We start from the raw sequence: 54,273 nt of genomic DNA on the forward strand, positions 1-54,273 counted from the left end.
CTTCTTAGCTTTTCACTTAAGAAGCAGTAAACATACAAAATATCGAATTATTTCCGCAACTCCTATTTTCCTTTTTCTTTATTTTTTTCCTAAGCTTCTGAAAATTAGTAAGCTTTTCTCTTAATTATCCTTGGTACCTAGTTTTCTTTGCCTTATAGGTAAAGGTAAAATCATTAGCTTAAAAGAACAAATTAGAAAATATTATAAACGGCAAACACTTATTTAGAAGACTTAAACTGTGAGAGTTAGTATATCACAGTCTTTTTTTTATTCCACTATTATTTTGGCTACATCGTCTTTAGCACCCCCTTATAACTTTAACATGCGCCTTGCAAGTTGCTAGCAAAAGGAAGACAAATCCTTCATGAGTAATTCACTCGGACCTTTAAACCAATAAGCTTGCACTACTTATCATTTAACTCTTTGGCGTGAATAACAAAAGCTTTTCATAACAAAGAAATTTAGCTTGGTCTACTCTTTAAAACTTTCTTAGATTTTAGCCTTTTCTAAAGCTTTTCTTATAAAGCAGATTAGATGGCTTTTAAAAGTAACCTTGGGCAGCACTTAAGAAAAGGAAAGAGTCAGCTTCTAGGGTTAATCACCTTTCAGAGTAGGCATAAAGAGTTTATCTAAACTTTGTTAATCCCACATTCCACAAGTTAATCTCCTTCATCATCTAATTTGTGCTAAAGGGAACGAAAAACTGTCAAATCATGTCTCATTCTAGGGTTTAAATTAAGGATTAATTCTGGTGTGCTTTCATCTAAAAGACCTAAGGTAAAATTCAATAAAATGGTAAGAGTGCTTAAGCCATAAAATGTTAATTTTTTAGAGGTTACTAATATACTCTCTCTTGTTGGCTAAGCATTGCCTAGTTTAGACACAATTTAGCAAAAAAAGCTGCTGAAATAGAGGGTACAAAAAGAAATATTCAAAGAGCTTGGGGGAATTACTGACAATTACTAAGGTTGGCTTGAATAAAGAAATTAAAAAACTGAATGCAGCAGACGAGACAATAACAAAAAGATAATCATAGCTTTGCTTCAAAATTTTCTTGCAAAGTGGGGAAATATTTTATGTTTAGTGATTCTTACTCCTTAGATGCAAGTTAGGCAGACCAGAAGCTTTTGATAAAATTAACCTACAATGCATGGTCTTTTAATAATTTAGGAGGCCGCTTAATTTTTAAGTCCTTTTAACTACAGCTTATTGTTGAAGCAGCTACTAACCAAAATGGCCTTTTTTATAAAAGTTTTGCCAACGGCCTCTACCCTTTGTTGCCAAGCTGCTGTTTTAAAAGGTTTATTCAATAAAGCTTTCTTCATCATCAAGAGACTCTTCTTTAATGTAGCCCAGCTGAAATAAAGGGTCCATATTACTATAAATGTATTGGCAGAACCTTTGTAATTCATCTTCCAGCTGCCACAGCTTGAGTTCTTTAGCACTTACTTTGCTTAGGTCTCGAGTACCATGTTCTCTGGGAAACTTCAAATCGTACCAAATTTTGGTTACAAGCAGCCCATCGATCTTTGTTCTTGCTTCCACAGCATTATAAATGCTTTCACCGGGTAGGAAAGAAAAATGAATGGCACTGCGCATCATGTTAATGGTGTCTGCAGGAGAAATTCCTATTAATTTTATCGCTTTTCTTAATTCTTCCCGCAAGTTAGTGTCTACAATAGCAGGATCATCGGTATTTAAGCTAACGGCGATACCTTGTTCTAAGAAAGCTTTTAAAGGCACTTCCTCTATTTTAACACCTGTGGTGGCTTGTACAGTGGTCAGACATATTTCAACCAATTTATTCCTTTTTAAAAGGTTTAAATTTTTTATTAGATTTGTTGTATCCGCGATCATCGTTCCATGCCCTATACGTTCAGATACCTTTAAGACACTAGAAAGCTCATCTTTCACATATTTTTGGATGCTATCATAATGCGAATTGGCAAATTCAAGAGTATGATAGGTAACTTTAACGGCAGGATAATGCTTACGCAAGGCTTTAATAATAGCTATTTGATCATAAAAATTATTTATTGAATTGGCAGTATTCTGAGGGCCATCCACTGTCAAGCCAACTATTCGTTCCTTTTCATCAGCTGCAATGTAGGCCGAAGCTGCCAATGCCCAAGCAAAAAATTCACCTAGCGAGTAATGACGCATAACTTCAAAAATTAATTTAATAGTAATGGGATTACTGGCATCAAATACATTCGGACGCAGTTTAATTTTCTGTTTTTTTAATAGACTATTAATCTGCTGATTAATATCTAGTTCAGCTTGATCAAGCTCATCATTCATCACTTTTTCGAAGGCTTCTACGTATGTCATGTTTAGCAAGCTTTTCCACTCTTCTTCCAGATTCTCCATCTTTTTCTGTGGATCTTGGCCTACTTTATCTCTCCACCTACCTTGCAGCTTTCTTTTAAACTTATTTTTTTCGCTATCCGTTAGTAAGACATCTAGGGTATGTTTGGGGTTAATAAGGTATCCGATAAATTGCTCAATTTTATCAATGGGCATTTCTTCAATGTGCTCATATTCATCAGCTTTAATTTGAAGTTCCACCTCTTCAATAAATACGCTAGGTACAGGCACTACATACAAGCCAAACATGAGCTCATTATAAATAATATTGCTTAGCTCTGCTTGATATAAGATAATCAAAAGCTGTTCACTTAGAGGGATTCTATCTAAGATACTGCCTATCGGTCCAAAGGTTGCATCAAATTTCCTACTTAAAAATTCCTCTTTAAACTTAAAAGATAATTGCTCAAGAAGGGGCTGGTTAACCGGCACGCAGCACAATTCGTGTAAAAATGTACCTAGCGGCATGCTATACTTTTCTTCAATTTCTTGCCAGGTAAGTCTAGTAATATCATGGCTTTCTAATCCATTTTTTGTTGGCGTCTTCTTCCTTCTCCAAACCTTCTTGTTTTCATCGTAATAAAGATTATATTTTTTTACTAACTTTTCAAGCTCCCAGGGTGGTATAGCACCCTCTGTATGCTCATGTAAATTTGCAAAAGGAAAAGGTCCTTCATCTTTGCTTCTTGCTCCATACATCGACTGAAATGAATACTCTTTTAGATGGCCCGTCGCCACTCTCACGTTATTATGCAATTCTTCAAGGATCCTATAGACAATTTTATTAACCCTTTCATCGCCTAATAATAAAACTTCTGAAGGAGAAATATCTTGACGATGGAGGCGCGAGGGGGGTAGAGATTTGGACCTTGTAGATTTGGATTTAGCGAAGGAACCTGCAGAATTTTTTTCTGAAGCTTCATCACTCCTATCTACCCGCGCACCAAGAGAGTAGCTAGAAAGCCTCATCCTCATTACATAATTGCTGAAATCAGCTGCATAACTAGCTGCACAACTATAAGTAGAATCATAGAAGGAAAAAAGCCAACTTATCATTTATTACTCCATCATACAATTTATAATAAATTTCAGCACACAAACGTTTGAGTTTGAATCTAAAGCAGTAGTTGACCATGGCACAATAGCCACTAATTAAATAATTTGCAATACTATTTTGATGCATGAATCATAGAATAGATTAACCCCCCTTTAATAAAAGGGGGTATCCTAAAAAGATTAAAAATGGTTAATTCCATGCTGCAAGAATAGCTAGCAAGAGAAGAGCGACAATATTAACAATTTTTATCATGGGATTAATTGCAGGACCTGCCGTGTCTTTATAAGGATCGCCGACAGTATCCCCGGTGATAGCAGCATGGTGAGCAAGAGAACCTTTTCCACCATAATTTCCTTCTTCAATTAGCTTCTTAGCATTATCCCATGCGCCTCCACCAGAGGTCATAGATAAACCTACGAAAAGCCCTGTCACTACTACCCCAAGAAGCATTGCGCCTAGGGTGACAAAGGCTTCATTTTGCCCTGCAACATATAGAATTACAAAATAGACTAGAAAAGGAGCGCATACTGGCAGCAAGGAAGGAACAATCATTTGTTTGATTGCAGCTTTTGTCAGCATGTCGACAGCTCTTCCATAATCCGGACGTGCAGTTCCTTGCATAATTCCTGAGATCTCTTTGAATTGACGGCGTACTTCTACGACTACAGCGCCCGCTGCACGGCCTACAGCCATCATACACATAGCTCCGAATAGATAGGGAAGAAGGCCACCGATAAACAAACCTACTACTGTATAAGGGTTTTGCAAATGGAAGCTCGCCATATTTTCAGGAAAATAGTGAGCCAAGTCTTGTATAAAGGCGGCAAAAAGGACAAGTGCAGCAAAGCCAGCTGAACCTATAGCATAACCTTTTGTTACAGCTTTAGTGGTATTTCCCACAGCATCAAGCGCATCTGTAGTTTTACGAATAGCTTCTGGCAAATTACTCATTTCTGCAATGCCTCCCGCATTATCTGTCACAGGACCATAGGCATCCAAAGCAACGACCATTCCGGCTATGGCTAACATACTTGTAGCTGCCACCCCAATCCCAAATAAGCCTGCATTCAAGTAGGAGACGAGAATACCAGCACAAATTACCACGACTGGAAGGGCTGTAGCCTCTAAAGAGACAGCTAAGCCTTGGATAACATTCGTGCCATGTCCTGTTGTAGATGCTTCTGCAATACTTTTCACAGGCCTATACTTTGTCAAAGTATAATATTCTGTAATCCACATAAGTAGACCTGTTACCACCAGACCAGTAAGCGCACAACAAAAAAGATTAAATCCATTAAAAACATGATTGTTTGCTTGATAAGCAATATCAAAGCCTAGCAGCCAATGAGTCAACCCTGCAATAGCCATGGCAGAAAAGACTGCGGTAGCAAAAAATCCTTTATAAAGAGCTTTCATAATATCATGAGTAGTTCCAAGACGTACGAAAAATGTCCCGATAATAGAAGCTATTACGCAAACTGCGCAAATAGCTAAAGGATAATACATCATTTTTTCTAAGATAATATCTTGAAAAAACATGCCAGCAAGAAGCATAGTCCCTACGATGGTCACTACATATGTCTCAAAAAGGTCTGCTGCCATTCCTGCACAATCCCCTACATTATCCCCTACATTATCAGCAATAACAGCTGGATTACGGGGATCATCTTCTGGAATACCTGCCTCAATTTTTCCTACTAAGTCTGCACCGACGTCTGCTCCTTTAGTAAAAATTCCTCCTCCTAAGCGAGCAAAAATGGAAATCAAGGAAGCACCAAAACCTAAAGCGACGAGAGATTCAAGAAGTTCACGAGCAGGAATGGTAGAATTTTTTAAAAAAATGTAATATCCTGCGGTCCCTATTAAACCAAAGCCAACCACCAAAAGACCCGTAATGGCTCCCGATTTGAAGGATACATTTAAGGCTTGCTGAAGACCTTGCTTTGCAGCTTCTGTAGTACGAACATTTGCTCGCACAGAGATATTCATGCCAATATAGCCTGTTAGCCCAGATAAAACAGCTCCAATTAAAAAGCCCACGCTTACATACCAACCCAATAACCAGGTTAAAAGTGCAAATACTAAGATTCCCACTAGGCCAATCGTTTGATATTGACGATTTAAATAGGCACGAGCCCCCTCTTGAATAGCTGCTGCTATTTCTTGCATCCTTTCATTACCTGTGCTTAGGAATAAGACAGAACGTATTGTCAAAATTCCGTAGAACAAGGCTAAAAGGCCGCATACGATTAAAAATCCATCTTCGTATGACAACATTAGTTTTCCTCTTTGATTTTGGTTAATGAAAAAAAATAAAAATAGTAGAGAGAGAGGAATTAGTTCAATAGGAAAAGATAAAACTGATGAAAGATAGATTCTATATCTGTATAGTTAAGATATCTTGCCAGCAGGTAGTATAACGAGGAGAGCAATTTTCTTGCCTAGCTTTCCATGGCTGCTTAATGCCTTCTGCAGCCATTTTTATTACTCGGCGGCCATATTGATGATTTAATTGATCTATTAGATTTATTAAGACTTGCTCTTTTTTATTGCTAAAATGATTTTCTTCAAAAAGGTCAAGTTGATAATCACCTTTGGATACTAGGCCTCCCAGAGTCAAACCTGTCTTTTTATATAAAAAACCTTCGCGAAATAGGCGAGTTACACCTTCCTTAGCATAAGTGATCATTTTGGGTGTATAGTCGCTAGGTTGAGGTAAAGTAATTTGCATGTTATTGTAATAGTAAGGAGACTGATGATGCTTATTAGTCATCAAAAACACATCTATAAATGAAGCTTTGCTCTGCTGTTTACGCAATTTCTCAGCTGCTATGGAAACATACGTTGAAATAGCTTCTAGCAACTCATTTAAATCTGAAACAGCTTTACTAAAAGAGCGTGAACAAGTGATGGATTTTTTAGATGCCGGAGCTTCTTTTAAAGATAGGCATGGTACTCCTCGCAGTTCCCATGCTATTCGTAAGCCTGTGACTGAAAGATTTTTTTTTATCCATAAGTCCTCAGAATTTTTAAACTCACTGGCTGTGTGTATATTCTGGCGATGGAGGTAAGAGGAAATTTTCTTTCCAATCCCCCAAATCTCATCAACAGAAAGTTGGCTCAGCACCTTTTCGCACACTTCCATAGTTTCCATGGAAAAAACATTTTGGCAAACAGAATATCTTTTAGCCATATCATTGGCTATTTTAGCAAGAGTCATGGTAGGCGCTAGGCCAATAGATGTGGGTATCCCTGTATGTTGGAGGATGATGCGCTGAATTTCTCTGCAATAAGCTTCCTTATCTACAGCATCTACCCTTAAAAAAGCCTCATCGATAGAGTATATATCTATTTCGGGTGAAAATTGCTGCAACGTGCGCATCACACGATGAGACATATCACCATATAGAGTATAATTAGAGGATAAAACTTTTACATCATATTTTCTAAATAAATCTCTATACCCAAAAGCGGGAGCACCCATTAAGATTCCTAAAAATTTAGCTTCTTTGGAACGAGCTATAATACACCCATCATTGCTCGAGAGCACTACTACCGGCTTTCCCATCAAATGTGGATTGAAAACTCTCTCACAAGAAACATAAAAATTATTACAATCCACCAAAGCATACATAAGTTTATTGCGGCCGATGGATGACATAAGTAACCACCCCCCATACTTGAAAATCAAGAGTAGCATTTACGTATAAAATCGAAGAGGATGGATGAGCTGAAACTAGCTGTATGCCTTGGGACCCTAATACATAGCGTCTGACCATAAATTCGCCATTTACAATAGCTACGATGATTTTGCCACTTAAAGGTGCTAAACTTCGGTCCACCACCAGAATATCTCCTGAACAAACCCCCGCTTCACGCATAGAATCACCTTGCACCCGTACAAAAAACGTGCTTGCAGGATGCTTGACCACCAGCTCGTTTAAATCCAAACGCTTTTCTATATAATTTTCTGCTGGCGAAGGGAAACCTGCCGAAACACTATCTTGGAATAAAGGAATCCATAACTGTTTGGTAACTGAGGAGCTTGGATAAAAAATTTCATCCATCGTCTGTGTTTTCATACAAGATTTCCTAATAAAGCTACTTAAGCCCCAAAGCATAAAATTTGCTTAGGTTTTTAAAATTAACCACAACTATATTAAAATAAAGGAACTAATAAAAGCAGTTTTTAGTAGCAGAGCCTTCTGGCAACTATCCATTAAATTAATTTCTTAAAACTCTATCAATTTTAAGAGACTGACTTTAAAATTCTAATGAAAGGGATTTTTTATCAATCAACTATAAAGCAAAGCATCCGTTCCTATAAGACCTTAAGAAGGTTGCCCTTCTTAACCCCCTCATGCTACCTTTCCAAGCCTTAAGGTACCCTAGAAAATACTGGAAGGAGCCAACTTAAGTTATATAGCAAAAACTATTTCTTGCAGCTATACCTTATCTCGCATCTTTATCTAAATCTAGCATCTTCTCTTGCGCAAGGCAAGTTACAGTGAAAATGTTTATGAAAGCCGCTTGCCAAAACGCTACTTTTTCCTATCTATTTCTATCATTATAGACTTTAAAAAAATTTAGTTTGCATGCTCCACCTTCTGAAAGATATCCCTCTGCTTAGCAAAAGGAGCTTTATAAAGTATGTGACTGCATAAAGAATAGATTAAAGGCGTATTATTATGTTATTCATTCATTAATCCACAGCCTCGTGTAATTCTTCAACATTTTTAATCACTTTCTTTCTAAAAGCTAGGGCATAAATCTCCTTTTTGGATAGCTAGATAATATCTTTTGCAGCTTCTCTCCTTTAGAGGAAGCTATCTCTACCTTGAAAATCTACACCCTCTTATTAGCTATTTTAAAAGCTTCCTAAAGCTTACCAAAAGTTTTGTAGTAGAACCTAAGTAGGCTTTGACTTCATTTGCGCTTTAACTTTAGCTTTTATCTAAATAGTGCTTGTTTTGTGTTAAGCAAGCAGCTACACTTGTCATAAAAAAATCTACAGATATCTCGTGAGCAATACCGTTTATATTAACTGTGACAATATAAGTAAATCCTTTGGCACTCATCATTTATTTAAAGGTATCTCCGCCGGCATTTTTCAAGGAGATAAAATTGGAATTATCGGGCCCAATGGGGCTGGAAAATCTACCTTTATGAAAATTTTGGCTGGCAAAGAAAGTGCCGACGAAGGAACAGTAGCGATCAGACGCAATTTACGGATTGCTTATGTCTCTCAAATGACTTCTTATCCAGATCAATCAATTTATGAAATTCTAAGAGAAACTTTAAGCTCTAATGATCCTCATTTAGCACCTCATGAAGCAGCCATACGTATTGAATCTATTATGAGTAAAACTGGATTTCCAGACATCCAACAAAGTGCTAAACTTTTGTCAGGAGGTTGGAGAAAACGCTTAGATATTGCCAAAGGGCTTATTTGCGATCCTCAATTACTGCTTTTAGACGAGCCTACTAACCACTTAGACCTAGAAGGCATTCAATGGCTTGAAAAATTGCTCCAGCAGGAAAATCTGACCTTTATGGTAATAAGTCATGATAGATATTTTTTAGCCAAAATATCGTCTCGCATGTTTGAATTAAATGCTCAATTTCCCAAGGGGCTATTTACGGCAGTAGGCAATTATGAAGACTTCCTACTGAGGAGAGAACAATTTTTAAGTGGCCAGGCGCAGTACCAAAAATCTTTATCATCCAAAGTACGTTATGAGCAGGAATGGCTAAAGCAATCTCCTAAAGCACGCACGACTAAGGCCCAGGCTCGCATTCAACAAGCAGGCAAGCTAATTGATGAGCTAGCAGATGTTCAAACAAGAAATAAGCAAACACGCTCTCATATTAATTTTACTTCTACTGACCGTTTAACCCAAAAGCTGCTCGTTACCAAAAACCTCTCCAAATCTGTGGATAATAAATTGTTATTTTCTAAGTTAGATCTTACTCTTTCTCCTGGAATGCGCCTAGGAATCATTGGAGCTAATGGAACCGGCAAGACAACATTATTAAAGATGTTTGCAGGAATGATACCACCGGATGCAGGAACAATTAAATTGGCAGAAGGCTTGCGTATTGTCTATTTTGACCAACACCGTTCTCAGATGCCTGCTCACCTTACTTTGAGAGAAGCTCTAGCAACCAACGGAGAATATGTAAGTTATCGGGGACAACATATTCATGTCAATTCTTGGAGCAAGCGCTTTTTATTTTCTCCTGATCGTTTAGATTTACCTATTAGCCAATTATCCGGGGGAGAGAATGCTCGTATATTGATTGCTCGTTTAATGCTACAGCCGGCAGATATATTATTGCTCGATGAACCTACCAATGATTTGGATATACCTACTCTTGAAGTCTTGGAAGAAAGTCTATGTGAATTTACTGGTGCGATAGTTCTTATTACACACGATCGCTACATGATGGATAAAGTTTGCAATGTGGTTTTAGGATTAGGGTTAAAGGAGCCTATTCAGCTTTTTGCTGACTATTCTCAATGGGAAAAATATAAAGCTAAATTTGATACTCTCGATAGCCTTAAAAAAGAAAAGCCAGCTGAGAAAGCTCATGATAAAACTGAGCCTTTAATACCTAAACTATCCTACAAAGAAAAATATGAATTAGAGCAAATAGAAGCGAGCATCATTAAATACGAGGGTCAAGAAAAAAAACTTCATGAAGACATAGAAAGTGCTTCGGATGCTAACTTGCTACAGAAAAGCTGTATTGAATTAAATCAGGTGCAAGCAGAGTTGGAAAAACTTTATGAGCGTTGGCAAGTTCTTGCCAGTAAACAAACTTGATCAATCCTTTTCCAGCCAAGCAAGAAACAATTTTATAGATTCCCCCCAAGCCGTTTAAGAGGAGCTCCTCTTCGAAATCTCGCTCTCTCCTTAAAGACACGATTGCATAAAGGGCTGATTAAAAGCGTGTTAATTTATTCATGCCTCTATTAGATATGAGCTCATTGCCTTGTTCATCCCCATGTCAAATTTTTATCTAATTATTTAGAGAGTATTTTAAGAAGCCTTATCCACTACATTATTCGCTTTTTCTTATGGAAATGCCTTAAAGCTAGCTATGTTTCACATAGAAAAATCACCAAATATAGAAAACAATTCTTTTGGCTATCCAATCAAGAAGCCCGCAGCTTAGGGTTTCATTTATCTATCTTCTCTTGTTTTTCATAGATAGTAGGTGAAGTTGTCTCTTTTAAAACTAACCAATCATTACCCTTTTTTTATAAAAAAGCTAATAAAAGTATTGATAATAGCCACTACCACAGCAAAAGCTAGCGCCGAAAACGCGTCATTTACAAAAAACCCTGGAACTATCCAAGAAGCTAACATAACGCAAAAAGCGGAAACAAATAAGGTGGATAAGCCTAATGTTAAGATTGTAAGAGGAAAAGTTAAAATTAATAAAAGAGGGCGAACAAAAGTATTGATAAGCCCTAAGGCTAGAGCAACACCTAGAGCATTTCTAAAATTTGGAAGGCGAATGCCAGGTAAAAGATTAGCAGTAATAAAGATAGCTACGCTGTTTACAATTAATGAAACAATTTTTTTCATATAAAATCCTTGCTAAGTAGTTAGTCCTGTAATATGTAGATGGATGGCTAAGCTCTCTGTCTGCTTAATAAAAGCTATTTTCTGATAGACATGAATCATTTGTCTGTTTCCAAAAGAATCGTTGCTGTAATTGTATGACCACCCTCTGGGCATGCTGCATTGATTAAATGCTTTATTCATTGCATGCCTAAACCCTTATGAAGGCAAAGATGACTGATTATTAACTTAAACTCTGCTTCGTAAGTTGCTCATGGCCCCATTAACATGCAACACTCATAGTACTTGAAGAAAACTTATTAAGCTCTTTTTTTCAGCTACCCGTACAAGATAGCAATCAAAAAAGTTTGCACAAATTTTTGCTAACTTTCTATAAGCAATTCAAATTTCTAAAACGATAACTTAAAAAAGTGGATGTTACATACTCTTTTCTGAAATTTCTCTATGAAGCTACTTAAGCCTCCTCCCCTTCTGGCCTTATAGGAGGGCTTATATATTGGATATCATCTTTAAATTGGGCTTGCATACCATAACAATAGGGAAAAAATGGGATAAAAGTATGATTGGCTAAAGCTAGACCGACGTTAAAGCTTCTAGGAAAGAACTCCTTCCTATTTCAATTGCCCCATTTGCTGAATGATCGCTAAAGCTTCTTAAGAAGCTCTAGACATTTCTTTCACTAAGGATAGAATTAAATTTTCAACCCTCTTAAAAGTCAAAGCCCTACTTGTTATTTGATAGATGTTTAAAGCTTATGCTAAAAGAAGAATTTCACAAAGCAGGAGATATTAGGAATAAATAATAGCCTATGCAGATCTGCTTACTTACTAATAAAAAGCCAAAGAGCAAGCATGCCTTCATATTTTATCCATGATTCCGCCCATTTTGCTGAAACACTGAAAAATCAATAGATTAAATTAATTTTGAAAAGTAAACCCCTAGGAGGAAGGGTGGAGTTTAGTAGCAGAAGCCGAATAAATATAATGTTTTTTAAGAAACTAAATTTTCTTAAAGCTATCACTTTCGAAAATACGTCCTGCTATCTCACGCAATTCTTGCCATGCTAAACGTACGAGCACGTAATTTAAGATAAAAAACCAGCGCATAAGATGATTGATCTGAACAAAAGAATTGCAAGCAAAAAGATAACCTCTGAAAATTGCTTTAGCAAGACGCATGGGCAATTCTTTAAGCTGCTTACCGATTAAGAAGATAAACATGTAAAATTTCTGCAAAAACTTAAACAAACCTTTTTTAGACGCTTCTAAAGCACTACTTAACAATTGTTTGGCCCCTCCCTGAATTTTTTTCACTTTCCCTAAAAAAAATTCTAGCATTTGTTGCCTTTTTTGCTTAAACCCGCCTTTAGAATTAAAAAATTGCTTAACAAAGCGAGGAACTATTATTTTAAAAACATCTTTTGCCCAATTTACCATCAGATGTTGGCTAAAACGCGATGCTTTTAAAGCCGATAAGGTTAAGTTTTGAATAATATTACTTAAGTGTGTCAAATGGTGGTTTAACTTTGCCCTGCCGGCTTGGAAAAGATTGACGCTCCACTGGATTTGAGGCCTAGCCCATCCAATAAAGGGAAGAGTCACATTGACCACAGTTGAAGCCATTATTTCTACATGTTTAGAAATTTTTAGTCCCAAAGTTTGTAGCGTCTCATTGATGCGCTTAAACTGATGGATTAGGTTATCGTTAAACCTCTGAATTTCCAGACGAGGTTTTTCTATCTGCTTTTTTAAATATTTCTTAAAGGCATTAAATCTAACCTTTAAATCATTGATATAGAGTTTAAGAGAGCCAGAAAACTCTTCTTTAACTATTTTCCATATCAATGATGCAAATTGGCGAGCCATTTCTACTTGCTTATCGCCTTGCTGATAAGTCTTTTGTAAAAGCATTTTTGTAACTGTTTCCGCGGTTTGAATGCTTCTTTGCATGATAGGCAAATAAGGGTGCAATAAACGATAGCTTAAAGCAACCATAGAATGTTTCAGATGTACAAACAAAGCCTGGCTTGTAGATTGAATCCATTGGATGTATTCTATAGTATGCTTAAAAGCATGCGAAAAAAGATTTTTCATATTATGAATAGCATTCTTGCTAGTTTCATGGCTTTTAAGTGTGTGCCTTAGCTTGTGATGCATCATTTGGAAAGGTTTTAAGGAGAAATAAAATAAAAGAGGGACAGTATTTTCAACCATCCATTTAGGTAATCCGTATAGCAATAAATAAGGAGGTAAAGTGAATGCCAAAAAGATGTATTTGCCTGCGCGTGCAACCACTAGAAAATTCTGCATAAATTTGCCAATCTTAGCCGTTGCTTCTCTTTCAAGACGCAAACGAGAAGATCTTATTGTGTCTACCGGCTTTACCACGGGCGCTACCCTTGCCGTAGGATTACGGATCATGGCATAGAGATCGTTGCCTGGCGTACACCTTCCTATACTGTCGCGCGCTACAGGGCCTTTCATGTATCTTTATATTTTGGTTAATTTAGTCTAGACACTTATATTATTTATAATAAATTTTAATTGAATTTTGCATTTATTATCAAGTGAAATAATCGTCTATAAGCTTTCCATCCCTCTAAATTTTCATTTTACTTGCATCAATTGGCTTAAATCCTTATAATCAGCTTGCTTTATGACTTTAGGAGTATAAAATGGTTCGTATTAGTAAACAAGCAGAAAGACGCAGCAAATCTCACCGCAAGCCTAGCCCTCCTGCTAAAAAAACTGGACCCCGTAAAGAAAATTTGAAAGAGGGATTTAAATCTCACTCAAATGCTTTGGAAGGCATGATTGCCAAACAAGCTTTTATTCCAAAAATTAAGTAATCTAAGGATCGAGTTATGTCAAGACATCCAAGCTTTGGAAAAGCCAACAAAGGGGCCACCAAACGTAACGTTTTAAAAAGATTTGAAAGAATCGATGTATTAAAAAAATTAGGACGCTGGGATGCGGAAAAGAAAACTCGCATAACAGGTTTACCTAAAACACCAGTTCTTTAGAAGAGTTACGGAGCCCCTACAGGCTCCTGGCTTTCCATCTTTTAAAAGTTTTTTATTCTTTCCCTTGCATTCGATAGGTCTTTCTGTTAACAAATTAGCTTTTAACCCATTTATTATCTTTGTGCAAATACACGTCTACAATAAGCAAAAAAACTTTTCTTTTTCTCTTCGGTTAGTCAAAAAAATTGCTGATGCTGTTATTAAGCTAGAAAACCAAAGGTGTGATGAGCTATCTATATATTTTGTAACACCTCTTGTAATTTCTAAGCTACATCAGCAATATTTTGATGATCCCTCGATAACTGACTGTATCTCTTTCCCTATGGATACGAATGATCATGGAGAAGCTCCGGAGAAATATAGAATTTTAGGAGAAATTTTTGTTTGCCCTCAAACTGCATTTGAATATGCTAAAAAACATTTAGGCGATCCTTACGAAGAATGTACTCTATATATTGTGCATGGGCTGCTTCATTTGATGGGATACGAGGATACGGAAAGAAAGAAAAAGCTGATTATGCGAAAAGCAGAAAAAAAACACATGATTAACTTAAAGAAACTTAATCTGTTACTATTACCTAAATAGATAATAAAGGAGAGATAGTTGTTTCTCATTTGGATGTTCTTTTTAACACTTTTCTTCCTCATCGGATCTTTTCTTCTCACAGCAGTGATTAGCTCTTTCCGTCGTATGCATAAAAAAGATGCTCAAAAGCAAATCAAAGCGATGGATTCTTTTTTTTTGTACAGATCCTTTCATCATATTTTTTTTCCACATCATGAATACGAAAGCCTATTTTTCACAGCAATTTGTGCACAGAACTTAGTGCGTTTTGGTTATACAGCGTGCGGCATCATTTTTCTTTTGCAGACAAGCCTCTTTGCTTCCCTTCACCAAAGGCCTCATTACCTGAATGCATCATGGATAGTTATAAGCCTTCTCATTTTAATCCTTGCCTCTTTTGTTTTGGGGGATTACCTACCAAGATTATTAGGTACACATCTACCGGAAAAGGCTCTCAAAATAGGACTTTCTTTTTCTTCTGTTTACTTTTTCCTTGCTTTTCCTCTAGCCTTTATTTTTCTAAGGATCTCCCATTTAAGATCTTACGATTTATACTTCGATTCAACGCAGGTACCTAGTGCTCAAGCTAAAAAAGAAATTATTGAATTAATTCAGGAAGCAGAAGTTAGCCCTATCCTCAATCCTCTTGATAAAAAGCTTATAGAATCTGTGTTAACTTTTAAGGAGCGCTGCGCTCGTGAAGTGATGGTGCCCCGCCTCAATATGTTTAGCTTATCCGCAGACACATCTATCAAAGAAGCAGCCCAGCTTTTGCAACATGAAGGGTATAGCCGTACGCCTGTGTATCGCCATTCATTGGACAATATCGTAGGAGTACTTATGTATAAGGATATTTTGAAAAAATATATGGAATATGAGGAAAAAAAAGATCCTAAGATTCTGGATACACCAATTGAAGCTATACAAAAAAGCATTTTGTATACTCCGGAGACAAAAAAAATTTCCAATCTTTTACAAGAATTTCGCCAAAAACAAGTTCATTTTGCTATTGTGGTTGATGAATATGGGAGTACGGAAGGGGTCATCACTATAGAAGATATATTGGAAGAAATTGTAGGAGAAATTGCAGATGAATATGATCAAGAAGAAGAAACTGTTAAACAATTAGCGGACGGCTCCTGGATTATTGATGCTAAAATGAGTATTTTTGATGTAGAGGCGCAGCTTGGCATTCAAATTCCCCAGGAAGAAGAATATGATACCGTGGGCGGCTATGTATTCCATGTGGCTGGCGCCATTCCCTCTACGAATTTTATCATCCATCATAATAATTTTGAGCTAGAGATTTTAGAATCTAGCGAGCGCTCAGTAGAAAAAGTGCGTATCAAACCCGTTGAATCTTCTCCTCCTCCAAATGAGAAAGAGTAATCTACTAAAGGAAAACTCTTCTACTCCAGTCCTAGCTTTATCTTCCAGCCCTATTTCAATCCTAAACTTAGCGAAGTTGATGGGCATGCTCTCTTTTATTACAGCTCTTAATTTATTATTCCCCCATTTATAAGCTTTCTTTTTTCCCCTAGTTTTTATTTTTTAGCTCCTTCGTTGTGCAGTAAAAAGCTACTGAACATATATTTCTACAGGCCTCTTTACTTTTATAATTAACTATCCCGGTCGATTAAAAACATTCTTCATTTTCATTAATTTTCCTTAAAAGAATTTCGAGAAATACCGAGGCCAAATTTTTTACTCCTGGTTAATTTAATAGAGAAAAATTTAAAGTTCAGCAAAAAAATGTGCACTTCTCTTCTTATGGCTCAGGTCATTAAAGGATTAATTTAAAAAAACCTGTGTAAATACAAGTTTAACAATTTGATAATCAAGCTTGTTTGTTTTTTTAGATTAATGACCTGGACGCACGAAAGCTTTTGCTCCTGCAAGAGCATATTCTTTAGCTTCTTTGTCTCCTGGATTGGCACAAACTCCTATATTCATTCCCAGAGGACATCCTAAATTTGCCTCAGGAATTACATCAAGATTGCCTGAATCTATATAGAGTTGATGCCCTATCTCTTTAGCCATAGCCCTTATTTTAGGCTCATTCACCTCTGCTTCTAATGAAGGATAATCTTCTAATGCATGAGTAAGTTGTAGTAATTTGTCTACCTCAAGATTGGCTAGGCCCGTACGGTCCTTGCCACTTCGACATCCAAAGTGTACCCCATCACTTACTAAGCTAGTTAGCATCAGTACCCGAGAGACTAGAGCATAATAATTATTACCAAAAGCTTCTAATTTTTTACCTTCAGGGATATTTAATATAAATTCTACATCTTTCAAAAGTTTTTGTAAGATTTTAACTTTCATTATTTTTGCTTTTAAATTAGGAGAAGTATTATTCTCCTCTATTTCTTTTTTCACAGCTCGTTCATATTCTAAGACTTTTTGCGCTAAGTGTTTTATAGCTATCTGATTGGCCTCCCGTTCTAGCGCATAAGCCTGCGTTGACCATTCTAAAGATTTAAAATAAAGGTCATTGCAGGGTATGTTCATATAGGTAATTTGAAATTGAAAATTTTGGCCTTCTACGACTAAAGATTTTCCATGCCAATACTCGTAAGCCCCTTTTGCTTCTTTTAGAAGCATGGCTTCATTATCTGCGTTAGCCAATTTTCCAAAATAATTAGCCCAATCCAGCACTGATGAGGGTGATAATAAAGTGACGGCTGCAAAATCCAATTTGATAGGAATTTCACTGCTTGCTTGTCCAGCATGTTTTTTTATATATTCTAGGGCATGTTCTTCTAGTATTTTTTTTATAATCTGTCTATTAATTTGCTCGCGAATTTCTTTGTTTGTCTGGTCAAACTCCACTGGGATAGCCGAACGAGTCACATTGTCCATTTTGATCGCTTTCATGTCCGAGGTAGGAGAGGATAGATAAGGAAGATAGGTTGTTCTAAAGAAGTTAGGAACAGCAGGGTTTTGAGTATCTTGGCGATTGCGCGGGGCCGCTGAGCTGTAAGGTTCCCCCACAGCTGTTAGCTGCACGTGAGCTGAGCCGAGCTCCTCCTTACTAAAATTGATTGTTTTATCGTACATTTCTCTCCACCAATGGTTAAAATGTACCACCCCTTGAAAATAGGCGTTTTGATAAATTTTAAAGCATTCGTCTGTTAAAGAAAGGAGATCTTTATTATGCAAAGGCCACTTTTCAGCAGCCTGCCTACATGCATTCTGTAACGCATTCATGATCTCGTTTTCATATTCTTTCGCAAGCCTTTTTCCTTTCTCCACAATAGGGTCATTCGGTTTAATGAATTGCTCGATGTTATCGCTGTTAATGCCTAATTTTTCGTGGATTAAAAGCGCTTTTTGTCGTATCTGCTCATTAAAATTTAAGATTAATTCAGAAAGAAAAGCAGGAGGAATTTCAGAGTTAAGTATTTCCTGTATCCGTTTTGCAAGATCATCTGCGGCATGATTGCCTGCTGTCAGAACCTGTTGAATATAGGTATCAATATTTTCCCTTTTATAACGCGAGGGGAATTTACCAGCAAAATTTATTCCTTCATCTTCTGTTTTTTCTTTAACCGCAATTAAAGTCCATTCTGCCATTTCTCCGGAATCTGTCACTTGAGAGATATGATCAGGAGAAATATTACCCGCTGAATGTATAGACCTACTAAGATTTATAGATCTATCTAAAGAAGGAAGCGTCTGAGCAAATTTGACGAATTCAATTTGCTCTAGCAAATGGTCTCTTTGTACTGTAATTTCTGCTAACTTACGCTCTAGCGCTTCTAATTCTTGTTTTAAAGGTAGTTCATCATTTAAAGTCTGATATTTACTTTTTAAACCCTTATATTTTAACTTCAGCTGCTCAATTTGAGCTACATGTTCTCCTATCGACGCTTGAGCCTGTGATAATTTACTTCTAAGACCCTCACGTGCTTGATGCTCTTCTTTTAAAAATTCGCTCATAAAGCTTTCCTGGCTGGCAAGCTTTTTTCTTAGATCCATGGCTTCTTGCTTATTTAGCTCTAGCTCATCAATCCTCTGCTGTAACTTCAGGTTTTGTTGCTCACGAGCTTTCAAATGACTTGTAAGATTCATTATTTGATGCTTTAGCTCGCTATTTTCTATTTGCGTACTTTCTACCGTTTTTTGAGCATTTGCTAAGCTTTCATGAGCCAGTTGCGAAGCTCTAGTTGCTGCTTCAAGGACGGCTTCTTTGCGCTGCAAGCTCTCTTGCGTATGCTGCAACTGCTGAATCAGATCATTTTTTTCTTTTTCAGCGTTCTCTAAATTTTGTCGTATAGAATTTGCTTTTCTTTCCAATTCTTCCACTAATTTTTGTTGTCGATGCAAATCCTGATTTAATTTCTCCAAGTCTTCCGTTGAACCAATGCTAGGATGTTGTTGAGCAAATGTTTGCTGTTGAGCTAGAGCTTTTCTTGCCTCTGCCAAATTGGCATAGGCTTGTTGCAATTCCTCTTGCGAAGTTTGATAGATATTTGCGGCACCTGTAAGTTCATTATTTTTATTCTCTATCAAAAGTTGAAGCTTCTCTTTCTCGCTAATAAGATTTTCATTTTTTCTTCTAATCTTTTCAATTTTTTTACTTAACTTTCTATTTTCATCTTTTGCTGCAGCTAGTTGATTGTCTAATTTTTCTATTGTTTGCTCGTGACTTCTAATTACTATATTTTGTTGCTGAATAAGAGCTTCTTTATTCTTTAAAGCCCCTTCAAGTTGGGCAATTTTACTCTTAAAAAGCTCTTCTGTCCTGCTTATTGTATACAACGTGGAAGTAATATAAGAGTCCGATGAGGTAGGCAATTTTTGCTCGCGCTTAACTTCATGATTTTTATGGCAAAAGTCATGGATACCAAGAATAATATTTCCTACAATAGGCACGAAGTCTAGTAAACCTCTTGTTCCGTGCCCCCAGCTATCTGAAGAAATAACCTGGATATCGCGCTCACTTAATGGAGCGTTAGACCCATTTTTTTTTGTCGAAAACTTTTCAAATAAGAGGATAGCAAAGTGAGCAATCGCTGATCCTATGCTTACAATAGGAATATAATCAAAAAATTTATGAATATTGGATACAGGAGAATTAGGGGTAGAACCATGCAGCATATTATCTCCTCTTTTTTTATTTAATAATTATTATATTTTATATTAAAAAAATAAATAAAGCTAAATTTTAACAAATCAATTTAAATTATTTTATAAAACAAAATTTAAAATGGATTTTATTACAAAAACAAACCAGCAAAATATTTTTCTTCCTAATTTAGTGGATAATGTATTTCTCTTCAATGATTTTTATATTTTCCTTCTTAGCCTCTTTATTTTTTTAATCTACTCAAGAGACATTAGTTAAAGTATCCTTTAAAAGCAGCTAGCTGGATTTAATAATTTATAAATTATTATACTACGCTTTAAAAAACTTAGCCTGCATACCCAACCTTCTGAAAGATCCGCCTATGCTTAACAAAAGGGGCTTTATAAAGTACGTGAGTGCATAAAGAGTAGATGAAAAAACGTATAATTTGCAAAAAAACTATAATAGTTAAATATAAGATTATAATGAAAAATTAATAAATATGTAATTAATCAAGCCCAAACCGCTAGAAAAAAGCTAGCTTTTTGGTTGAGTAATTAAGTGAAAGAGTTTGATGAGGGTAGGCAAGCTGATTTGAGCTAATCGCGATAAAGAATTGATAGAAAGATAGGTTCTGGCTTTCTAACTTCCCCCCAGGTTGCTTTAAAGCATCTTATTAAGAAAAAGTTTGATAGGGCAGATCGATTTAAATTTTACAGGTAGAAAATATTATGCACCTCTTAATAAAGAGAAAACTTTTCATTTTATGGTTATTAACCTAGCAATTAGGATTGCAAAAAAAATTGTAGTGAGTTATCTTCCCTTATTATTATCACTTTTATTCACAGCTTTTATGATTTTACAGCTTGCCTACTATGGAGATCCTATTCTTCGTAAAAAAACGGAGACCATTAAAGAAGTTAATTCTGATTTACGCCAGCTTGCAGCCAATATGTTAGATACGATGTATGCAGAAAAAGGCATTGGGTTGGCAGGCCCTCAAGTCCGCCAATCTATTGCTATATTTGTTACTTGCGTCCCTACTTATATCAATGATGAGACTAGCCTTCCTGGAGTGGAAAGAATTTTTATTAATCCTAAAATTCTTTCCTATAGCGAAGAGAGCGACACATTACCAGAGGGCTGTCTTTCTATTCCTAAAGTTTCAGGGTTAGTTACGCGCCCTCTAAAAATTGTGGTCCAAGCGATGGATTTAGATGCCAAAACATTTACCGAAGAATTTGTAGGTTATGAAGCTCGCTGCATTTTACACGAAAATGATCATCTCAATGGAAAATTATTTATTGATCGCATGGCAAGCCGAACAGACCGTCAGAATATAGAATCTAAACTTCGAGAAATTAAAAGGAAATATTCTTTTAAAAGCTAAATTTTATATATTTTAGCTGGCTTTCAAAAGCCTGTACTTTTATAAAATTGCTCCGCCTCCACGGCGCTATCATAAATTCTATAAGGTTGTTCATAAGAGAAAGCTAAAAAACTGCTCCCTTTTCTCCTATTAAAACTTTGCAAAAAGGCAAAATTTAGCTCTTTATCGAATAAGCAATTTTTATAAAAGCTAAGACCTCCTTTTTCTCTAAAACACCTATAGAGGTAGTTTTTTGAAGTGTGTCCTTTGCAAAAATTGTTAAAACTGATCAAGGCAGGAGTAAAAATGTTTTCCCCAGACACTATACGTGACGGAATGGATACAACCCATCGTCCTGCCTTGCTGAATAACAAACCTCTTTTTCAAACTCAGCTAAATTTTAAAATTTTATCACTCACTCCTCTTATAGGCAAATTTGTTACCAAATATATCCTCAAGACCCTTGACAAAGAACTTCGAGAAGTAAATGTAAATAATAATTTACGTAGAAATTCTCTTTATAATATACGTCTTTATTACAGTAAGATTGAACAATATCATGATTCTAGCCTGGTGTCGAATCTAGCAAGCTTAGTAGCAATTATCGCTCTGGTCACTTTAGTCGCCTCCAAAATTATTTTCATCGCAGCGACTTGCCTAGTGGCAGGAGCAGTTTTCGGTGTCCTTATGGCTGCCCCCTTGCGGCAGATTAAATGGATTGATCAGTCGATAAAGCAGATTAATCAAGAGATATGAAAGCATGCATAAAGTTTATAAACTTTATGCATGAAGCTTTTTATATTAATGAGCTTCGGTGTTTTCTAGGGTAAATGGCACGCTTGGCACCTGCTTGGCACGGCCTATGGCATTAGTCCATAAAGAGAGAATAATACAAGCAGCAAAAAAGATTACGGCTAGCCAAGCAGTAAATTTTTTCAAAACGTCAGCGGTAGATGTTCCAAATAATGATTCGCTTGCTTCCCCCCCAAAAGAGGCTCCTAGCCCTGAGCTTTTGCTTTCTTGGATCAAAATGACAAAGCACAATAAAGCACATAGCATCATGAAAAAAACCATAGTGGTGTAATATAAAAATGTCATTTAATCATCCCTTCTTCATAAATAGAGTTATAACAATTAATAATTTGAGCAAAATCTTTTGCTGAAAGAGAAGCTCCCCCTACCAGTAAACCATCAACACCGGGCTGCTCTAAAAATTTTTTTGCATTTTCTGGTTTCACCGCTCCCCCGTACTGAATAATAATCTGCTCAGCAGCTTTTTCACCCCAGCCTTCTTTTATTAACTGGCGGCAAAATGCTTGCGCTTCTTGGGCAGTTTCAACTCCTGCGGGTTGAGGCATACCTATAGCCCATATAGGCTCGTAGGCTATAATAATATGTTTGAGCTGTTCTGCTGAAATATCCGTCAGCCCCTCTTTGAGCTGTCTAGCCAGCACTTCATGAGTCTGTTGCGCCTCTCTCTCTTTTTTTGATTCACCCACGCAAAAAATTACTTGTAAATTATCCTGTAAAGCCCTTTTAACCTTTTTATTGATAAGGACATCTGTTTCATGGAAAAGGCGCCGCCGCTCGGAGTGACCTACGATCACAAATTCGGCCCCTGCATCTTTTAGCATTTTCCCGGCAATTTCCCCGGTAAAAGCCCCTTCAGATGCATCATTTATGTTTTGGGCTCCCACGACTAAAACAGTATCTTTTGCTGCTTCTGAAGTTGCTTTAATAGCAGTAAAAGGTACCGCTAAATAAATTTGGGCTTGAGGGGTATTAAGTAGTGACACTAGCTCTTGAATAAAAGCTATAGCCTCCTCAATTGTTTTATACATTTTCCAATTGCCAGCAATGACTACTGGACGGCTTGCGGACGTCATGAATTTCCTTTTTTTAAAAGTGATATTATCATTTTTTCTACCTAAAAAGCAAGCCATGCCTACGAATGTTTTGCTTCATCTTAAGAGGAATAGTATAAGGCACACAATTTAAGGAAAATGAATAATCATATACTTTATTCTACCACCAATCTTTTTAACTTAATGAGGTTTATTAAGTTTCTTTTTTGCTCTTGAATGCACTTTTCTTTTTCTAGCATACACAACATTTTATAGCCAAACCACGAAGGGAGAGATAAAATTACCTAGCCTCTCTTTTCTCTTAAATACAAACTTCTTTATACTCTATATTACCTTAGAAAAAATAGGATATAAATTTCATTTCCATGAATCTCCCCACCTCAGAACCAGTAGTTTTATCTGTCACCCAATTGACTCAGGCAATCAAACTGTCTTTAGAAGGCACTTTCCCCAATGTATGGTTACAAGGAGAAATTAGCAACTGTAAACCTCATTCTTCTGGGCATATATATTTCTCTCTTAAGGATGCCCATGCGCAGATCAACGCTATCATCTGGCGGCAAGAAGCTGCTTTATTGCGATCCCCTCCCAAAGACGGTATGCAAGTTTTAGTTAGGGGGGCAATTAATGTCTATCCTACACGAGGAAATTATCAGATTGTGATCTATGAGATGAAGCCAGTAGGCCTTGGCGAGTTATTGATAAAGCTAGAAGAACTAAAACAAAAAATTCACCGCTTTGGATGGTTTAAAAAAGAGCATAAAAAGTCCCTTCCTCGCATGCCTAACCGTATAGGTATAATTACTAGTCCTACAGGAGCAGCTATTCAAGATATTCTAAACATTTTAACAAGACGTTCGGGAGGACTTAACCTTCTTATTAATCCGGTGCGAGTTCAAGGCGCAGAAGCAGCACAGGAAATCGCCCAAGCGATCCATTTTTTTAATGAGCATAATTTAGTAGATGTAATAATTGTAGGCCGAGGAGGGGGAAGTATTGAAGATTTGTGGTGCTTTAACCAAGAAATTGTAGCGGAAGCAATTTTTTATAGCCGAATTCCCATTATTTCTGCAGTAGGACACGAGACAGATCATTGCATTGCCGATTATGTTGCTGATGTTCGCGCTCCTACGCCTTCTGCAGCTGCAGAAATCGTCATTGCTGATAAACTTGAGCAACTTAAACACTTAGAACAAATAAAAAAAAGGCTTACGCAAAACATTTCTCACAAAGTGCTTCAATCCAGGCAACACTTAAGCGCATTTCTTAAGCAGCCGATGCTTTCTTCGCCTTATTATCTGTTAGGACCGTGGATCCAAAAGCTGGATGATAACCGTCAGCAGCTCGATTATTTAATCAAGCAAAAAATTTTTAGTCTTCGCCTTATCTTAGAAGCTTCTAATAAAAGGCTGCAAACTCTCAAACCTTCATCTCAAATTGTATACTTGCAAGAGAAAATAAAATATTGGGATAAAAACATTTACCATCAAATAAGGCATATTATAGATTCCAAAAAAGAGCAATTAGAAAGTATTTCAGTAGCTTTGCACCTAATCAATCCTAAAAACCTTTTAACCAAAGGTTATTCTATTCTCTTTTCTGAAAAGGATGATTCAGTTATAACTTCCGTAACTAACATCCATAAGAATCAAGACCTTCGGATATATTTATCAGATGGGGAAGTTCTTTCAACTGTAAAGGAAATTAAAGCCAGTGAATGAAAAAGACCTTAGCTTTGAAGCCGCTTTTGTACGGCTGGAAGAAATTTTAGAGAAAATGAATTCAGGGGCAATTAGCTTAGATGAATCATTAAAGCTATATGAAGAAGCCGATAGGCTTATTTCTAGCTGCCAAAAGAGGCTATTAGAAGCAGAGCGTAAAATTGAAATATTAGTGAAAAATCGTAATGGTGAGGTAGTATTAGATCCAGATAAAAAGCCACTCACGCAAGAATTTAATTCATAGTAAGGAAAGAAACAATAAAATGAGCACGACTATCCTGGAGACAATTCAATCCCCCGAAGACATAAAACCGCTTCCTTTAGCCGCCTTAAACACGCTTGCAGATGAGATCAGACGGCGTATTATTGAGGTCATGTCAATTAATGGAGGGCATCTTGCTTCCAATTTAGGAGCTATTGAACTAACTCTTGCCTTACATAAAGCATTTTCTTCCCCTGTGGACAAATTTTTATGGGATGTAAGCCACCAGACCTACACGCACAAAATTTTAACGGGACGCAATCAACTATTTCCCACCATCCGCCAGTACAAAGGATTGTGCGGCTTTAGCCATCCTAAAGAATCCCCCCATGATCACTTTTATGCAGGACATGCTGGTACCGCGCTATCCTTAGGTTTGGGGCTGGCAAAAAACCGCGATCTAACCAAGCGTTCTGAGTATATCCTCCCTATTATTGGCGACGCTACCCTTACCTGCGGCTTATCTTTAGAAGCATTAAATAATATTCCTCGAGATTTAAAACGTTTTATTGTGATCTTAAATGACAATGAAATGTCCATCTCTAAAAATGTAGGCGCTATTACGCGAATTTTAAGTCGTTTACTTAGCAACCCAACTACCGATAAGATTTATCAAGAGCTAGATACTCTGGTTTCAAAAATCCCTAGCTATGGACCTTTTTTGGCCAAACAGAGCCATAAAATTACTGAATCAATGAAAAATTTAGTAAGCCCTGCGGCTTTCTTTGAGCATTACGGACTTTCTTATATCGGTCCCATTGATGGCCATGATATCAAAAAAATGGTAGAAGTTTTTGAAGAAATTAAAGATGCAAAATGGCCTGTCCTTCTCCATATATTAACTAATAAAGGGCAAGGCATGGAAGAAGCCGTTAAAAATCCCATTTCTTATCATGGAGCTCGGCCCTTCAACCCAGGCACAGGTAAATTTTTACCAGCATTAACCGCCAAACTTACTTTTCCAAAAATTTTTGGAAGCCATCTTTTAAAGATGGCTGAAAACGATCCGAGTGTAGTGGCCGTCACACCTGCTATGTCTGCAGGTTCATGTTTAGAAGACTTTATGAAGAAATTTCCTGAGCGTTGTTATGATGTCGGAATTGCCGAATCTCATGCAATTACTTATTGTGGAGGCTTAGCATATGGTCGTAAAATGAAGGTATTTGCCTCTATTTATGCGACCTTTCTTCAAAGAGCTTTAGATAATGTCTTTCACGATGTATGTCTACAAGAGCTCCCTGTCATCTTTGCCGTAGATAGAAGTGGAATTTCAGGCCCCGACGGCGCTACTCATCATGGAATTTATGATCTTTCATTTTTAAATGCTATGCCCAATATGATCATCAGTCAGCCTCGTGATGGCCATATGTTACGCGAGCTGATGGAATCAGCACCTATATGGGGCCATCCAGCTGCGATACGTTATCCTAATATGGTTACAGAAGATAGGGAAGAACCTTTAAATTACCGCTTTCCCGGGAAAGGAGAAATTCTAGCGGAAGGTGAAGATATTTTAATTATTTCTTTAGGACATATGAATACTATAGCCTTTCAAGTACGTGAGATTCTCCAACAGCAAGGCTATCATCCTACTATTATGGACCCTATTTTTGTAAAACCTTTAGATGCAGATCTTATTTGTAAGTTGCTGATGTCTCATCAAAAAATTGTCACTTTAGAAGAACATTCTGTCGCTTCGGGAATGGGTAATGTTATCAATCATTTTTTACTTTCTAATGGCTATACAAACATTCAAGTATTAAATTTCGGTATCCCAGAAATTTTTCTTGATCAAGGGAGCCATGCAGATATTATCCAGGAAATTGGTTTAACCGCACCCCAAATTGCTCAACGTATTCTCTTACATTTTTCCTTGCAAACAACTCAGAAAGCTCACGCTTAAGGTATAGACATGCATATTGCGCTTTTTCCTAATATGATAAAAAAAACATCAGGGGAAATTGCGCAGCAAATTGCTGCTTTTCTTAAAAAAAGAAACGCGTGTGTTTATGCGGAAGATGAGATAGCTGATGAGGTTGATGCAGCCCGCCTATCAAGTATTTCGCCTGAAAAGATTGATTATATTATTTCTTTAGGCGGTGATGGAACTATTCTTCGTGTGATTCAACGTCATCCCGAACTAACAGCACCTCTAATGGCCATCAATTTTGGTGGCTTAGGATTTATGGCCGACATACCTATTCAGGAAACTTATCAAAGTCTTGAAAACCTTTTAGCAAATAAAATGGTTATAAGTGAACGCATGATGATGGCTGGGAGAACAGAGGATAATCGAACATGCTATGCTGTGAATGACATTATTTTCCACCGGGCTGAAAATCCTTCCCTTATCGAAATTTCAATTTTTGTCGATGACATTTATTTAAATACTTACTGCGCCGATGGAATTATTGTGGCAACACCTAGTGGTTCTACAGCTTACTCGATGGCCGCAGGAGGCCCTATTTTAGCTCCTAACTTAAGAGCTTTTGTCATTACTCCTATCTGTCCTCACACTACTTCCAATCGCCCTATTGTCCTTCTACCCTCGCATCAAATCCGTATTGAATACATAAGCAAACTCAAACCCATTGAAGTTACTTATGATGGATTTTCTAGCTTCCGAATGAAAACGGGGGAAAAATTTTATTTAAGTTGTGCTAAAAAAAAGTTTCGCTTGGTTAACCTGCTCCATCATGATTTTTACTCTACACTGCGTTCTAAGCTGGGTTGGTCAGGAAAATTGAAGACAGATGAAATATGAATACTCTTAGAAAACCCTCCAATTTCTTCATTATTTTCCTTCTTTTATAATTTTTTAATACTTCTATATTTACTCTTCAAGCATAATAGCAATCAAGAAACTGTCTTTTTTAAGGCACTATTTTTAAATCTTAACAAGGCATCTATTAAAATTAGTTTCAAGCTAAAAAAAATTTAAGCATTTGTTTTTAAGAAGATTATGAAAATTTTATCCCCAAAAATTGATGAAACTAAAGATTCTAGTGGAAAGTTTATTAGCTAATGCGTATCTAAAAAGGGTAAATCCTTTTTTTTCGAAGTATACAAATTGTAGTACGGAAAGGAATGAGACAAAAAATTACCTAATCAATAATGATGGTGCAAAGTAAATTAAATTTAAACCCAAGGAGTTAGTATGAAACAAGCTATAAAATTCTTTTCATCAATGGCCTTATTTGTAAGTGTAGTTGCATTAACGAGCTGCTGTGGAAATCGTGCTGGCTATGAGACATGTGCAAAACCTTGCTCTCCACAGCCCTACTATACCAAGCCTTATGTTAAAAATGCTCCTAGACCATGTGCTCCAGCACCAGTCTGTGACCCTGTTTGCTATTAAGAAATTAAGTAAAAAACTAAGCATTTTCTTAAATTGTGATTAATGACTATTGAAACAAAATAGAAGGAAAAAAATGAAAAGAATCTTTAACTTATTATCTTTAGCAATAGTGGCCACAGCATTAACTGGCTGTGGTTGCGGCTGGTGGTCTAACAGTGAGACTGACACTTCATGTGCTCCAAGAATCTGTGAGCCTCGTCAAGCACCTTCCCCCTATATTTGGGAGAATACTACCAATAGTGATACAACCTATTATTAGTTATGATTCCGGCAGCTGTAAGGCTGTCGGGACCTAATGGGTGTCACAATAATTGCCCCTTTTCATGGCTTAGGCCTTAACTTAAGCTAAAAAAAAGGGCGATTAAACTAAACGACATATAAATATGTTAAATGCAGAGATAAACAAGGAAAAGCAGAATCGAAGGGATCTCAATATATTTTGAGCCAGTCGAAGCCATCATTAGATTAAGGTTTGAGATTAAATGATAAGCTCTTAGATCCATGATAACTTATCGCTAAAATTCACGAACACGCTCTCTACAATAAAAAATAGTGAAGGTTTTGTTCAATCGTGTTATATACATCTACTGCAGAAACGAGATTAGACCAACATTTAAGTTATTTAATCTACTATGACCAAAAACAAACGAAAGGAGTCATCAATGAAGAAACAACTAGGAATAATAGCCTCGTTGCTTTTTTTGTGCACTACCGCACTCATGTGGGTAGGTTGCGCTGATAACAGAACCAGCAATTCAGCCCCTGTTTATGAACAGCCAGCACCAATTTATCAAACAAACCAAGCATCTGAGGGAGTAACTTCGACTTCACCAGTTGCTGCAGCAAAAGCATTTTTCGCATCAAAATTCTCTAGCAAGCAAGCTAGTTCTGATGTTCAATGTGAGCCAGAGTGCAAATCTCCAGCTCGTTGCAAGCATCCTTCTGGAAGTGAACTTGTCTGTAAAGACGGTCTGATTGTGACTGCTCATAACCCAAGAATATGCATGCTAAATGATCAATATCCTTTGGAATTTGATGTTAAAGCTTGCGATGATCTTTGTGAAGCAAATGTAACAACTACATTACCAGATGGCGTTACCTACATTAGAAGCCAGCCTGAAGGACGCGTTGAAGGACGTAAAATATCATGGAATTTTGGTTCTATGAGTAAAGGCGAATGCCGCCCAGCAAAAATATGGTTAAAGTGTGATATCGAAGGTGAACTTTGCGCCTGCTTCTGTGCTACAGCAGTACCTGTTCGTTTTTGTTCCATCCTTTGTGCTAAACCAGTTCTTACTTGCAAAAAATCTGGACCCGAGCAAGTAGCTCCAGGCGAGCCTGTTGAATACGCCATTACTGTAACAAACCATGGAAGCTGCACAGCAGAAGATGTGGTGGTCACAGATAACCTCCCAGAAGGTGTAGAGCATGTAAGCTGCCAAAAAACTTTAGTTTATAAGCTTGGCTCTTTAGAACCTTGCCAATCTAAAACTGTTAACATCTGCACTACAGCTGTTAAACGTGGCAAGTTCACCAATACTGCCGTTGTGACTGCCTGCAATGCTGATTCGGTATCTTGCGAATCAACAGTATGCATTTCTTGCTGTCAAATGGAGTGCACAAAAGTAGGACCAAAAGAGCAGCAAATCGGCAAAAACGCTGATTACCAAATTATAGTCATGAATACAGGTGACCTACCTTTGACAGATGTGGTAATCGTTGACCATGCGCCTCCTTCAACATCGATTGTAACTGCTAATGGAGCAACAATTAGCGGTAATACAGCGACATGGAGATTAAGAGAAATGAAACCAGGTGAAAAAGTATCTTTCAATACTACACTCACCACCTGCGTAGCGGGCTGCTTTACTAATAAGGTAGATGTTACAAACTGTCAGAATTGCAATGGTCATTGTGAATCGATGACACATTGGAAAGGACGCCCTGCCTTAAACGTGTCAGTAGCTCAGACAGAGAATCCTATCTGTATTGATGACTCTACAGCTTACAATATTGTAGTTGTGAACCAAGGTTCAGAACCTGACAGTAATGTACAAGTTGTAGTTACCTTCCCAGAGGAAGTTCAAGCAATAGGAGTATCTGGTGATGCTTCAGGCCAAATTTCTGGTAATACAGTTAAGTTTGCACCTGTTAAAAATGTAGCAGCTAGACAAACACTAAGATATCGTGTGGATGCCAAAGCTAAAAAATCTGGCGATGCACGCGTTAAATTTGAAGTTTCTTCAGATGCAATCAAGACGCCTATCGTTCAACAAGAAAGCACGATAGTGAACTAATAAAGTAGTCATTAGGCTCTTTATATAAAGGCTGGCTCTTCAAAAGCCAGCCTTTTTTATTTTTATTCCTTGAAGATGTATGTGCTTTAAAAAAATAATTGCCAGCGTAAAAAAGGAATTAGCCTTTATATGGTATCGCTTTATTTAATGTGCTTTAAGCTTTTCAAAAATTCGATTTCCTAAGAAGCTGCCTAAGAGCATAGCATTGTTCTTTTAAGCTTCTTTTTATCCCAACCTTTACAAGTTAAAGAAAGGCATGTTAATTTTCTTATGCATATGTCAGAGCTAAAAGATGGAGTTAACCTTAAAATTTTTATAGGATGTTTAATCACTTCTGAATTGCGCATGCATCTTAATCAAAGCTTATTATGGAAACAAAATAAGATAGTGCCAGCGCTAAATAGTGCTTTACGAGAAATACATTTTAAGGATAAAGATTATATAGGCATTTATTCAACTACAGATAAAATTTCCTTAATGGATTTAAAGAAAATAGAAAAAGAAATTTTACAATTACTGGCCACCTACTGCCCTCTATTGCTGACAGAAAAAATCCAAACACTTATATTTTCGCAAGTTTTTATCTCGTAAAGATCATCACGGGGACTCTATTGCATGGCGCACCTTATTCTTGCTTCACAGTCAACACGTCGTAAAGAAATACTAAGTTATTTCAATCTGCCTTTCAAACAAGTTTCCCCATCCTTTGATGAACATAGTGTTATTTATAAACGTGACCCTATAAAATATGTTTCTTCAATAGCCGAAGGTAAAGCACAAGCGGTAAAAGAGATTTGCAAGCATGAGGCAATTTTAGCAGCAGATACAATTGTATACCGCTCCGGTAAAGTTTATCATAAGCCCCAAACTGAGCAAGAAGCTTTTAATATGCTCTTGAACCTAGCAGGCAAATGGCATAGTGTTTTTACAGGAGTCGTGCTCTTATACAATGCGAATTTATACACGGGTTGGGAAGAGACCCGCGTTTTATTTAATCACCTAACAAAAGAAGATATCTACCGTTATCATCAAAAAATTCATTGGGCCGACAAAGCGGGTGGCTACGCAATACAAAGAGCGGGCAGCTTAATCGTAAATAAAATTGATGGGTGTTACTATAATGTAATGGGGCTTCCCCTTAACACCCTTCGCTCTTTGCTAAAAAACTGTGGAATAGACCTGTTGGATTATGTACCTTAAGATAAAAATTAAGTGGTTGTATGGCTTACTATGCTTTTTATTCCCTTACACCTCTATAATAGCAGATAATGATAAAGAACATACCGAGTATAACCACTCACATTTGTTGTTTCTTGTACGTATGGGGAATGTTTCTCAAGCTATAAAAGCTTATGAGTGTCACCACAAGCGAACTGGGAAGCATGATTTTGAGTTCCTTCAAGAAATGGCTCTTCTTTTATTAGACCAAGGTTATCGCTGTTCTGACTTTGACACCCGCCTGATGACTTTATTTGGAGCAGGCATTAGTCTTAATGAAAGATCCCTTTATATCTTGAAAGAAGGAATAAGCAGCGGCATCCCAGAACTGCAACTTATTAGCCTTAATTTCCTTTCTCAGTATCAAAATGATCAAGCGGATGAAAATTTACAACGCGCCTTAAACACTAGGCATCCATTAATTCGTTTAGAAGCCGCCTATCTTTTAGCGCAAAAAAAATCTCCTCGTGCCTATGCCTATGCGGAAGCATTAATGTATCGTTGGGAAGGAATTCTGGAAGAGGTGTTTCCTGAATTCTTTGCGATGATTGGTACTCCCGAAGCCCTCCATATGCTATGCAAATTAATGAGTCATCCTCATGAAGAAGTACGTTTAGCTGCCATCATTAATGCCGCTAAATATGGCTGCGATGAACTTTTATATAAAATTCATACTCTTGCCACTCATCAAGAAAAAGCACAGCAAGAAGCCTCAGCATTTGCCTTAGGCCTACTTAAAGATGATACCTCAATTCCTGCGCTTAAAAATTTATCTTGCTCGAATGTATCCTATGTACAGCTTACTGCCTGGAAAGCTTTATATGATCTAGGCTGTAAAGAATACAAAATACTTATAGAAAATGCAGCTAAGCAAAAGGATATCTATGCCATTTTTTTGTTAGGTGAACTGCAGGAAAGCCAGGACTGTTTAGCCCTATTAGTTAATGACCCTAATATACAGGTAAGAGTTAATGCAGCCATGGCGCTGCTTTACCTTCAAGATCCACGTTGTTTAAAAGTCTTGCTACAAGATATTTTAATTACCAATCACCAAGACATGTGTTATTCCTCCGTATGTTCTCCAGGTAGAAGCCTTACGGCTTGGAGAGCAACTCCTTGCGCACACCAGCATTTTAAGGATAACCTCTATGCTTTTGAAAGATCGTTAAAGATGAGAGAATCAGCCCTAGCAAAAGCTCTTGACCTTCCGGAACAAGCTTTTTTACAGGTAGCTAAAATGCTATTCACTTGCCAGCAAAACGATCTTATCCCTAGTTTGACAGATTTACTTAAAAAATTAAATACTCCTGCCGCCATTGCTTTACTTAAAGAGCATCAACAGCAAATAGGCGCCCCGCTTATCCGTAATTACTGTAATCTAGCTCTCTACTCTTTGAAAGTAAAAGGCCCTTATAAGGAGAATCTCTATAGTTGGGTTGTCAACAGCAAGAAAAATGAGCTTCTTCAATTTCGCCCCTTTTTACCTAGCCAATTGCGTGATTCAAAAGATAATTACCACTTAACCCTTGAAGAGCATTCACAACTAGCGATCGCTTCCTTTGAAGCTCTTATACAAAATAAAGATGAACAAGCTGTTAATCTTTTATTAGAGGCTATGCAAGATGGAAATCCTATCAATAGGTACGCATTCGCAGGACTGCTCATGCGTGCTATTCATTAAAAGCTTTTTATCTTGCATAAAGCTTGAAGGATTAATCATTAGTGGTTTTTATTAGTTTAATGCTATTTTAAAATTGCACTGTATAAAATGTTTTATCTTTTGAAAAATTTACAATTTAATCGGAGGAGTTGGGAGCAGCAAAGGCTAGAAAAAGATAAACTGCTTTTTAGTCCTTTAACCAGGGAAATGAAGGCCTTGTAAACATACCTAGTATGACTATCGGCAAACCTTATAGGTAAGCTACAATGCCAATAAAGTTACCTTCTTCAAAAACTTCCTTCTTAAAAGCGCCCGTTCAACTTTTTTTCCAAAATAAAAGCTTGGCGGGGGAAAAGCCATCTATGTACCTAACTAATACAAGCATTTTTCTCTTAATTTAAAAGTTAAAGAAAAAGCCTATTGCACCGTCTAAGATAAATAGCTAAACTATTCCTTTATTTTCTTAGACCGGTAGATAGCATGAGCTTATCGCTAGATGTTAAATATTTTATTCCTCTTTTTCTTATTCTCACGATCGCTTCTCTTTTTAGCACTTCCATTGAAGAAATTAAAAGCCTGCATAGCAACGTAGAGAAAGAGATTAAAGTGGATCTACGCAGTCCCGTTTTCGTAGAGGGTGTATTATCTACTTCTGAAGGAGGTGTTATTACAGGCCCAAATCTACGTATTCAAGCCCGTCATATTATTTACACCCGCAAGGCTACAAAAGAAGGACTTATCTTTCAGGTGACAGCCAAAGGAGACGTAGCTTTAGACTGGGGAGAAAATTTTTTTATAGGAGAGTCTCTTGAGTACAATTTTTTGACTAAAACAGGGAAGATCTATGAGGCACGGTCTGCCGTCGAACCCTGGTATTTCGGAGGACGTGCGATCGAGCTCTATGCCGATGGTTCCTACCTTATCCATGAAGGCTTTGTCACCACTTCAGAAAATTACTATACTGATTGGCAAGTAACAACAGCCAAAGCGCGACTTCGCGAAAAGCACCTTTTTGATGCTAAAAACATTCAATTTCATTTTGTCCACTTTCCAATTTTGTGCCTTCCTTCATTTAAAGCTAACTTAAACGCCATGTTCGATAACCCTCTACGCTTTAATGTTACATGGCGCGGAGGACAGAATACTCGCCTTGAAATGCAGTATAAACTATTTTCTTGGGGAAGCCTTAAAAACTTTTTGCGGCTTGATTATAGAATTAAGAGGGGCTTAGGAGGGGGCTTCTATACCCTTTATCATTCAGAAAACAATCAAGAAAAACTCGAAATGATCAATTATATAGCAAGAGATTCATCGGTAGATCAACCAAGCCAACGCACGCGCTATAGATTCCAGGGTGCATATACTAAAATATGTGATAGAAAAGGAGTCAGTATCCATACAACTTGGGATAAACTTAGCGATATCGATATGGCTACAGACTATATGGATAAAAATTTAGATATTGAAACGGCAGGCAAAACCCAATTGCAAGTTAAATTTCAGCAGAGTGACGCTTGGAAAGCTAATTTTTTTGCTCGTATACGAGCCAATACTTTTCAAACGGTTAAGCAAGAATTACCCTCTTTGGAAATAAGCATTCGGCCTTTTTCTCTGGGTTCTACCGGAATAATATCAGAAAATTTTTGGCGCCTTTCTTATCTAGACTTTCAGTATGCTAAGCATTCCCAGCATGTTTATAATTTCAACTCTACGCGTGCGCAATTTTATCATAAATTATACCGCTCGTATCGAACCGGTCCTTTTACCACCACTCCTGAAGTTGGAGCTTCGGCGATCTATTATGGAAGCAATCCTCACGCACCTAACCATTGGGTGACCCTAGGAATGTTTTCTGTGGAAACAAATACTCAGCTTAGACGCCATTATTCTGGTTTCAAGCATGTCATCAAACCTTACGTAAAATATAAGTACTATACTAGACCGGGTATAAAACCCAATAAACATTACATTTTTGACATACAGGATGGATGGTACCAGTTGAATATGCTTACTTGGGGAGTCGATCACAGCTTTTATTATGCTCGCCAAGAAAAAGGCTTAGACCTCTGGATGCGATGGCAACTATTTGCTCATACTTTTATTAACACGCCTACCATTAAACGTGCGACTCCTAAAATTTACAGTCGTTTGACCTGGAATTTGCTTCCCACCTTGCGTCATACTTTTACTGCAGGCTGGGATATGCAACGCCATCAATGGGATCATTTCAATTTTCGCAACGAATGGACGATTAATCGCCAGGCGGCCTTATCTTTAGAATGGAGACATCGCGGATCTTTTGCTTGGCGTAAAGCTGATCAATGGAATTTCATTTTAGATTCTTTTCATTCGGAGAAAAAGTTAAAAGGCTCTCAACTTTCTGATAGAAGAGATACTTTGCTAATCCATCTATTTTATCGATGGCACCCCAACTGGGCGGTAGAATTTGAATCGCGGCATGGATGGAACCGTCGCCATGAACCCAATTACAGTGAATATGAAATCGACATTTTAGCTACTGTACAAAAAGCATGGAATATTAAGTTATCTTATCAAAGGAAAGAATATGATAAGAAAGATAACCGCATAGCCCTTTATTTTAATCTAGGTTTAAGTCGGCCCAGCCATACCCCTTATCCGCCTGCCGTGCCCCTATTAAATCTTTAAATTCTAAAGCCTTTCTGCTTTTAGGATTTTAAATCATCTGGTAAGATGTGTGGGCTTAAATTGAATATAGCTAGAGGCTTTTATGGAACTGCTCATTATTGGAACAGGATATGTAGGTTTGGTGTCAGGGACTTGCTTGGCTGAAATGGGTCATCATGTGACATGCCTTGATATCAATGAAAAAAAAATTCATCAGCTTAAACAAGGCTATATTCCTATTTACGAGCCTGGCTTAGAGGAAATGGTTAAAAGAAATGTGAAAGCGTCGCGTTTAAAATTTTCTACTAGCTACGCTGAAGCTCTAGCCAATAGCCAAGTGTGTTTTATCTGTGTAGATACTCCTTATCAGGAAAATGGCGAAGCTGATCTGCGTTTTGTCCATCATGTAGCCGCAGCCATTGCAGAACACATGACAGATTATCGAGTAATTGTTAACAAATCCACAGTGCCTGTAGGAACTGCTAATTTCGTCTCTAGCGTCATTGCTGCAGGCCTGCAAAGAAGGGGCCTGTCAATTGATTTTGATGTAGCCTCCAACCCTGAATTTTTAAAAGAAGGCTGTGCTATCCAGGACTTTATGAAGCCTGATAGAGTGATCATAGGAACTGATAAGGCGACGGTAGCTCAAATCATGCAAGAAATTTACAGTCCTTTCATGCTTAGTCATGAGCGTTTGATGATCATGGATATTGCTTCTGCTGAAATGACTAAATACGCTGCTAATGCTATGTTAGCTACGCGCATCTCTTTCATGAATGAATTAGCTGGCTTATGCGAACATTTAGGAGCAGATATAAATAAAGTGCGTAGAGGCATTGGAGCTGATAATCGTATTGGCTATAAATTTTTATATCCTGGCCCAGGTTATGGAGGCTCCTGCCTACCTAAAGATATTTCGGCATTACGCAAGCAAGCTGATCAAGTTAGCTATGACACACCGCTTATTGATGCAGTAGCCTATGTCAATGAACAGCAAAAACAGCTAATGGGATATAAAATTATTGAATATTTTGCTAAATATTCTGGCTTGGCTAATAAAACTATTGCTATTTTAGGATTATCTTTTAAGCCCGATACAGATGATATGCGAGAAGCTCCCTCCTTAGTCTTAATTCAACAATTATTGCAAGAACAAGCACACTTGCGCTTATTTGATCCCGTAGCTATGGAAAATGCTAAAAAAATCATCGCCCCTCATTCCGCTATCCTCTGGTGTAATGACGAAATAGAAGCCGCTAAGGGAGCAGATGCAATCGTGTTGATGACCGAATGGAAGCAGTTCCGCTTTTTGGATTTCGGCGCTCTCCTTAAACAGATGAAAGGCAGAGCTTTTTTTGATGGCCGCAATCAATATAATCCTTTAGAAGTAGTTAAGAAAGGATTGGATTACTTAAGTATAGGTCAAAAGCCGTATTACAGAGAAGAAGTGAAACATGCTTAAAAAGCTTTATTTATGAGACAGCGCATCGACAAGAAATTAAGCCAATGAATATGAAAAGCGTAGAACCCAACATCCCTGACTATTTTCACGATAGATGCAAAAGCATAGAAAAACGGCTTGCTGAACTAACTGCCGGAAAGAATATGGCTTATTTCAATCTTTTAGAGGCTACTCGCTATTCTCTACTCGCTGGGGGCAAACGCATACGTCCTCTTCTTGTATTAGCTACTGCTACAGCTTTAGGAGGCTCAGAAGATTTAGCATTGGATCCAGCTTGTGCTTTGGAAATGATCCATACTTATTCTTTAATCCATGATGATCTACCCTGCATGGATAATGATGATTTTAGACGGGGTAAACCTTCGTTACATAAAGCTTTTACCGAAGGACATGCTGTTTTAACGGGTGATTATTTACTTACTTATGCTTTCGAGATCATTGCAAATGGAACCGGCCTTCAGGCTCATCAAAAAATAGAATTGGTAAATGTTATAGCCAAAAACGCCGGGGCCGAGGGAATGATTGGTGGGCAAATCATGGATATCGAGTCTCAAGAAAAGGCTATCGACCTTCATTTTCTACAAGAGGTTCATCGACGTAAAACAGGGGCTCTCATCACTGCCTGTATTGAATGTGGGGTTATCATAGCAAATGGCAGCCCAGCAGATCGGGAAATTTTAAAATCGTTTGGTCAAAAGATAGGCCTTGCTTTTCAAATCATTGATGATGTGTTAGATGTAACTTCTAACAAAAACTCAGACATAAAAAACCATAAAACTACCTACGCTACTTTATTGGGGCTCTCCAAAGCTCAAGCATTAGCCTTTGAATATGATCAGGCAGCTAGGGTGCTGCTGAAAAAGCTACCCTATGATACAGCCTTGCTCGTCTCTCTTGCAGATTTATTGGTTCATCGAAACTGCTGATAGATCATCGAGAAAAAAAGGTGCTAGGGTAAATAATTTGAATAAAAGTGCAACCTTTCCTAGCTCTAGTAGGCCAGCGATAAACTTAAGTCACTCAATCAACGATCAGAGAAAGATAAGAAGTTATATTTTTTGCCTCCTTTATTTTTTGTCACCCAGGTCTCTTAAGCATCTGATCTCTTCCCCTATTTAATAATGCCGTTTGAAAGACTCTCTCAATAAAACCAAAAAAGGAAGCGCCTTTCTGGCAGCTCCTTTCTTTTAAAAGAGATTCTTAGCAAGTACAAGTATATGATTGCTTAAAAAACTGCCTAACAGCGTATAATTGTCTAGCCGGATGCCAAGATTTTTTCAAAGGAATATACAAAAAGCGTTTAGGCCTTTTATAGGATTGTGCCATGAAAAGTGTCATTACCCCCAGAAATCGTAAAACTCTTACTTAAAGTGGGACGGAGGCAAAAAAAGTTTATTATTTTAAAAATGATTAATATCACCTAGCTTCATTTAAGTTTAAAAATTTTAACATTTTTTTAATATTACAAACAAATAGGCAAATGTTTATGAATAATTTTGCTATTTTTTTATTTGCCTAAAAATTACTTTGAATGCTATCTAAGAAGTCTAGTCGGTAGCATTACCTCTATACAGAAAATATTTGCATAAAGTTAAAAAATGGTTGGCAAGCAAAAAATTATGAATAATTCCCCTCAATGGATGCAAGAATCTACAGCTCTAAGATTCTCCCCTTCTCTGGGTTTAACGGTTAAACGTAATCCAACTAAGCGCTTGTTTGATATTATTTTTAGTCTTTGCGTGCTTATTATTACCTTTCCCGTATTGGCAATAGTCGCTATTTCTGTCTATTTTTCCTCGAAAGGTAAAATTATTTATGCTCAGGAGAGAATAGGCCGAGGTGGCAAACCTTTTCGCTGTTATAAATTTCGCACCATGTATCCTGATGCCGATGCAAGGCTGCATGAAATTCTAGAAAGCTCTTTGGAATTAAAAAGGGAATGGGCTAATGCTCATAAACTAAAAAATGATCCACGCGTTACCCCAATAGGCAAATTTCTTAGAAAGACTTCTCTTGATGAATTTCCTCAATTTGTAAATGTTTTAAAAGGAGATCTTAGTGTGGTAGGCCCTAGGCCAGTCGTTCAGTACGAAGTGATTCGACATTTAGGATATAAGGCTACAAAAATCTTATCTGTACGTCCGGGCCTAACGGGTTTATGGCAAGTTTCAGGACGCAGTGATATTAGCTATGCTAATCGCATTAAACTCGATGAGCAATACATAGAATCTCAATCTTTACTGCTCGATATAAAAATTATTGCTAAAACTATTCCCATCGTATGCTTCCCAAGAGGAGCTTATTAATTTTTGGCATGCTTTTTAAATAGAGAATCAAAGATAGCGAGGAGAATACTAGGATTTATGGGAAAAGAGCCTATATGGTGAGTGTAACCCCAGAAAATAACCTCTTTTTTCAGGAAAAACTATACATCTCATCTAAGTAGCCTTTTAAAATTTTATAAATTTCTTATGCATTTAAGTAGAAAAAACTTATTTCTTACATTTTTCAGCGGCTTGTTACTTACCCTTGGCATGCCAGCTATAGCTCCTAGTATCCGGCTGATGTTTTTGGTGCCTTTCCTTATTGTTTCATTTTATCAAAAAACCTTCTCTGTCTGCCTCTGGTATGCATTTTTTTGTGGGTTGCTCCTCGACTTACTGTCAGTACAGCCTCCTTTCGGCTTCTATGCTAGTAACTATACTTTAGGAGCCGCGGTGATTTATCCTCAAAAACGCCATTTTTTTGCCGATCATCTAAGTACGCTACCCATTATGACCTTCCTTTTTTCCTTTACTATAACTTTCTTCCAAGTTATTTTTCTTTATATATTGGGAACACCCCTTTCTATAGGCATGCGATGGATAGTTTCCGACCTTTTTGTAATGCCTTTAGGCGATGCTCTTTTTGCTTTTCTATATTTTATTCTCCTTCCTTTAAGCTTACAAAAAAAATCCCGACCCAGGAGTATTTAATATGCAACAAAATCTTAACGAAAGGTTGATAAAATGTGGGGTCGATACCCTTAAACGCCACATCTTTCTATGCAGCGACCAAGCAAATCCACGCTGCTCTAGCACAGATATAGCCTACGCTTCTTGGCAATATTTAAAGCAAAGGCTTCAAGAACTGAACTTGACAGGAGCGGGAGGCATCTACAGAACAAAAGTAAGCTGCTTAAGAATTTGTCAAAAAGGCCCTGTTGCTGTCATCTATCCTGATGGAATTTGGTATCATTCCTGTAACCCAGAAGTTTTAGAGATCATTCTTCAACAACATCTTATCGGTGGTAAGCCGGTAAAAGAATATATTCTTTATGATCACTCCAAAATCGCCTATAGCTCCTCTTGCTGAGCAGATGCGTCCTGCCTCTATTGAAGAAATCGTAGGGCAAGAGCATCTGATAGGGCCAGAAGGTTTTATAACTAAAATTATCTCTGCAGGCAAACCCTTATCTATTATTCTTTGGGGGCCGCCGGGATGTGGGAAAACATCTATCGCTAGGCTATATGCGAAAGCTTTTAATATCCCTTTTTATTCCATAAGCGCTATCTTTAATGGAATTGCTGATCTCAAAAAGCTTATAGAAGAGATAGAGAACACTCCCCTACTCCATCAAAGAGCTGTCTTATTTGTAGATGAAATTCATCGCTTTAATAAAGCTCAGCAAGATGCTTTTTTACCCTACGTGGAAAAGGGAACCATTGTTTTAATCGGCGCAACCGCAGAAAATCCATCTTTTCATCTCAACAGTGCGTTGCTTTCACGGCTGCGGGTGTTAGCGCTTCGGCCTTTAAATGAAAAGTCTTTGCAGCAGTTACTACAACGCTATGAATCTCGGAAAAAAGCATTGCCTCTTACCGAGGAAGCCCGTCAGCTTTTAATTTTATCAGCTCAAGGGGATGGCCGTTTCCTCCTCAATCTAATTGAGAATCTCCAAGATGTTAATGAAAATATTACTTTGGATGTCCACACTTTGCAAACATACTTACAGCAACGCACGGCTCGTTATGATAAACAAGGCGATCAACATTATCAGTTAATATCTGCTCTTCATAAAGCGGTGAGAGGGTCTGATCCTGACGCAGCTTTATACTGGCTGGCGCGTATGTTAGAGGGTAAGGAAGATCCTTTATTTTTAGCGCGAAGAATTATCAGAATGGCTAGCGAAGATATAGGATTAGCAGACCCCCAGGCTTTATCTTTATGCATCGCCGCCCGCGATACTTATGAAATGCTAGGCTCTCCTGAAGGTGAGCTGGCTTTAGCTCAAGCTGTCGTTTACCTTGCTTTGGCACCCAAAAGCAATGCTCTTTACCAAGCTTATGAAGAAGCCAAGCAATTAGCTGCGCAAACAACTTACATGGCACCTCCTTCCATCATTATTAATGCAGCGACTCCTCTAATGAAACAAATGGGATATGGAAAAAATTATCTTTATGATCATGAAGTAGAACATGCTTTCTCAGGGCAAAATTATTTTCCGGAAGAATTACCACCTAGAAAGTTTTACTGCCCTGTGGAACGCGGTTTTGAGCGTGAAATGAAAAAAAGACAAAGCTATTTCGATAAGCTAAGAATGATCAAGAAAAACAAATAATTTTTTACAATAAAGCATTGAGGATAGCAAAGAAGCTATATACTTTTTGAGCAGCCTTTCATGCAGACTTAAAAGCTATGAAAAATCATGCCTTTGGACAAAAAATTCACTTTGCGGGGTTAATTTTTTTAGATCTACCCACCTACCTTCATGAAATGGCATTGATTTTAAAACAAAAGATTGGCTTTAGCTTCTCTATTCATAGAGGGCGAAATAAGCCTTTAAAATTTTTAGAAGGATTTCCATCCTCTATAGAAGCCTGCCCTTTTAAAAGAAAATAAAACTTTCACTATTTACCGAGTGAATAAAAAATAAGAGGAGATCACACTTTTTTTCTCCTCTTATAAATGTTAATTCTTATCTCCTAAGGTGGCTGAATTTTCAGCTTTGTTTTCGCCTTTAGTGTCTTCGGATGATACTCTTTGCATGCACATAGCAAAACGTTTAGCTTTTTGTTGTTGAATATCATTCAACATATCGGTAATTTGCTTTCCATCCTTTATTCCATAAGCTTTCATGGTCAAAGCAAATAAATCTGTCAAAGTTTCTCTAAATAACCTGACGGCAGCTTGGCGCTGCTGAGGGTCTTTAAGAGGGTTTGGATCTAATTTAGCTGCTTTTTCCTCCACAGTTTTGATGACTTGCTTATCTTTCTGGGCAAGTTCACTAGCTATAGCCTCCCACTTATCTTGGGGGACGTTATACTTTTTTAAAGTCTCTAGTACAAACACCTTAGGAAAATAGGAAATAAGCAATTCCTTAGAGCATTCATCGCTCAACCCAACAGGAGTAGTGGGTGGTGTTTGTAAAGGAGCGTTTTGTGCAAAAGCATGCGTAGAAAGTAGAGCACCAAATCCTAAGAGTGACACTACACAGGTCTTGAAGACCGATTTATACATATTTCCTCCTAAAAAGGTTCTTGTCATCAACAATTCTTCCAAAGTTGTAAATCCACGTTACAATATACTATTATTTTTTTGCACTCTTTTGCTTTTCTAAAGCTTTTTTTTCTAGAAAGCAAGGATTGCTTTAGAGAAAATACTCTTACTGTAAATTTTTCTAACTTTTCTTAAGGCTTTTGCTTGTATGCTTTAAAAAAGCTATCTTTTGGCTAAAAACATTTATCCTTCCTGTTTATGTGGTAAAGCCTAGTTCTTAGGGTACATGATTACATAAAAAAACTGCTTACCAATCTTATTTAAGCTAAAAAAAAAGACTTTTATCTTAAAGAAAATTCTCTTAATTTTTTTCTTCTTCATCCCTTATTTTTTAAGTCAGGACAGATTCACCTTCTTCTTTTTTCATAAAAAGGAGCTAAATTTCACTACCCAAATCTTAAAAAACATTTAGCTTTTAGAGAAACTAGACCCTCTTGTTCCTATTCTTTATCCTCAGCCCCATTCTTCCAAAAAGACCCGTATAAAGAAAGAAGAGAAAAACATTATGGGATATTTCCTCTTTATCTAAGGCTATTTATAAAGAGTAGATGGCTCTTAAATTTTGCCAGAAAAGAAGAAGCAAAAGTTGGCTTATAAAGTAAAAATGGGTTATGCTAATCTATCTTATGCAAACATAAAAAATGTTTTAAACACTCTTTCTTTGCTTATAAGAGTAGTAACCTTTTTTACCTGCAGCTTAAAGTCTAACTCCTAATATTTTATTGAAATCATAAAACACGACAGTTAAATTCCCCCTATGATTATAAATGGAAAAAAAATTGCTCAAGAAATTGAACAAGAGATTAAAGTTACACTTTTAAATATGCATGGCCGTCCGCCATGCTTAGCTGTTATTATTGTGGGCGACCATCCAGCTTCTCAAATCTACGTCCAACGGAAAACCCAAGCTTGCAAAAACGTAGGAATTTTATCCTTAAAAATTCATCTACCTTCCTCGTTATCAGAAAAAGAGCTCCTCGACAAGATCCATGCTCTTAATTTAAATTCCACAGTCGATGGCATTCTTGTGCAATTACCTTTGCCACCTCACATTAACCCATCGCTTGTTAATTTAGCCATCTTACCAGAAAAAGATGTCGATGGATTTCATCCTTTTAACGTAGGCAAAATGTTAATGGGGGAAACGGATGGATTTTTTCCCTGCACGCCGCTAGGCATTCGTGCCCTTCTAGCCAGATCCCAGATAGAAGTAGCAAGACGCCATGTGTTAATTGCGGGCCGCAGCAATATCGTAGGAAAACCTATGGCCGCTATGTTAATGCAGAATAACTCTGAAGGTAATGCCACTGTTACCATCGTCCATAGTAAGACTAAAAAGCTAGATAGCTTAACCTCTCAAGCTGACATTATCATCTTAGCTATGGGACAACCTTTATTTCTTAAAGCAGAGATGATTAAAGAAGGTGTAACAGTGATTGATGTAGGAATAAATAAAATTAACGATTTAAGCCGTCCTGCCGGGTATAGGCTGGTGGGCGATGCAGACTTTGATCATATTAAAGACAAATGTGCCTATATTACTCCTGTACCAGGAGGAGTAGGGCCTATGACGATTGCTATGTTATTGAGCAATACTCTTAAGAGCTACTCTAAGCGATTGAAGCCAAACCTTCAAAAGGCTCAATAAATGCTTAAGATGAAGATGGAAGTGGGGTATTATACAAAGGGCAAGTTAAAGAAATATTATGCATTTAGCCAATTTTTCATTCTCATTTTCTTACTTTATGCTTGCTCAAATTTCACGTATGAAAAATTGACTCTTTTTTCAGGGAGTGAGATGACGATTAACTATCGTATTCTCATTGGTCATCCGCTGACCGCATCAGAAAAAGCCCTTGTTTCTAATATTATCCGCAATACTTTTGAAGAGGTAAACCATATTTATAACAAATGGAATCCTTCCTCAGAGCTTTCTTGTCTTAATCGATTAAAAGCAGGTACTGTAGTATCCATTTCTGCCGAGCTTGAGCAACTATTAAATTTAACAGAAAAAATAGTTTTATTATCGGAAGGACGCTTTGACCCTACCATAGAACCTCTGCAAGCTCTGTGGAAAAAACATCTTGAGCAAGGACAAATTCCTTCTGAAGGCGAAATCTTATCTGTAGCTACTAAAATAGGATGGAATAAAATTCATTTTGGCCAAGGAAAATTTTATAAAGATTTAGACGATATTCAAATAGATCTTGGAGGAATCGCTAAAGGCTATTGCGTAGATTTACTTACCGATAGACTTTATGAAGCAGGCTATACCAATCTATTTGTGGAATGGGGGGGAGAAATAAAGACTAGCGGTAAGCATCCTCAAGGTAGGCCTTGGAATATTTTTATTAGCCGCTTGGGAAATAATAATCCAGAAAACGCTATTGCTAAGGTAAGTTTACGCAATCAAGCAATTGCTACCAGTGGGGATTATTTTCAAAGCTGGACGATAGAAACTAAAAAAGGCGACACTGCTTATCCAACTATTACCTATTTTCATATTTTTGATCCCGCTAGACTTACACCTCTCACCATAACGAGGGAAAATGTGGCTAGTGCAAGTGTTCTAGCCCCCTCTTGCGCACTAGCTGATGGATTAGCCACGACTGCCCTTATGTTCCGTTCTAAAAAAGAGGCCCAGCGCTGGGCAGATAAAATTACCAACGATTATCCCGAGATCGTGTTTTGGATTGTTTCCCACCAAGATCTTAATGAATAGATTCTTTTTCAAGCTCCTTGACTAATAAGCAATATCCTTCCGCAAAACGCCGTTTAAATCTTTCAGGGCAATTATAGAAATGGCTCCTTAAACGATGGGCGTAAGCCTCGAAAGGGTCGGCATGCTGTACATCTCTTTTTAAAAGAGCTTCTGTTATTAACTCTGCAAATTCTATCATCAAATCCTTTGAGGAAAGAGGAAATTCTTCTGGCGCCACTTAAGTTTACACTTTTGTTAAATTTTAATTAGGCCCTTCCACCCTACCGGGGTAGATAGTTCAACAAAAAGGATTATACAAAAAATATTTAATAAATCAATTTTTTTGCCAGGCTTAAACGCTCGCATTTTCAAAATGCCTAGCCAAATAAAAGGGTTGTCAATAATAACATTTTAAAATACAATGTTTTCAACAATTGAATTGAACTATCCCTATGCTTTTGTAAACCTTCTTCACTAACTTTGAGCGCTAACGAGCTTTCCAGCAAGAAACAATAACTCCTTTAAAGAAAGCCTATGCCCACTTTTACTACTCGAAAAAATAAAATTGTTCTAACCGATTATAACTATCGTAGAGACATTGAAAATCGTCTCTTCATGGCCGAGCTATCGATTTTAGAAGTCGATGTGTTGCAAGAAATTATTAATGGTTCTTTGAAAACCACCCTCACTACCCTTGCAGATAATTTGGAGATCACTCCTTCTAAACTTCGTCCTATTTTAGATAAATTAGCCAAAAGCGGTCTTTTTCAAATTCGAGGAAATGAGATACTCGTTGATAAAGAGATGCGCAAGTATTACGAGGCGCATATCATCAAATTTGATGATGACTTTCGTCCTGATATGGAGTATTTACAAGGACTATTAAGTAAAGCACCCATTCATGCCCTTCCCTCCTGGTATGCCATCCCCCGTAGCTCAGACAATATCTTTAATTCTATTATAGAAAAGTTCTTGTTCACTCCCAAAATTTATGAACGTTATTTACAAGATCTCGTTTTCGATAACCCTATCATAAGCTCGATTGCAAAACAAGTATTTGCTGCCCCCGACTATAAAATGAGTGCATGCGCACTTATAGAAAAATTTGGACTTACTAGGGAGCAATTTGAAGAGTATATGCTCTTCTTAGAGTTTAGCCTAGTTTGCTGCCTTCGCTATGTTAAAACTCAAGATGTGTGGGAAGAGGTGGTTACTCCTTTTCATGAATGGCATGAATTCTTATTATTCGTGCAGAATACTAATCCAGTCGCGATTCAAGAGGCTACCTCTATTACCCCTGTTTATGAAAAAGAGTTTGGATTTTTAAATGAATTGAATGCTTTTGTAAAAAAGTTGCTAAAAAAAAGTATTTCTTTTACCCAGGCTCCTAAAGATTTATTAGAAATAGCTCTTTTATTGGAAATTGCCAAGCAAGAAAAGCAAAAAATTGTGGCATCAGCTTATACGGAAGCCTGGCTTAAAAAAACTCGCGCAGACCAAGCCATCATCCTCTATCGACAGTCACTGAACCGCTTGGCCGCTAATGACCAATTTTCATCTTTTTCTGAAAAAGATTTACGCGAGGTCGAGAAAAGCCTTAAGAATTTTGCTCATGGAAAGTGGGTTTACTTCGAGGATTACATCAAAGGTTGTTTAGCTGCCGTAGGAAGTGTAGCACCTACTTCTTTAGTTAATAAAGGTAGAAGATGGAAATATAGCACTCCTAATTATAACGAAGATGAGAGACAATTTATAAAACTTATAATCTGCGAATATCTCATGCAAGCAGGTATGGTGGCTATAGGCTATCACCATGATAAGCTGTGTCTTTGCTTAACTCCTTTTGGTCGTCTCTCTTTAGGTTAGCAGGCAATACGAATGATAAACCTCTTACTCAAAGTTCTTCGGTGGAGGTTATAAAAACTTGTCCTAAAGTTTTTAAGTGGATCAAAAGTTTTTGACGGCGTGTAGTATCTAAGCTAACCCCTACATCATCAATCAGCATCAATGGCAGTTCTTGGCTTAATTCCCGTAGCCGCTGCCATTCCGCTAATCGAAGAGCCATGACGCAACTACGCTGCTGCCCTTCACTTGCAAACAAACGCACTTCGCGATCTCCTATCTTTATTAATAGATCATCACGATGGGGACCATATAAGGTCATTCCCACTTCTTTTTCGCGTAAACGAAGCTTATCCCATTGCTGCAGATAATGTTGACGCAAAAGCTGCAGATCCTTTATTTGGCGGCTACTATTTTTGTATTCCAAACTCAAAGGGGCAGTCTCTGCAGTTAACATTCCATACAATCCGTTTCCCCATTTTTGTAGGTCTGCAATCGTTTGCTCTCTTTGCAGAGTCACATAAGCCGCGGCTCCTGCCATCTCTTGCTCCCAAGTTTGGATAGCAAGCATTTCGTTCCTCTTTAATAAAGCATTACGTTGCCTCATAGCGCCTATATAGCGCGTCAAATAATGTACATATAAAGGATCTATCTGGGCAATCTGCAGATCGAGAAAATGTCGCCGCAATAAAGGAGAACCTTTTATTAAAGAAGTGCTATCAGGAGTTAAGACGACTCCTTGCAAAATGCCTAATAAGTTAGCTACTGACGAAAAAGCTGTACTATTATTTATAATTTTTCGTTCACTGCCATCATAAAGAATTTTGAGTGTTTGCGCTATACCTTGCTTAATGAAGCATGCTTCAATATGAAAATACTTTTGCCCATATTGAATCATATCGGAAATTTGCTGGGTACGGAAAGAGCGACCATTTATCAGCAATTGTATCGCCTCTAAAATAGTTGTTTTACCGTAAGCATTAGGGCCTACAATCGTATTAATGGTGGGGGTAAAGTGAAAAGTGGCTTCCTCGTAACGACGGAAATATCGTAAATATAGCTTTTGAAGAAAAAGACCACTACTCAAAATTATCACCTTTTATTTTAGCTAATCTTCACTCAAGCGCATTGGCATTAGTACAAACAGCGAATTTTGTTCTGCTTCTTTCTCCTCTTCATTTTGATCATCATTAAAGTCACTAATCAAGCCAGGATTATAAGGATCGGTAATCCCAAGAGAAATAGTTTCATTTTTACTATGACGCAAAATATCTAAAAAGAAATGAGGGTTAAAAGCAATTTCTAACTTCTCCCCTTTATAATTTACCGGCATACTTACTTTACCTTCTCCTATTTCCATCGTGTTGGCTGTCAATTTCAACTCCCCTTCGTTAAAAGTAAAACGAACGGAATGATTATTTTCTGCAGCAAAAAGGGAAATTTGGCGCAATAAAGTCATCAATTCTTCACGGTGGAGATTAACGGTTATCCCAGTTTGAGAAGGAATGACACGGTTAACATCAGGATACTCCCCTGATAATAGTTTACTAATAATCGTCGTATTAGAAGCTTTGATAGCAATTTTGTCCTGCATTAAAAACACTATAGCTTCGCCCTCTTCTTCCAGATTTTTAAGAATTTCCTCTACCGCCTTAAGTGGAATCACATAAGTACCTTGGAAAGATGGATCGATATTAAGGGTAGTTTGGGATTTTGCTAAGCGCTTTCCATCCGTTCCAATAAAGGAAGCTGTTTTTCCCTGCACTTGCAAACATACTCCCGTAAGCACATAACGATTGTCTTCACGAGAAACTGCAAAAGCTGTGCGGTAAAGCATATCTTTCAAAACTTTTTGTTTAATTTTAAAATGCACGGCATCTGTCACATTAGGTAAGGCGGGAAACTCATTTTTATTCATTCCATTTAACTTAAAGCGCGAAGTTTGGGCATTAATTTCAGTGATTTCATTTGCTGAAGTAGAAATTTCCACATTGGTTGCTGTCAACTCGCGTATTAACTGGGCCAAGCGCTTTGCAGGCAATGTTGTTGACCCCTCTTCAAGAATTTTTGCTTCAGTAAAGCAGCGGACCCCTACTGTTAAATCCGTAGCTGTAATAATAAGTTCATTATTAATAGCTTCGATTAAAAAGTTGGAAAGGATAGGGATGGTAGATTTTTGAGCTACTGCATTAAGACACTTATTAATTAAATAATTAAGCTCTTGCGTGGCTATGACGAATTTCATGAATAATTCCTTAAGCTAAATAAAAGAGAGACTCAAGATAAGTGACCATAAGCTCTTTGTCAAGCAATAAACATAGGGCTCTCGATGTGTTCATGCTTGCCTATCTAAAAAATCAAGCAAGGAAAGAATTTATAGACTTGAGGTGCCTGTAAAGGCGCTAAGAGAGATGAATTCTGCAATCTCTCTTGCTTCGTTTATGCGCCTTCATTTAATATATTTGCATATGAATAATAAATCTTCCGATCTCGTATCTAATAAACGCGCTTTCCATCATTTTGAAATCCTCGAAACCTTTGAAGCAGGTATTGCCCTAGAAGGTACGGAAATCAAATCGCTAAGAGATAATGGGGGGAGCCTGCAAGAATCTTATATCAAAGTGATTAACAGGGAAGCATGGCTTATTGGATCCCATATTGCTCCTTATAAGTATGGCAACATTCACAATCATCTGGAAACTCGTGATCGCAAGCTTCTTTTACACAAACGAGAGATCTTTAAACTACGCGAGAGCGTGCAGGAAAAAGGTTTAACGATTGTAGCCCTGGCCCTTTATTTAAAAGAGGGAAAAGTGAAAGCAAAAATTGCTATTGCTAAAGGAAAAAAGTCTGCTGATAAACGAGAAGCCATTAAAGAAAGAGACGAAAAACGCTATATGCAAAAAATGCTGAAAAGCCGTTAATTCCCTAAGGTTTAAGGAAAGCTTTCTTTGAATTTTTATATATAATTAAATGCTTAGACTGAAAATTATTTCTATTGGTAAAACAAAAGAAGAATGGCTCAATGACGCCATCCAAGAATATGTTAAACGTCTATCCTCTATTTTAAAATTTGAATTTGTAGAAGCTAGAAATAATGAGCACCTCCAAGAACTCATTTTAAAAGAAAAGCGAGTGATCTGTTTGGATGCGGCAGGCAGGCTTTTCGATAGCGAAAAATTTGCCAGCTTCCTGCAGGTGCAATTTATAGAAGGTGGCTCGCGCTTAACTTTAGTTATCGGGGGAGCAAGTGGATTGCCAAAGAAAATCAAACTTTCCTATCCTTGCCTTAGCCTCTCCCCTTTAACCATGACTCATCAAATTATTAGATTAGTACTCATAGAACAAGTCTATCGTGCTTTTGAAATTGCTAAAGGCACTCCTTACCATAAATAAGCTAGACGTTTCTCCATCCACTGGCTAGTCTACCCACTCTAAAGAAGCACGCTTTATTTATTACCCGTGAGCTCTCTATTAACTTCGATCTTCTAGAGGCTTTGTAAAAGCAAGCCTAAAATAGATCATGGCGCCATTAATGAGAGCAGAGCCTATGGCTACATCGATTAAGCCGCGGATGTCGGCAGGTATGCCTAAATATTTCATAGAGAAGCCAAGCCCCATCATCCCCGCTAAAAGAATATAATATTTGGAATCATATATATTCTGTAAATAGGTAGGATTAGGCAAAGAATAAATCCTTTCTACCCCTTTAACAGCCGCTTTACCCAATACATAACGTCCTTTGGAGTAGCCTATAATCAATCCTAGAGCAATCAAAAACACAATAATATTTTCCGCATTTGAAAAAATAGAAGAAAAAAGATTAAGCAAAGGATAACTATTTTTTTCTAGAACATGCATATCTTGGGCAGCGTGAAGTAGAAAATTTAGCCCCAAGGAAAGTAAAAAGCTTCCAACCGCTAACCAGATGATTCCCGAAAAAACAATTAATGCTTTATGGCTTAATTTTAACATATTTTCCTCTCCTACATGGTATTCATAAAAAAGAAATTTAACCTATTGAAAGATATAAGATAAAGAAAAAAGAAAGGGTTAAATGATAGACAAATAAAGGCCATTTTTTTATATCTTTTCTACATTTAAGAAAAAAGCTCTGAAGTTATACCCACTCATTCTCTAGTTAGAGGTGCTAAATTTCAAAATTCATTACTCAAGGCAGTGAGTGAGATAAGCCTTTCCCCTCACTTCATTGGCCTCCTATGTGAAGTGGCACCACCCTTAATTTTAGGGTATATATTCCTGCCACTTGGTAAGCTATTGGCTATCTTAAAATTAAAGCTGTGAGGAAGGAGGCCAATGAAGGTGCTTGAGCCTATTAGAGAGTGCATTAAAACGCAAGTATGGACGTTAAAACATAGTACCTCAGAACGTTTGATAGCGTGTAAGCTTCTTTTAAATAGAATTGCAGCAAGCTTTATCGCAGATGTTGACTTACCTTCTTTTAAAAAGGGATATATTTTTTTACTGGATAGATTACAAGGCAACTAAAATGATTCGTGGCATTGGTATTGACATTATTGAAGTGGCTCGTATTGAGGCAAACATACATAAGTATGGCCAAAAGTTTCTTGATAGGGTTTTTACCGAAGAAGAGCAAAAATATTGCCAATCCTTCCGGCAACCGAGTAAAAACTTTGCAGGTAGATTTGCTGCTAAGGAGGCGGTTGTAAAAGCATTAGGTACAGGCTTAACTGGAGGCCTGAGTTGGACAGATCTTGCTATCCTCAATAATGAACAAGGTAAACCCTATCTTGCTCTTACAGACACCTTCAAAAAACATTTCAAAAACCCTCTTATTCATATATCCATTAGCCATTGTCAAGCATACGCGACTGCCACAGCTATTTGGGAAGAATGAATTTGCAAAAAGAGACTGCGTTTGCCGTCCTATCGTCTAGCCTATCCATTCAACAAAATACGCTCCATACAGCAAAAATTAGCTTCCTAATTTCGCTAGAAGGCATCTGTTATAAAAAGAGGTTAAAATAGTAAGCGCTTGTTAGAAGGCAGGAAATGGTAAGTTGATGCTAAGGTTAAAACAGGTAAATTGAATGGTTATCGCAAAGCTTACCGAAATTGCTATAAAGTGGCTGCTTAAAAAAATTGCCAATACTTTTGTTTACACCCCTTAATAGCCTATTCCTCATATTCTCTTGCATGTTTTATTTCTTTCTTATACTTTTTAAAAAGTTATCATAAACATGCATGACATTTAAAGAGGTTGTACAGTGAATACTAGTCCTTCTATCAGCATTGAAAGTCTACCTAATGAGATGCTCACACACATTTTGAAGTATTGCGCCACACCTTCTTTATCTAGCGTGTGCAGAAAATGGCGTGATCTTTTAGCTAATGATAGTGAAATAATGCGATCTATCTATAAGCAAATAGTTGAAATTCATGTCCCTCGAGGAAATGTTAGGGAGCATGCTGTTATCTTAAACAAAATTTATAAGCTAGATAATGAGCTTCTTCCAGGACAAAAGGTAAAAGCAATCTTTAAACAAATCTTTACTCTAGCTAAACCTCTCTCACCACTAAGATGGAAAGATTACCCTAAAGAAAACATATATTTCACATCAGCTAATTACTCCTCTTATGTGGTAAATATCAGTCGCCTGTTAATATGGAATAAACTCCCTGGGGGAAAGAAATACTTAGATCAACAAAGAATCAAGCACTTGCCTATAGCAAGAAAAGGAGAACTTTTTAAAGGATGGATTGAAAGATATGGCAAAGACATTAAAAACTTAAGTTTAGCAGGAACAGGATTGACTTTTTTACCTCCTGAAATAGGACAATTATCTCAGCTGCAAGCCCTTTTTTTAAACGATACCCAGCTGACCATTTTTCCTGCAGAGATAGGACAACTCTTGCAGCTGCAAAGGCTTGAGTTAGCCGATAATCACCTTACTACCCTTCCTTCAGAGATAGGGCTACTGTCTCAGCTGCGAAAGCTTGACTTAAACAACAACAAACTTACTTTCCTTCCAGCAGAGATAGGGCAGCTATCTCAGCTACAAGCGCTTGGCTTAGACCACAACCAGCTTACCTCTCTTCCGATAGAGATAGGGCAGCTATCTCAGCTGCGAAAGCTTGGCTTAGCCGATAATCACCTTACTACCCTTCCTGCAGAGATAGGTTTACTGTCTCAGCTGCAAACGCTTGATTTAAATAGAAACCAGCTTACCTCTCTTCCGGCAGAAATATGGCAGCTGTCTCAGCTGCAAGTACTTAATTTAAATGACAACAAACTTACCAACCTTCCTACAGAGATATGTCAGCTATCACAGCTAAAAGCGCTTGGCTTAAATAACAACCAGCTCACTACCCTTCCGGCAGAGATAGGACAGCTATCTCAGCTGCAAAGACTTGGCTTAGATCACAACCAGCTTAACTCCCTTCCTCCAGAGATAGGACTACTGTCTCAGCTGCAATTGCTTCGCTTACTCAACAACCACCTCACCACCCTTCCTGCAGAAATAGGGAAGCTCTCTCAGCTGCAAGCACTTGGCCTAAATGACAACCAGATCGATACTCTTCCGGCAGACATAAGGCAGCTATCACAGCTGCAAGCGCTTATCTTAGACAGCAACCAACTTACCAACCTTCCTCCAGAGATAGGGCAGCTGTCACAGC

At 37.4% G+C, this 54,273-nt stretch carries 47 protein-coding genes; 31 read left to right on the top strand and 16 right to left on the bottom strand.

Translation table 11 applies throughout. The features are described from left to right. Positions 1-1,302: 1,302 nt before the first annotated feature. The 4 genes from NEOC65_RS03665 to NEOC65_RS03680 form a co-directional block, all read right to left on the bottom strand. Positions 1,303-3,423: an amidohydrolase family protein gene (locus NEOC65_RS03665; RefSeq protein ID WP_213151922.1), complete on the bottom strand. Its 2,121-nt coding sequence runs from the start codon at positions 3,421-3,423 to the stop codon at positions 1,303-1,305. A 190-nt stretch (positions 3,424-3,613) separates the two neighbouring features. Then, positions 3,614-5,701, bottom strand: a complete 2,088-nt coding sequence (locus NEOC65_RS03670) for a sodium-translocating pyrophosphatase (protein ID WP_213155745.1) — start codon at positions 5,699-5,701, stop codon at positions 3,614-3,616. Positions 5,702-5,801: 100 nt separating this feature from the next. Next, positions 5,802-7,085, bottom strand: a complete 1,284-nt coding sequence (locus NEOC65_RS03675) for a Y-family DNA polymerase (RefSeq protein WP_213155746.1) — start codon at positions 7,083-7,085, stop codon at positions 5,802-5,804. Next, positions 7,063-7,506 carry a LexA family protein gene (locus NEOC65_RS03680; RefSeq protein ID WP_249299025.1) on the bottom strand — a complete coding sequence of 148 codons (444 nt, stop codon included), beginning with the start codon at positions 7,504-7,506 and terminating at the stop codon, positions 7,063-7,065. The genes NEOC65_RS03675 and NEOC65_RS03680 overlap by 23 nt, the downstream gene beginning before the upstream one ends. Positions 7,507-8,445: 939 nt before the next feature. On the opposite strand from NEOC65_RS03680, the gene NEOC65_RS09545 reads away from it, so the two are divergent. After that, entirely contained in the window at positions 8,446-10,251 is a 1,806-nt protein-coding gene (locus NEOC65_RS09545; protein WP_349305291.1) for an ABC-F family ATP-binding cassette domain-containing protein, read from the top strand. A gap of 426 nt (positions 10,252-10,677) precedes the next feature. Here NEOC65_RS09545 and NEOC65_RS03690 read toward each other — a convergent pair whose 3' ends face one another. From NEOC65_RS03690 to NEOC65_RS03700, 3 genes are all read right to left on the bottom strand, one after another. Continuing rightward, a complete protein-coding gene (locus NEOC65_RS03690) occupies positions 10,678-11,019 on the bottom strand; it encodes a phage holin family protein (protein WP_166158598.1) in 342 nt (113 codons plus the stop codon). A 12-nt stretch (positions 11,020-11,031) separates the two neighbouring features. Then, a complete protein-coding gene (locus NEOC65_RS03695) occupies positions 11,032-11,199 on the bottom strand; it encodes a hypothetical protein (RefSeq protein WP_166158601.1) in 168 nt (55 codons plus the stop codon). An 815-nt stretch (positions 11,200-12,014) separates the two neighbouring features. After that, positions 12,015-13,499, bottom strand: coding sequence for a hypothetical protein (locus tag NEOC65_RS03700; RefSeq protein ID WP_213155748.1), 1,485 nt, complete (start codon positions 13,497-13,499; stop codon positions 12,015-12,017). 191 nt (positions 13,500-13,690) lie between these two features. On the opposite strand from NEOC65_RS03700, the gene NEOC65_RS03705 reads away from it, so the two are divergent. The 4 genes from NEOC65_RS03705 to NEOC65_RS03720 all read left to right on the top strand — a co-directional run bounded on the left by NEOC65_RS03705 (position 13,691) and on the right by NEOC65_RS03720 (position 15,992). Then, positions 13,691-13,864, top strand: a complete 174-nt coding sequence (locus tag NEOC65_RS03705; RefSeq protein WP_213155749.1) for a hypothetical protein — start codon at positions 13,691-13,693, stop codon at positions 13,862-13,864. Between the two features lie 15 nt (positions 13,865-13,879). Further along, positions 13,880-14,038: a small basic protein gene (locus tag NEOC65_RS03710; RefSeq protein WP_079979899.1), complete on the top strand. Its 159-nt coding sequence runs from the start codon at positions 13,880-13,882 to the stop codon at positions 14,036-14,038. Between the two features lie 121 nt (positions 14,039-14,159). Further along, positions 14,160-14,624 carry an rRNA maturation RNase YbeY gene (gene ybeY / locus NEOC65_RS03715; RefSeq protein ID WP_347566672.1) on the top strand — a complete coding sequence of 155 codons (465 nt, stop codon included), beginning with the start codon at positions 14,160-14,162 and terminating at the stop codon, positions 14,622-14,624. A gap of 105 nt (positions 14,625-14,729) precedes the next feature. Further along, on the top strand, positions 14,730-15,992 hold the full coding sequence (locus NEOC65_RS03720; RefSeq protein WP_349305292.1) for a hemolysin family protein: 1,263 nt from the start codon (positions 14,730-14,732) through the stop codon (positions 15,990-15,992). 471 nt (positions 15,993-16,463) lie between these two features. Here NEOC65_RS03720 and NEOC65_RS03725 read toward each other — a convergent pair whose 3' ends face one another. Continuing rightward, entirely contained in the window at positions 16,464-19,706 is a 3,243-nt protein-coding gene (locus tag NEOC65_RS03725) for a coiled-coil domain-containing protein (protein WP_213155750.1), read from the bottom strand. Positions 19,707-20,362: 656 nt separating this feature from the next. On the opposite strand from NEOC65_RS03725, the gene def reads away from it, so the two are divergent. Both def and NEOC65_RS03735 read left to right on the top strand, forming a co-directional pair. After that, the gene (gene def / locus NEOC65_RS03730; RefSeq protein WP_249299027.1) at positions 20,363-21,064 is read left to right on the top strand and encodes a peptide deformylase; all 702 of its coding nucleotides are present in this window, start codon (positions 20,363-20,365) and stop codon (positions 21,062-21,064) included. Positions 21,065-21,349: 285 nt separating this feature from the next. After that, positions 21,350-21,799: a hypothetical protein gene (locus NEOC65_RS03735; RefSeq protein ID WP_166158613.1), complete on the top strand. Its 450-nt coding sequence runs from the start codon at positions 21,350-21,352 to the stop codon at positions 21,797-21,799. A 45-nt stretch (positions 21,800-21,844) separates the two neighbouring features. Here NEOC65_RS03735 and secG read toward each other — a convergent pair whose 3' ends face one another. Beyond that, positions 21,845-22,141 (bottom strand): preprotein translocase subunit SecG, encoded by a 297-nt coding sequence (gene secG, locus NEOC65_RS03740; RefSeq protein ID WP_166158616.1) that lies wholly within the window; start codon positions 22,139-22,141, stop codon positions 21,845-21,847. Further along, the gene (gene tpiA, locus NEOC65_RS03745; RefSeq protein ID WP_213155751.1) at positions 22,138-22,929 is read right to left on the bottom strand and encodes a triose-phosphate isomerase; all 792 of its coding nucleotides are present in this window, start codon (positions 22,927-22,929) and stop codon (positions 22,138-22,140) included. The genes secG and tpiA overlap by 4 nt, the downstream gene beginning before the upstream one ends. Positions 22,930-23,273: 344 nt before the next feature. On the opposite strand from tpiA, the gene xseA reads away from it, so the two are divergent. From xseA to NEOC65_RS03775, 6 genes are all read left to right on the top strand, one after another. After that, positions 23,274-24,629, top strand: coding sequence for an exodeoxyribonuclease VII large subunit (gene xseA, locus NEOC65_RS03750; protein WP_213155752.1), 1,356 nt, complete (start codon positions 23,274-23,276; stop codon positions 24,627-24,629). Further along, positions 24,622-24,873 (top strand): exodeoxyribonuclease VII small subunit, encoded by a 252-nt coding sequence (locus NEOC65_RS03755; RefSeq protein WP_166158625.1) that lies wholly within the window; start codon positions 24,622-24,624, stop codon positions 24,871-24,873. The genes xseA and NEOC65_RS03755 overlap by 8 nt, the downstream gene beginning before the upstream one ends. A gap of 19 nt (positions 24,874-24,892) precedes the next feature. After that, a complete protein-coding gene (locus NEOC65_RS03760) occupies positions 24,893-26,794 on the top strand; it encodes a 1-deoxy-D-xylulose-5-phosphate synthase (protein WP_213155753.1) in 1,902 nt (633 codons plus the stop codon). A 9-nt stretch (positions 26,795-26,803) separates the two neighbouring features. Beyond that, the gene (locus NEOC65_RS03765) at positions 26,804-27,655 is read left to right on the top strand and encodes an NAD(+)/NADH kinase (RefSeq protein WP_213155754.1); all 852 of its coding nucleotides are present in this window, start codon (positions 26,804-26,806) and stop codon (positions 27,653-27,655) included. A 667-nt stretch (positions 27,656-28,322) separates the two neighbouring features. Next, a complete protein-coding gene (locus tag NEOC65_RS03770) occupies positions 28,323-28,508 on the top strand; it encodes a lipoprotein (RefSeq protein WP_166158633.1) in 186 nt (61 codons plus the stop codon). A 312-nt stretch (positions 28,509-28,820) separates the two neighbouring features. After that, positions 28,821-28,988, top strand: a complete 168-nt coding sequence (locus NEOC65_RS03775; protein ID WP_162180922.1) for a hypothetical protein — start codon at positions 28,821-28,823, stop codon at positions 28,986-28,988. 360 nt (positions 28,989-29,348) lie between these two features. Here the strand turns inward: NEOC65_RS03775 and NEOC65_RS09555 are convergent, their stop codons facing one another. Further along, positions 29,349-29,522: a hypothetical protein gene (locus tag NEOC65_RS09555; protein ID WP_249299035.1), complete on the bottom strand. Its 174-nt coding sequence runs from the start codon at positions 29,520-29,522 to the stop codon at positions 29,349-29,351. Between NEOC65_RS09555 and NEOC65_RS09790 the strand changes: the two genes are divergently transcribed. From NEOC65_RS09790 to NEOC65_RS03830, 11 genes are all read left to right on the top strand, one after another. Next, entirely contained in the window at positions 29,521-30,546 is a 1,026-nt protein-coding gene (locus NEOC65_RS09790; protein ID WP_349305293.1) for a CLIPPER-2 domain-containing protein, read from the top strand. The genes NEOC65_RS09555 and NEOC65_RS09790 overlap by 2 nt on opposite strands. A 270-nt stretch (positions 30,547-30,816) precedes the next feature. Continuing rightward, on the top strand, positions 30,817-31,137 hold the full coding sequence (locus NEOC65_RS03785; RefSeq protein ID WP_166158639.1) for a hypothetical protein: 321 nt from the start codon (positions 30,817-30,819) through the stop codon (positions 31,135-31,137). Positions 31,138-31,161: 24 nt separating this feature from the next. After that, the gene (locus tag NEOC65_RS03790) at positions 31,162-31,746 is read left to right on the top strand and encodes a nucleoside triphosphate pyrophosphatase (RefSeq protein WP_213151936.1); all 585 of its coding nucleotides are present in this window, start codon (positions 31,162-31,164) and stop codon (positions 31,744-31,746) included. Next, positions 31,736-33,445: a HEAT repeat domain-containing protein gene (locus tag NEOC65_RS03795; protein ID WP_213151943.1), complete on the top strand. Its 1,710-nt coding sequence runs from the start codon at positions 31,736-31,738 to the stop codon at positions 33,443-33,445. Before NEOC65_RS03790 ends, NEOC65_RS03795 begins: the two co-directional genes overlap by 11 nt. Positions 33,446-33,904: 459 nt before the next feature. Continuing rightward, positions 33,905-36,091, top strand: a complete 2,187-nt coding sequence (locus tag NEOC65_RS03800) for an LPS-assembly protein LptD (RefSeq protein WP_166158648.1) — start codon at positions 33,905-33,907, stop codon at positions 36,089-36,091. 82 nt (positions 36,092-36,173) lie between these two features. Continuing rightward, positions 36,174-37,532, top strand: coding sequence for a UDP-glucose dehydrogenase family protein (locus tag NEOC65_RS03805; protein WP_213155755.1), 1,359 nt, complete (start codon positions 36,174-36,176; stop codon positions 37,530-37,532). A 50-nt stretch (positions 37,533-37,582) separates the two neighbouring features. After that, complete coding sequence (locus NEOC65_RS03810; protein ID WP_249299028.1) at positions 37,583-38,458, top strand: polyprenyl synthetase family protein; 876 nt, start codon at positions 37,583-37,585, stop codon at positions 38,456-38,458. 693 nt (positions 38,459-39,151) lie between these two features. Beyond that, positions 39,152-39,838 carry a sugar transferase gene (locus NEOC65_RS03815; RefSeq protein WP_242678257.1) on the top strand — a complete coding sequence of 229 codons (687 nt, stop codon included), beginning with the start codon at positions 39,152-39,154 and terminating at the stop codon, positions 39,836-39,838. Between the two features lie 411 nt (positions 39,839-40,249). Beyond that, complete coding sequence (locus NEOC65_RS03820; RefSeq protein WP_166158657.1) at positions 40,250-40,507, top strand: hypothetical protein; 258 nt, start codon at positions 40,250-40,252, stop codon at positions 40,505-40,507. 1 nt (position 40,508) lies between these two features. Continuing rightward, entirely contained in the window at positions 40,509-40,886 is a 378-nt protein-coding gene (locus tag NEOC65_RS03825) for a (2Fe-2S) ferredoxin domain-containing protein (protein ID WP_166158660.1), read from the top strand. Next, positions 40,849-42,132, top strand: coding sequence for a replication-associated recombination protein A (locus NEOC65_RS03830; RefSeq protein WP_213151950.1), 1,284 nt, complete (start codon positions 40,849-40,851; stop codon positions 42,130-42,132). The genes NEOC65_RS03825 and NEOC65_RS03830 overlap by 38 nt, the downstream gene beginning before the upstream one ends. 350 nt (positions 42,133-42,482) lie before the next feature. Here NEOC65_RS03830 and NEOC65_RS03835 read toward each other — a convergent pair whose 3' ends face one another. Then, positions 42,483-43,031, bottom strand: coding sequence for a hypothetical protein (locus tag NEOC65_RS03835; RefSeq protein ID WP_166158666.1), 549 nt, complete (start codon positions 43,029-43,031; stop codon positions 42,483-42,485). Between the two features lie 796 nt (positions 43,032-43,827). Between NEOC65_RS03835 and folD the strand changes: the two genes are divergently transcribed. Then, positions 43,828-44,718, top strand: a complete 891-nt coding sequence (folD, locus tag NEOC65_RS03840) for a bifunctional methylenetetrahydrofolate dehydrogenase/methenyltetrahydrofolate cyclohydrolase FolD (protein WP_213151952.1) — start codon at positions 43,828-43,830, stop codon at positions 44,716-44,718. Further along, positions 44,719-45,792 (top strand): FAD:protein FMN transferase, encoded by a 1,074-nt coding sequence (locus tag NEOC65_RS03845; protein ID WP_249299029.1) that lies wholly within the window; start codon positions 44,719-44,721, stop codon positions 45,790-45,792. On the opposite strand, the gene NEOC65_RS03850 is transcribed toward NEOC65_RS03845, so the two are convergent. Next, a complete protein-coding gene (locus NEOC65_RS03850; protein WP_213155757.1) occupies positions 45,782-46,009 on the bottom strand; it encodes a hypothetical protein in 228 nt (75 codons plus the stop codon). The two genes, NEOC65_RS03845 and NEOC65_RS03850, sit on opposite strands and share 11 nt — an antisense overlap. Before the next feature lie 296 nt (positions 46,010-46,305). Here NEOC65_RS03850 and NEOC65_RS03855 point away from each other — a divergent pair, with 296 nt between their 5' ends. Beyond that, positions 46,306-47,637 carry a hypothetical protein gene (locus NEOC65_RS03855; RefSeq protein ID WP_213151954.1) on the top strand — a complete coding sequence of 444 codons (1,332 nt, stop codon included), beginning with the start codon at positions 46,306-46,308 and terminating at the stop codon, positions 47,635-47,637. A 28-nt stretch (positions 47,638-47,665) separates the two neighbouring features. On the opposite strand, the gene recF is transcribed toward NEOC65_RS03855, so the two are convergent. Together recF and dnaN are read right to left on the bottom strand one after the other, a co-directional pair. Beyond that, a complete protein-coding gene (gene recF, locus NEOC65_RS03860; protein ID WP_213151956.1) occupies positions 47,666-48,700 on the bottom strand; it encodes a DNA replication/repair protein RecF in 1,035 nt (344 codons plus the stop codon). A 21-nt stretch (positions 48,701-48,721) separates the two neighbouring features. Continuing rightward, a complete protein-coding gene (dnaN, locus tag NEOC65_RS03865; protein WP_166158681.1) occupies positions 48,722-49,858 on the bottom strand; it encodes a DNA polymerase III subunit beta in 1,137 nt (378 codons plus the stop codon). Between the two features lie 223 nt (positions 49,859-50,081). Between dnaN and smpB the strand changes: the two genes are divergently transcribed. Both smpB and NEOC65_RS03875 read left to right on the top strand, forming a co-directional pair. Beyond that, the gene (gene smpB / locus NEOC65_RS03870; protein WP_166158721.1) at positions 50,082-50,537 is read left to right on the top strand and encodes an SsrA-binding protein SmpB; all 456 of its coding nucleotides are present in this window, start codon (positions 50,082-50,084) and stop codon (positions 50,535-50,537) included. Positions 50,538-50,586: 49 nt separating this feature from the next. Continuing rightward, on the top strand, positions 50,587-51,009 hold the full coding sequence (locus NEOC65_RS03875; RefSeq protein ID WP_213151958.1) for a 23S rRNA (pseudouridine(1915)-N(3))-methyltransferase RlmH: 423 nt from the start codon (positions 50,587-50,589) through the stop codon (positions 51,007-51,009). Between the two features lie 78 nt (positions 51,010-51,087). On the opposite strand, the gene NEOC65_RS03880 is transcribed toward NEOC65_RS03875, so the two are convergent. After that, the gene (locus NEOC65_RS03880) at positions 51,088-51,588 is read right to left on the bottom strand and encodes a hypothetical protein (protein ID WP_213151959.1); all 501 of its coding nucleotides are present in this window, start codon (positions 51,586-51,588) and stop codon (positions 51,088-51,090) included. 535 nt (positions 51,589-52,123) lie between these two features. Here NEOC65_RS03880 and acpS point away from each other — a divergent pair. Both acpS and NEOC65_RS03890 read left to right on the top strand, forming a co-directional pair. Next, on the top strand, positions 52,124-52,492 hold the full coding sequence (gene acpS, locus NEOC65_RS03885; protein WP_166158691.1) for a holo-ACP synthase: 369 nt from the start codon (positions 52,124-52,126) through the stop codon (positions 52,490-52,492). A 370-nt stretch (positions 52,493-52,862) separates the two neighbouring features. Beyond that, a partial coding sequence (locus tag NEOC65_RS03890) for an F-box/LRR-repeat protein (RefSeq protein WP_213155758.1) occupies positions 52,863-54,273 on the top strand: 1,411 nt, incomplete at its 3' end.

It is taken from the genome of Neochlamydia sp. AcF65, assembly GCF_018342435.1.
In the GTDB taxonomy this organism is placed as follows: domain Bacteria; phylum Chlamydiota; class Chlamydiia; order Chlamydiales; family Parachlamydiaceae; genus Neochlamydia.

Coding starts and splice junctions, on each gene's coding strand:
- NEOC65_RS03665 (WP_213151922.1), bottom strand. CDS start 3,423: ATGATAAGTTGGCTTTTTTCCTTCTATGATTCTACTTATAGTTGTGCA.
- NEOC65_RS03670 (WP_213155745.1), bottom strand. CDS start 5,701: ATGTTGTCATACGAAGATGGATTTTTAATCGTATGCGGCCTTTTAGCC.
- NEOC65_RS03675 (WP_213155746.1), bottom strand. CDS start 7,085: ATGTCATCCATCGGCCGCAATAAACTTATGTATGCTTTGGTGGATTGT.
- NEOC65_RS03680 (WP_249299025.1), bottom strand. CDS start 7,506: ATGAAAACACAGACGATGGATGAAATTTTTTATCCAAGCTCCTCAGTT.
- NEOC65_RS03690 (WP_166158598.1), bottom strand. CDS start 11,019: ATGAAAAAAATTGTTTCATTAATTGTAAACAGCGTAGCTATCTTTATT.
- NEOC65_RS03695 (WP_166158601.1), bottom strand. CDS start 11,199: ATGAATAAAGCATTTAATCAATGCAGCATGCCCAGAGGGTGGTCATAC.
- NEOC65_RS03700 (WP_213155748.1), bottom strand. CDS start 13,499: ATGAAAGGCCCTGTAGCGCGCGACAGTATAGGAAGGTGTACGCCAGGC.
- NEOC65_RS03705 (WP_213155749.1), top strand. CDS start 13,691: ATGGTTCGTATTAGTAAACAAGCAGAAAGACGCAGCAAATCTCACCGC.
- NEOC65_RS03710 (WP_079979899.1), top strand. CDS start 13,880: ATGTCAAGACATCCAAGCTTTGGAAAAGCCAACAAAGGGGCCACCAAA.
- NEOC65_RS03720 (WP_349305292.1), top strand. CDS start 14,730: ATGCATAAAAAAGATGCTCAAAAGCAAATCAAAGCGATGGATTCTTTT.
- NEOC65_RS03725 (WP_213155750.1), bottom strand. CDS start 19,706: ATGCTGCATGGTTCTACCCCTAATTCTCCTGTATCCAATATTCATAAA.
- NEOC65_RS03735 (WP_166158613.1), top strand. CDS start 21,350: ATGTTTTCCCCAGACACTATACGTGACGGAATGGATACAACCCATCGT.
- secG (WP_166158616.1), bottom strand. CDS start 22,141: ATGACATTTTTATATTACACCACTATGGTTTTTTTCATGATGCTATGT.
- tpiA (WP_213155751.1), bottom strand. CDS start 22,929: ATGACGTCCGCAAGCCGTCCAGTAGTCATTGCTGGCAATTGGAAAATG.
- xseA (WP_213155752.1), top strand. CDS start 23,274: ATGAATCTCCCCACCTCAGAACCAGTAGTTTTATCTGTCACCCAATTG.
- NEOC65_RS03760 (WP_213155753.1), top strand. CDS start 24,893: ATGAGCACGACTATCCTGGAGACAATTCAATCCCCCGAAGACATAAAA.
- NEOC65_RS03765 (WP_213155754.1), top strand. CDS start 26,804: ATGCATATTGCGCTTTTTCCTAATATGATAAAAAAAACATCAGGGGAA.
- NEOC65_RS03770 (WP_166158633.1), top strand. CDS start 28,323: ATGAAAAGAATCTTTAACTTATTATCTTTAGCAATAGTGGCCACAGCA.
- NEOC65_RS09555 (WP_249299035.1), bottom strand. CDS start 29,522: ATGGAACAAAAACGAACAGGTACTGCTGTAGCACAGAAGCAGGCGCAA.
- NEOC65_RS03785 (WP_166158639.1), top strand. CDS start 30,817: ATGCATATGTCAGAGCTAAAAGATGGAGTTAACCTTAAAATTTTTATA.
- NEOC65_RS03790 (WP_213151936.1), top strand. CDS start 31,162: ATGGCGCACCTTATTCTTGCTTCACAGTCAACACGTCGTAAAGAAATA.
- NEOC65_RS03795 (WP_213151943.1), top strand. CDS start 31,736: ATGTACCTTAAGATAAAAATTAAGTGGTTGTATGGCTTACTATGCTTT.
- NEOC65_RS03800 (WP_166158648.1), top strand. CDS start 33,905: ATGAGCTTATCGCTAGATGTTAAATATTTTATTCCTCTTTTTCTTATT.
- NEOC65_RS03805 (WP_213155755.1), top strand. CDS start 36,174: ATGGAACTGCTCATTATTGGAACAGGATATGTAGGTTTGGTGTCAGGG.
- NEOC65_RS03810 (WP_249299028.1), top strand. CDS start 37,583: ATGAAAAGCGTAGAACCCAACATCCCTGACTATTTTCACGATAGATGC.
- NEOC65_RS03815 (WP_242678257.1), top strand. CDS start 39,152: ATGAATAATTCCCCTCAATGGATGCAAGAATCTACAGCTCTAAGATTC.
- NEOC65_RS03825 (WP_166158660.1), top strand. CDS start 40,509: ATGCAACAAAATCTTAACGAAAGGTTGATAAAATGTGGGGTCGATACC.
- NEOC65_RS03830 (WP_213151950.1), top strand. CDS start 40,849: ATGATCACTCCAAAATCGCCTATAGCTCCTCTTGCTGAGCAGATGCGT.
- NEOC65_RS03835 (WP_166158666.1), bottom strand. CDS start 43,031: ATGTATAAATCGGTCTTCAAGACCTGTGTAGTGTCACTCTTAGGATTT.
- folD (WP_213151952.1), top strand. CDS start 43,828: ATGATTATAAATGGAAAAAAAATTGCTCAAGAAATTGAACAAGAGATT.
- NEOC65_RS03845 (WP_249299029.1), top strand. CDS start 44,719: ATGCTTAAGATGAAGATGGAAGTGGGGTATTATACAAAGGGCAAGTTA.
- NEOC65_RS03855 (WP_213151954.1), top strand. CDS start 46,306: ATGCCCACTTTTACTACTCGAAAAAATAAAATTGTTCTAACCGATTAT.
- dnaN (WP_166158681.1), bottom strand. CDS start 49,858: ATGAAATTCGTCATAGCCACGCAAGAGCTTAATTATTTAATTAATAAG.
- smpB (WP_166158721.1), top strand. CDS start 50,082: ATGAATAATAAATCTTCCGATCTCGTATCTAATAAACGCGCTTTCCAT.
- NEOC65_RS03875 (WP_213151958.1), top strand. CDS start 50,587: ATGCTTAGACTGAAAATTATTTCTATTGGTAAAACAAAAGAAGAATGG.
- NEOC65_RS03880 (WP_213151959.1), bottom strand. CDS start 51,588: ATGTTAAAATTAAGCCATAAAGCATTAATTGTTTTTTCGGGAATCATC.
- acpS (WP_166158691.1), top strand. CDS start 52,124: ATGATTCGTGGCATTGGTATTGACATTATTGAAGTGGCTCGTATTGAG.